The 55,397-nt window shown below is 63.1% G+C and carries 60 protein-coding genes, 4 tRNA genes and 2 pseudogenes (1 of these 66 cut by a window edge); 7 read left to right on the top strand and 59 right to left on the bottom strand.

The window, feature by feature from the left end; translation table 11 throughout:
- On the top strand, positions 1–1,069 hold the 3' portion of the coding sequence (locus ALII_RS0100855) for an MFS transporter (protein WP_024585449.1). The gene continues 149 nt to the left of window position 1, outside the view; 1,069 of the gene's 1,218 nt are visible here — the last part of the coding sequence; the start codon falls outside the window, past its left edge; its stop codon occupies positions 1,067–1,069.
- 79 nt (positions 1,070–1,148) lie between these two features.
- Here the strand turns inward: ALII_RS0100855 and rplQ are convergent, their stop codons facing one another.
- From rplQ to rpsL, 31 genes are all read right to left on the bottom strand, one after another.
- Positions 1,149–1,580 carry a 50S ribosomal protein L17 gene (rplQ, locus tag ALII_RS0100850; protein ID WP_024585448.1) on the bottom strand — a complete coding sequence of 144 codons (432 nt, stop codon included), beginning with the start codon at positions 1,578–1,580 and terminating at the stop codon, positions 1,149–1,151.
- A gap of 38 nt (positions 1,581–1,618) precedes the next feature.
- Positions 1,619–2,629, bottom strand: a complete 1,011-nt coding sequence (locus ALII_RS0100845; protein ID WP_024585447.1) for a DNA-directed RNA polymerase subunit alpha — start codon at positions 2,627–2,629, stop codon at positions 1,619–1,621.
- Between the two features lie 99 nt (positions 2,630–2,728).
- Positions 2,729–3,118, bottom strand: coding sequence for a 30S ribosomal protein S11 (gene rpsK / locus ALII_RS0100840; protein WP_024585446.1), 390 nt, complete (start codon positions 3,116–3,118; stop codon positions 2,729–2,731).
- A gap of 162 nt (positions 3,119–3,280) precedes the next feature.
- The gene (gene rpsM, locus ALII_RS0100835; protein ID WP_024585445.1) at positions 3,281–3,649 is read right to left on the bottom strand and encodes a 30S ribosomal protein S13; all 369 of its coding nucleotides are present in this window, start codon (positions 3,647–3,649) and stop codon (positions 3,281–3,283) included.
- Between the two features lie 188 nt (positions 3,650–3,837).
- Positions 3,838–4,425 (bottom strand): adenylate kinase, encoded by a 588-nt coding sequence (locus ALII_RS0100830; RefSeq protein ID WP_024585444.1) that lies wholly within the window; start codon positions 4,423–4,425, stop codon positions 3,838–3,840.
- Positions 4,422–5,762: a preprotein translocase subunit SecY gene (secY, locus tag ALII_RS0100825; RefSeq protein ID WP_024585443.1), complete on the bottom strand. Its 1,341-nt coding sequence runs from the start codon at positions 5,760–5,762 to the stop codon at positions 4,422–4,424. The genes ALII_RS0100830 and secY overlap by 4 nt, the downstream gene beginning before the upstream one ends.
- Positions 5,763–5,933: 171 nt before the next feature.
- Positions 5,934–6,407, bottom strand: coding sequence for a 50S ribosomal protein L15 (gene rplO, locus ALII_RS0100820; RefSeq protein WP_024585442.1), 474 nt, complete (start codon positions 6,405–6,407; stop codon positions 5,934–5,936).
- 15 nt (positions 6,408–6,422) lie between these two features.
- On the bottom strand, positions 6,423–6,617 hold the full coding sequence (gene rpmD, locus ALII_RS0100815) for a 50S ribosomal protein L30 (protein WP_024585441.1): 195 nt from the start codon (positions 6,615–6,617) through the stop codon (positions 6,423–6,425).
- 10 nt (positions 6,618–6,627) lie between these two features.
- On the bottom strand, positions 6,628–7,191 hold the full coding sequence (gene rpsE / locus ALII_RS0100810; protein ID WP_024585440.1) for a 30S ribosomal protein S5: 564 nt from the start codon (positions 7,189–7,191) through the stop codon (positions 6,628–6,630).
- A 72-nt stretch (positions 7,192–7,263) separates the two neighbouring features.
- Positions 7,264–7,623: a 50S ribosomal protein L18 gene (rplR, locus tag ALII_RS0100805; RefSeq protein ID WP_024585439.1), complete on the bottom strand. Its 360-nt coding sequence runs from the start codon at positions 7,621–7,623 to the stop codon at positions 7,264–7,266.
- Between the two features lie 86 nt (positions 7,624–7,709).
- On the bottom strand, positions 7,710–8,243 hold the full coding sequence (gene rplF, locus ALII_RS0100800; RefSeq protein WP_024585438.1) for a 50S ribosomal protein L6: 534 nt from the start codon (positions 8,241–8,243) through the stop codon (positions 7,710–7,712).
- A 40-nt stretch (positions 8,244–8,283) separates the two neighbouring features.
- Positions 8,284–8,682 (bottom strand): 30S ribosomal protein S8, encoded by a 399-nt coding sequence (gene rpsH, locus ALII_RS0100795; protein ID WP_024585437.1) that lies wholly within the window; start codon positions 8,680–8,682, stop codon positions 8,284–8,286.
- A gap of 12 nt (positions 8,683–8,694) precedes the next feature.
- Positions 8,695–9,000 carry a 30S ribosomal protein S14 gene (rpsN, locus tag ALII_RS0100790; RefSeq protein ID WP_024585436.1) on the bottom strand — a complete coding sequence of 102 codons (306 nt, stop codon included), beginning with the start codon at positions 8,998–9,000 and terminating at the stop codon, positions 8,695–8,697.
- Positions 9,001–9,026: 26 nt separating this feature from the next.
- Positions 9,027–9,584, bottom strand: coding sequence for a 50S ribosomal protein L5 (gene rplE, locus ALII_RS0100785; RefSeq protein ID WP_024585435.1), 558 nt, complete (start codon positions 9,582–9,584; stop codon positions 9,027–9,029).
- Complete coding sequence (gene rplX / locus ALII_RS0100780; RefSeq protein WP_024585434.1) at positions 9,577–9,888, bottom strand: 50S ribosomal protein L24; 312 nt, start codon at positions 9,886–9,888, stop codon at positions 9,577–9,579. Before rplX ends, rplE begins: the two co-directional genes overlap by 8 nt.
- Positions 9,889–9,900: 12 nt before the next feature.
- Entirely contained in the window at positions 9,901–10,269 is a 369-nt protein-coding gene (rplN, locus tag ALII_RS0100775; protein WP_024585433.1) for a 50S ribosomal protein L14, read from the bottom strand.
- Between the two features lie 70 nt (positions 10,270–10,339).
- A complete protein-coding gene (rpsQ, locus tag ALII_RS0100770) occupies positions 10,340–10,594 on the bottom strand; it encodes a 30S ribosomal protein S17 (RefSeq protein WP_024585432.1) in 255 nt (84 codons plus the stop codon).
- An 11-nt stretch (positions 10,595–10,605) separates the two neighbouring features.
- Complete coding sequence (gene rpmC / locus ALII_RS0100765; RefSeq protein ID WP_024585431.1) at positions 10,606–10,806, bottom strand: 50S ribosomal protein L29; 201 nt, start codon at positions 10,804–10,806, stop codon at positions 10,606–10,608.
- A gap of 13 nt (positions 10,807–10,819) precedes the next feature.
- Positions 10,820–11,233 (bottom strand): 50S ribosomal protein L16, encoded by a 414-nt coding sequence (gene rplP, locus ALII_RS0100760; protein WP_024585430.1) that lies wholly within the window; start codon positions 11,231–11,233, stop codon positions 10,820–10,822.
- Between the two features lie 27 nt (positions 11,234–11,260).
- Positions 11,261–11,968 carry a 30S ribosomal protein S3 gene (gene rpsC / locus ALII_RS0100755; protein ID WP_024585429.1) on the bottom strand — a complete coding sequence of 236 codons (708 nt, stop codon included), beginning with the start codon at positions 11,966–11,968 and terminating at the stop codon, positions 11,261–11,263.
- Positions 11,968–12,357, bottom strand: a complete 390-nt coding sequence (rplV, locus tag ALII_RS0100750) for a 50S ribosomal protein L22 (protein ID WP_024585428.1) — start codon at positions 12,355–12,357, stop codon at positions 11,968–11,970. Before rplV ends, rpsC begins: the two co-directional genes overlap by 1 nt.
- 2 nt (positions 12,358–12,359) lie before the next feature.
- A complete protein-coding gene (rpsS, locus tag ALII_RS0100745; RefSeq protein WP_024585427.1) occupies positions 12,360–12,638 on the bottom strand; it encodes a 30S ribosomal protein S19 in 279 nt (92 codons plus the stop codon).
- 15 nt (positions 12,639–12,653) lie between these two features.
- Positions 12,654–13,490: a 50S ribosomal protein L2 gene (rplB, locus tag ALII_RS0100740; protein ID WP_024585426.1), complete on the bottom strand. Its 837-nt coding sequence runs from the start codon at positions 13,488–13,490 to the stop codon at positions 12,654–12,656.
- Between the two features lie 20 nt (positions 13,491–13,510).
- On the bottom strand, positions 13,511–13,804 hold the full coding sequence (locus tag ALII_RS0100735; protein WP_024585425.1) for a 50S ribosomal protein L23: 294 nt from the start codon (positions 13,802–13,804) through the stop codon (positions 13,511–13,513).
- Positions 13,801–14,421: a 50S ribosomal protein L4 gene (rplD, locus tag ALII_RS0100730; RefSeq protein WP_024585424.1), complete on the bottom strand. Its 621-nt coding sequence runs from the start codon at positions 14,419–14,421 to the stop codon at positions 13,801–13,803. Before rplD ends, ALII_RS0100735 begins: the two co-directional genes overlap by 4 nt.
- Complete coding sequence (gene rplC, locus ALII_RS0100725) at positions 14,421–15,143, bottom strand: 50S ribosomal protein L3 (RefSeq protein ID WP_024585423.1); 723 nt, start codon at positions 15,141–15,143, stop codon at positions 14,421–14,423. The genes rplD and rplC overlap by 1 nt, the downstream gene beginning before the upstream one ends.
- A gap of 63 nt (positions 15,144–15,206) precedes the next feature.
- Positions 15,207–15,515: a 30S ribosomal protein S10 gene (rpsJ, locus tag ALII_RS0100720; RefSeq protein WP_007066362.1), complete on the bottom strand. Its 309-nt coding sequence runs from the start codon at positions 15,513–15,515 to the stop codon at positions 15,207–15,209.
- 67 nt (positions 15,516–15,582) lie between these two features.
- Positions 15,583–16,758, bottom strand: coding sequence for an elongation factor Tu (gene tuf / locus ALII_RS0100715; RefSeq protein WP_024585422.1), 1,176 nt, complete (start codon positions 16,756–16,758; stop codon positions 15,583–15,585).
- 66 nt (positions 16,759–16,824) lie between these two features.
- Entirely contained in the window at positions 16,825–18,915 is a 2,091-nt protein-coding gene (gene fusA / locus ALII_RS0100710; RefSeq protein ID WP_024585421.1) for an elongation factor G, read from the bottom strand.
- 26 nt (positions 18,916–18,941) lie between these two features.
- Positions 18,942–19,412: a 30S ribosomal protein S7 gene (rpsG, locus tag ALII_RS0100705; protein ID WP_024585420.1), complete on the bottom strand. Its 471-nt coding sequence runs from the start codon at positions 19,410–19,412 to the stop codon at positions 18,942–18,944.
- 55 nt (positions 19,413–19,467) lie between these two features.
- Positions 19,468–19,839 carry a 30S ribosomal protein S12 gene (rpsL, locus tag ALII_RS0100700; protein WP_024585419.1) on the bottom strand — a complete coding sequence of 124 codons (372 nt, stop codon included), beginning with the start codon at positions 19,837–19,839 and terminating at the stop codon, positions 19,468–19,470.
- A 443-nt stretch (positions 19,840–20,282) separates the two neighbouring features.
- On the opposite strand from rpsL, the gene ALII_RS0100690 reads away from it, so the two are divergent.
- Positions 20,283–20,555, top strand: coding sequence for a hypothetical protein (locus ALII_RS0100690; RefSeq protein WP_024585418.1), 273 nt, complete (start codon positions 20,283–20,285; stop codon positions 20,553–20,555).
- 2 nt (positions 20,556–20,557) lie between these two features.
- Here the strand turns inward: ALII_RS0100690 and ALII_RS0100685 are convergent, their stop codons facing one another.
- The 21 genes and pseudogenes from ALII_RS0100685 to ALII_RS0100590 form a co-directional block, all read right to left on the bottom strand.
- Complete coding sequence (locus tag ALII_RS0100685) at positions 20,558–21,172, bottom strand: LysE family translocator (RefSeq protein ID WP_024585417.1); 615 nt, start codon at positions 21,170–21,172, stop codon at positions 20,558–20,560.
- A 116-nt stretch (positions 21,173–21,288) separates the two neighbouring features.
- Positions 21,289–25,488 carry a DNA-directed RNA polymerase subunit beta' gene (gene rpoC / locus ALII_RS0100680; RefSeq protein ID WP_024585416.1) on the bottom strand — a complete coding sequence of 1,400 codons (4,200 nt, stop codon included), beginning with the start codon at positions 25,486–25,488 and terminating at the stop codon, positions 21,289–21,291.
- 150 nt (positions 25,489–25,638) lie between these two features.
- Positions 25,639–29,775 (bottom strand): DNA-directed RNA polymerase subunit beta, encoded by a 4,137-nt coding sequence (gene rpoB, locus ALII_RS0100675; protein WP_024585415.1) that lies wholly within the window; start codon positions 29,773–29,775, stop codon positions 25,639–25,641.
- Positions 29,776–29,975: 200 nt separating this feature from the next.
- A complete protein-coding gene (gene rplL, locus ALII_RS0100670; protein ID WP_024585414.1) occupies positions 29,976–30,353 on the bottom strand; it encodes a 50S ribosomal protein L7/L12 in 378 nt (125 codons plus the stop codon).
- Between the two features lie 60 nt (positions 30,354–30,413).
- Positions 30,414–30,932, bottom strand: coding sequence for a 50S ribosomal protein L10 (rplJ, locus tag ALII_RS0100665; protein WP_024585413.1), 519 nt, complete (start codon positions 30,930–30,932; stop codon positions 30,414–30,416).
- A 341-nt stretch (positions 30,933–31,273) separates the two neighbouring features.
- A complete protein-coding gene (gene rplA / locus ALII_RS0100660) occupies positions 31,274–31,981 on the bottom strand; it encodes a 50S ribosomal protein L1 (RefSeq protein WP_024585412.1) in 708 nt (235 codons plus the stop codon).
- A gap of 2 nt (positions 31,982–31,983) precedes the next feature.
- A complete protein-coding gene (gene rplK / locus ALII_RS0100655) occupies positions 31,984–32,412 on the bottom strand; it encodes a 50S ribosomal protein L11 (protein ID WP_024585411.1) in 429 nt (142 codons plus the stop codon).
- A gap of 152 nt (positions 32,413–32,564) precedes the next feature.
- Positions 32,565–33,104, bottom strand: a complete 540-nt coding sequence (gene nusG / locus ALII_RS0100650; RefSeq protein ID WP_024585410.1) for a transcription termination/antitermination protein NusG — start codon at positions 33,102–33,104, stop codon at positions 32,565–32,567.
- Positions 33,105–33,132: 28 nt separating this feature from the next.
- Complete coding sequence (gene secE / locus ALII_RS0100645; RefSeq protein ID WP_024585409.1) at positions 33,133–33,336, bottom strand: preprotein translocase subunit SecE; 204 nt, start codon at positions 33,334–33,336, stop codon at positions 33,133–33,135.
- A 258-nt stretch (positions 33,337–33,594) separates the two neighbouring features.
- A tRNA-Trp gene (locus tag ALII_RS0100640) sits at positions 33,595–33,670 on the bottom strand.
- A 165-nt stretch (positions 33,671–33,835) separates the two neighbouring features.
- Positions 33,836–34,998: pseudogene (gene tuf, locus ALII_RS20880) on the bottom strand (elongation factor Tu).
- Positions 34,999–35,148: 150 nt separating this feature from the next.
- The gene (locus ALII_RS0100630) at positions 35,149–35,961 is read right to left on the bottom strand and encodes a tetratricopeptide repeat protein (protein ID WP_029660117.1); all 813 of its coding nucleotides are present in this window, start codon (positions 35,959–35,961) and stop codon (positions 35,149–35,151) included.
- The gene (gene ilvD, locus ALII_RS0100625; RefSeq protein ID WP_024585407.1) at positions 35,948–37,672 is read right to left on the bottom strand and encodes a dihydroxy-acid dehydratase; all 1,725 of its coding nucleotides are present in this window, start codon (positions 37,670–37,672) and stop codon (positions 35,948–35,950) included. Before ilvD ends, ALII_RS0100630 begins: the two co-directional genes overlap by 14 nt.
- Positions 37,673–37,898: 226 nt before the next feature.
- Entirely contained in the window at positions 37,899–38,867 is a 969-nt protein-coding gene (locus ALII_RS0100620) for a TerC family protein (protein ID WP_024585406.1), read from the bottom strand.
- A gap of 164 nt (positions 38,868–39,031) precedes the next feature.
- Complete coding sequence (locus ALII_RS0100615) at positions 39,032–41,926, bottom strand: valine--tRNA ligase (RefSeq protein ID WP_024585405.1); 2,895 nt, start codon at positions 41,924–41,926, stop codon at positions 39,032–39,034.
- 82 nt (positions 41,927–42,008) lie between these two features.
- Positions 42,009–42,650, bottom strand: coding sequence for a DUF2497 domain-containing protein (locus ALII_RS0100610; RefSeq protein WP_244437256.1), 642 nt, complete (start codon positions 42,648–42,650; stop codon positions 42,009–42,011).
- A pseudogene (locus ALII_RS23020) lies at positions 42,633–42,707 on the bottom strand (DUF2497 domain-containing protein); the annotation flags it as partial. The gene ALII_RS0100610 and the pseudogene ALII_RS23020, both read right to left, overlap by 18 nt.
- A 152-nt stretch (positions 42,708–42,859) precedes the next feature.
- On the bottom strand, positions 42,860–44,242 hold the full coding sequence (locus ALII_RS0100605; RefSeq protein ID WP_024585403.1) for a TolC family outer membrane protein: 1,383 nt from the start codon (positions 44,240–44,242) through the stop codon (positions 42,860–42,862).
- Positions 44,243–44,420: 178 nt separating this feature from the next.
- A complete protein-coding gene (locus ALII_RS0100600; RefSeq protein ID WP_024585402.1) occupies positions 44,421–45,095 on the bottom strand; it encodes a protein-L-isoaspartate O-methyltransferase in 675 nt (224 codons plus the stop codon).
- Positions 45,096–45,175: 80 nt separating this feature from the next.
- Positions 45,176–45,249 (bottom strand) — tRNA-Cys (locus ALII_RS0100595).
- 90 nt (positions 45,250–45,339) lie between these two features.
- Positions 45,340–45,627 carry a PGPGW domain-containing protein gene (locus ALII_RS0100590; protein WP_024585401.1) on the bottom strand — a complete coding sequence of 96 codons (288 nt, stop codon included), beginning with the start codon at positions 45,625–45,627 and terminating at the stop codon, positions 45,340–45,342.
- A gap of 185 nt (positions 45,628–45,812) precedes the next feature.
- On the opposite strand from ALII_RS0100590, the gene ALII_RS0100585 reads away from it, so the two are divergent.
- The 4 genes from ALII_RS0100585 (at position 45,813) to ALII_RS0100570 (ending at position 48,687) form a co-directional block, all read left to right on the top strand.
- Positions 45,813–45,887, top strand: a tRNA-Asn gene (locus ALII_RS0100585).
- A 99-nt stretch (positions 45,888–45,986) separates the two neighbouring features.
- Positions 45,987–46,062: transfer RNA gene (locus ALII_RS0100580), tRNA-Thr, on the top strand.
- A gap of 78 nt (positions 46,063–46,140) precedes the next feature.
- Positions 46,141–46,920 carry an NAD kinase gene (locus tag ALII_RS0100575; protein ID WP_024585400.1) on the top strand — a complete coding sequence of 260 codons (780 nt, stop codon included), beginning with the start codon at positions 46,141–46,143 and terminating at the stop codon, positions 46,918–46,920.
- A gap of 171 nt (positions 46,921–47,091) precedes the next feature.
- Positions 47,092–48,687 (top strand): DEAD/DEAH box helicase, encoded by a 1,596-nt coding sequence (locus tag ALII_RS0100570; protein ID WP_024585399.1) that lies wholly within the window; start codon positions 47,092–47,094, stop codon positions 48,685–48,687.
- Here ALII_RS0100570 and ALII_RS0100565 read toward each other — a convergent pair.
- The gene (locus tag ALII_RS0100565; protein WP_024585398.1) at positions 48,662–49,012 is read right to left on the bottom strand and encodes a TfoX/Sxy family protein; all 351 of its coding nucleotides are present in this window, start codon (positions 49,010–49,012) and stop codon (positions 48,662–48,664) included. The genes ALII_RS0100570 and ALII_RS0100565 overlap by 26 nt on opposite strands.
- 62 nt (positions 49,013–49,074) lie before the next feature.
- Between ALII_RS0100565 and ALII_RS0100560 the strand changes: the two genes are divergently transcribed.
- Positions 49,075–49,572, top strand: coding sequence for a GFA family protein (locus ALII_RS0100560; RefSeq protein ID WP_024585397.1), 498 nt, complete (start codon positions 49,075–49,077; stop codon positions 49,570–49,572).
- Between the two features lie 10 nt (positions 49,573–49,582).
- Here the strand turns inward: ALII_RS0100560 and sufA are convergent, their stop codons facing one another.
- The 6 genes from sufA to sufB form a co-directional block, all read right to left on the bottom strand.
- Positions 49,583–49,972, bottom strand: a complete 390-nt coding sequence (gene sufA / locus ALII_RS0100555; protein WP_024585396.1) for a Fe-S cluster assembly scaffold SufA — start codon at positions 49,970–49,972, stop codon at positions 49,583–49,585.
- Positions 49,973–50,059: 87 nt separating this feature from the next.
- Positions 50,060–50,425: an SUF system Fe-S cluster assembly protein gene (locus tag ALII_RS0100550; protein WP_024585395.1), complete on the bottom strand. Its 366-nt coding sequence runs from the start codon at positions 50,423–50,425 to the stop codon at positions 50,060–50,062.
- Positions 50,426–50,429: 4 nt separating this feature from the next.
- Positions 50,430–51,674 (bottom strand): cysteine desulfurase, encoded by a 1,245-nt coding sequence (locus ALII_RS0100545; RefSeq protein WP_024585394.1) that lies wholly within the window; start codon positions 51,672–51,674, stop codon positions 50,430–50,432.
- 3 nt (positions 51,675–51,677) lie between these two features.
- A complete protein-coding gene (gene sufD, locus ALII_RS0100540) occupies positions 51,678–52,943 on the bottom strand; it encodes a Fe-S cluster assembly protein SufD (RefSeq protein WP_024585393.1) in 1,266 nt (421 codons plus the stop codon).
- 14 nt (positions 52,944–52,957) lie between these two features.
- Positions 52,958–53,713 carry a Fe-S cluster assembly ATPase SufC gene (gene sufC / locus ALII_RS0100535; protein ID WP_024585392.1) on the bottom strand — a complete coding sequence of 252 codons (756 nt, stop codon included), beginning with the start codon at positions 53,711–53,713 and terminating at the stop codon, positions 52,958–52,960.
- A 36-nt stretch (positions 53,714–53,749) separates the two neighbouring features.
- Complete coding sequence (gene sufB, locus ALII_RS0100530; RefSeq protein WP_024585391.1) at positions 53,750–55,264, bottom strand: Fe-S cluster assembly protein SufB; 1,515 nt, start codon at positions 55,262–55,264, stop codon at positions 53,750–53,752.
- Between the last annotated feature and the right edge of the window lie 133 nt (positions 55,265–55,397).

Below are 55,397 nucleotides of genomic sequence, written 5' to 3'. Positions count from 1 at the left end.
TGGCGGCCTGGCCGGCATGCTGGCGACGACGCCGCTCGGCGCGCTCGTCGACGCGACGCGGTTCAAGCGCACCATAATCGCCGCTGCGGCGGGTCTGATTATCCTCGGAACACTGGCGCTGCTCATCAGCACCAACTTCTGGGTCGTCGCGGGGTCGCAGATCGGCACCAGCGTTTTCGCGGCGATCATCGCGCCCGCCATTGCCGGGCTGACGCTTGGACTGGTGGGCCAGACCGGCCTTGCCCACCAGCTCGGCCGGAACCAGGCCTGGAACCACGGCGGAAACGTGGTCTCGGCAATCCTCGCCGGCGCGTTCGGCTATGTCTTCGGCCTGATCGCGGTCTTCGTCCTGATGATCATCCTGGCGATCGCCTCGATCGTCAGCGTCTACATGATCGAGCCGTCCGAGATCGACCACGACGTGGCGCGCGGCCTTGAGCCATCCGCGCAGCACCAGAACCGCGAACCCTCCAGCATCGGCATGTTGCTGAAATCCCGCGCGCTCGTTGTGTTCGGCATCACAATCTTCCTCTTTCATTTCGGCAATGCCGCGATGCTGCCGCTGCTGTCGCAATCGGTCGTCTCGCAGGGGCTCGCCGATCCGAGCGCGTACACATCGGCGACCATCATCATCGCGCAGGGAACGATGATCCCGATGGCGCTCCTCGCCGCGTGGGTCGCGCAACGGCGCGGTTTTGGCATCGTCGTCATGGTGGCCCTGATCGCGCTTCCCATCCGCGGTCTCATCGCCGGCTACTGGGACAATCCGTGGGCGCTGATTCCCGTCCAGATGCTGGACGGCGTCGGCGCGGGCCTCCTCGGCGTCGCGACGCCCGGCATGGTCGCGCGCATCCTGCGCGGAACGGGGCACGTCAATCTTGGCATAGGCGGCGTGATGACCATGCACAATGTCGGCTCGGCCCTCAGCCCGGCGCTGGGCGGGTATGTCGCCGCGCACTACGGCTATGCGAATGCGTTCCTGGTGCTCGCCGCGGTGGCGACTGTGGCGCTGCTATTCTGGGCGGTCGGATCGCGCATGGAAGGCCGCGCCTACGCCGCTACCGCGTAGCCGACCATTGCCGAAACGCAAAAAACCCGCCGATCGCTCGGCGGGTTTTTTTATATGCGATCGACCCGAGGGCCGTGGCTTATGCGGCTTCGCTCTCGCGGTTGGCTTCTTCAGCCTCGACGCGGGCGCGGTCGGCGGCGCCCTTGGCGTCGACGTCGCGATCGACGAACTCGATGACGGCCATGGCGGCGTTGTCGCCGTGGCGGAAGCCGGCCTTCATGATGCGCAAATAGCCGCCGTGACGGTCGGCATAGCGCGGCGCGATGTCGTCGAAGAGACGCTTGGCAGCGGCTTCCGAACGGGTCGACGAGATGACCTGACGACGGGCGTGCAGGTCACCGCGCTTGCCGAGCGTGACGAGCTTTTCCACGATCGGGCGAAGTTCCTTCGCCTTCGGCAGGGTCGTCACGATCTGCTCGTGCTCGATGAGGGACGCAGCCATGTTGGCGAACATGGCCTTGCGGTGGCTGGCGGTACGGTTCAGCTTACGGCCGGAATTTCCGTGGCGCATGAGCTTGCTCCTTCACATTTGATGCGAGGCACAAAGCCTCAATACTGATCTTCGTAGCGCTTGGCGAGATCGTCGATGTTCTCCGGTGGCCAGTCGGCCACTTCCATGCCCAGATGGAGACCCATCGAGGCAAGAACTTCCTTGATCTCGTTCAACGACTTGCGTCCGAAATTCGGCGTGCGGAGCATTTCCGCCTCCGTCTTCTGGATCAGGTCGCCGATATAGACGATGTTGTCGTTCTTCAGGCAGTTGGCCGAGCGGACCGAAAGCTCCAGCTCGTCGACCTTCTTCAGGAGCGCCGGGTTGAAGGCGAGCTCGGTGACCTGCTCCGAAGCGACTTCCTTCTGCGGCTCCTCGAAATTGACGAAGAGGCCGAGCTGGTCCTGCAGGATGCGCGCAGCGAAAGCCACGGCGTCCTCGCCGGAGATCGAACCGTCCGTCTCGAGCTGCATGGTGAGCTTGTCATAATCGAGAACCTGGCCCTCGCGGGTGTTCTCGACCTTGTACGACACCTTGCGGACCGGCGAGTAGAGGCTGTCGACCGGGATGAGCCCGATCGGCGCGTCTTCGGCGCGGTTGCGTTCGGCAGGCACGTAGCCCTTGCCCGCGTCGACCGTGAACTCCATGCGGATCTCCGCGCCCTCGTCGAGCGTGCAGATCACGTGGTCGGGGTTCAGGATCTCGACATCGCCCACGGTCTGGATATCGCCGGCAACGACGACGCCCGGACCCTGCTTGCGCACGACCATACGCTTGGGGCCCTCGCCTTCCATGCGGATGGCGATTTCCTTGATGTTGAGAACGATGTCGGTCACGTCCTCGCGGACGCCCGCGATCGACGAAAATTCATGCAGCACGCCGTCGATCTGGACGGCCGTGACGGCCGCACCGCGCAGCGACGACAGAAGCACGCGGCGAAGCGCGTTGCCGAGCGTCAGGCCGAAACCACGCTCCAACGGCTCGGCGACGAGCGTGGTCATGGTGCGGCCCTTGGACTTGAACTCGACCTTGTTCGGCTTGATGAGTTCCTGCCAGTTTTTCTGGATCATTCCGGTTTCCTTCCGTTTCCCCGCCACCATCCAATCGTGACGGGCAATCTGGAAAACGCAGAGGAGCGCCGCGAACGGCGCTCATGCGCTGATGATGAATTAGACGCGGCGCTTCTTGCGTGGGCGGCAACCATTGTGCGGGATCGGCGTCACGTCGCGGATGGACGTGATCATGAAGCCCGCGGCCTGCAGCGCGCGAAGAGCCGATTCACGACCCGAACCGGGGCCGCAGACCTCGACCTCGAGCGTGCGCATGCCGTGCTCCTGCGCCTTCTTGGCGCAATCTTCGGCAGCGACCTGCGCGGCGAACGGGGTCGACTTGCGCGAACCCTTGAAGCCCTGGGCACCGGCCGACGACCAGGCAATCGCATTGCCCTGCGCGTCGGTGATGGTGATCATGGTGTTGTTGAAGGTCGAGTTGACGTGCGCGATGCCCGTCGAGATGTTCTTGCGTTCGCGACGGCGGACGCGTCCGGCTTCCTTGGCCATGGTCTTCCTTTCGATGATCTCTTCGCCGCCGTAATGCCAGCGGCTCCACCTTGGAAGGGGAGTAAGGGAGTAGGTCGTTAGGGGAGTAGGTGGAACGTCGCGGCCTGGCCGGAACGTCAACACATACTCCCTTACTCCCCTACTCCCCTACTCACCTCCGAATTACTTCTTCTTGCCCTGAATGGCCTTCGCCGGACCCTTGCGGGTGCGGGCGTTGGTGTGCGTGCGCTGGCCGCGAACCGGCAGCGAACGACGGTGGCGCAGGCCGCGGTAGCAGCCCAGGTCCATCAGACGCTTGATGTTCATCGAGACTTCGCGGCGCAGATCGCCCTCGACCTTGTAGTCGCGGTCGATCGCTTCGCGGATCTGCAGCACTTCGGCGTCGGTGAGCTGATTGACGCGACGATCGACGGGAATGCCGACCTTCTCGACGATCTCGGAAGCGAACTTCGCGCCGATGCCGTGAATGTACTGAAGCGCGATGATGACGCGCTTGTTGGTCGGAATGTTGACGCCAGCTATACGGGCCATCTTCTTCTCCATCTCGGGTCGGCTTTTGCCGAAATTTCTGTTTATGCCCGCGTCCGGTGGAGGCCGGCCCTTGCGGGTGTTTTCCTGCGCCATGAGGGGCGCCAGCACCAAAGCAGCGCGCCCCGTTCACGAATTGGGAGACGCGCCGCTATAGGGCAACTCGGCCGGCGGGTCAACCCCGCCCGACTTCAGTTCGCCTTGACGAGAATATCCTCGATCTCGGCGGTGACGGTGTCCATGTCCTGCATGCCGTCGATGGTGACCAGTTCGCCTGTCTGGCGATAATGCGCAGAGAGAGGCGCCGTCTTCTGGCGGTACTCGTCGAGGCGCTTGGCGAACGATTCGGGATTGTCGTCGGCCCGAACCGAGCCGCCGGCTGCCAGCGTGTCCGCGACCCGCTTCTTCATCCGCTCGACCAGCGCCGTCTCATCGACCTTGAGTTCGATCACGGCATCGAGCTTCTGGCCCTTGTGCGCCAGCATTTCCGCCAGGGCTTCGGCCTGCGCCACCGTGCGCGGGAAGCCGTCGAGGATGAACCCCTTGCGGCAGTCCGGCTCGTCGATGCGATCGGAAACGATCTGGTTGACGACCGCATCCGAGACGAGTTCGCCCGAATCCATGATGGCCTTGGCGCGCTTGCCGATCTCGGTGCCGTTGGCGACGGCCGAGCGCAGCATGTCCCCCGTGGAAAGCTGCGGTATGCCATGACGCTCGACCAGTCGCTGCGCCTGCGTTCCCTTCCCCGCGCCGGGCGGTCCAAGCAGTATCAGTCTCATCGTCCCCTCTTGCCCCCCCGGAGCTTCGACTTCTTGATCAGCCCTTCATACTGATGGGCAATGAGGTGGCCCTGCATCTGGGCGACCGTGTCGAGCGTGACGCTGACGACGATCAGCAACGACGTCCCGCCGAGATAGAACGGCACGCCGGTAGCCGAGATCAGGAACTCGGGAACCAGACAGACCACGATCAGATAGATCGCGCCGACGACCGTAATGCGAGTCAGCACATAGTCGATATACTCGGCCGTGCGCTCGCCGGGACGATAGCCGGGAATGAAGCCCGAATGCTTCTTGAGCTGATCTGCGGTGTCCTTCGGATTGAAGACGATCGCCGTGTAGAAGAAGGCGAAGAAACCGATCAGGCCGGCGTAGAGCAACATGTAGAGCGGCTGGCCATGGCCGAGCGCGGCAAGAACCGAGTTCGCCCAGGCCGGCAGGTTCGTCGTGTCCGAGAAGCCGGCGGCGGTCGCTGGCAGAAGCAGCAGCGAGGACGCGAAGATCGCCGGAATGACACCCGCAGTGTTGAGCTTCAGCGGCAGATGCGACGTGTCGCCCTGGAACATGCGGTTGCCGACCTGGCGCTTCGGATACTGGATCAGGAGCCGTCGCTGGGCGCGCTCGAAGAAGACGATGATGCCGATGAGGACGACCGCGAGCGTAAGGATCGCGAGGATGAGGCCGGTCGAAAGCGCGCCGGTGCGGCCGAGTTCGAGCGTTCCGGAGATCGCAGACGGCAGCCCCGCCACGATGCCGGCGAAGATGATCAGCGAAATGCCGTTGCCGAGGCCACGCGCGGTGATCTGCTCGCCGAGCCACATCAGGAACATGGTGCCGCCGACCAGCGTGATGACGGCCGAAATGCGGAAGAACCAGCCCGGATCGGTGACGATGTTCGCGCCGCCCTCGAGGCCGACGGCGATGCCGTATGCCTGGACCGTCGCCAGGAGCACCGTGCCGTAGCGCGTATACTGGTTGATGACCTTGCGGCCCTGCTCGCCTTCCTTCTTCAACTGCTCGAGCGTCGGCACGACGGCCGTCATGAGCTGCATGATGATGGAGGCGGAAATGTAGGGCATGATGCCCAGCGCAAAGATCGCCATGCGCTCGACGGCGCCGCCGGCGAACATGTTGAACATGCCGAGCACGCCACCCGACTGCTGCTGGAATGCCTGCGCGAATGCGTCCGGATTGATGCCCGGCATCGGGATGTAGGTGCCGAGCCGATAGACCAGCAGCGCACCCAGCGTGAACCAGATTCGCTTCTTGAGGTCTTCGGCCTTCGAGAAGGCCGCGAAATTCAGATTTGCGGCAAGTTGTTCTGCTGCAGATGCCATTAGTCTCTCCGAACGCAGGCGGATCAGCCGAGGAAAAGCCGGCGCGCGGAAAACCTGTCACGCACTGTCCGTCGGTGCAAGCCGTGGAAGGCACGACATAAGGCCACGCCCGACAATATGCAAGCGGCGGCTCGAAGGCCGCCGCTAGGGTATTTCAGTTGCGCACCGCGATTACTCGGCGGCGGCCTTTTCCGGCACCTTGACGGAGCCGCCGGCCTTCTCGACCTTCTCGATCGCCGACTTGGAAGCGCCGGCGATGTCGAAGGAGACCTTCGACTTGATCTCGCCCGAGCCGAGGAGGCGAACGCCGTCCTTGGCGCGGCGGATAAGGCGGGCCTCGACCAGCGCTTCGATCGTCACGGCCTTCTTGCCGTCGAGACGACCCGAATCGATGGCTTCCTGAACCTTGCCGACCGAGATCTCGTTGAAGCTCTTGCTGAACGGGTTCTTGAAGCCGCGCTTCGGCAGGCGACGATAGATCGGCATCTGGCCGCCCTCGAAGCCGTTGATGGCGACGCCCGAGCGCGAGCTCTGGCCCTTCACGCCACGGCCGGAGGTCTTGCCCTTGCCGGAGCCGATGCCGCGACCGACGCGCTTGCGCGAGTGCGTTGCGCCGTCGACGTCACGAAGTTCGTTGAGTTTCATGTCTGTCGCTCCTGCTTACGCCTCGTCCACGACGCGGACGAGGTGCTGCACCTTGGCGATCATGCCGCGAACCGAAGGGGTATCCTCCAGGGTGCGGCGACGATGCATCTTGTTCAGTCCGAGACCGACGAGCGTTGCGCGCTGCGCGTCCGGACGGCGAATGGGGCTACCGATCTGCTCGACCGTCAGCGTCTTTGCCTTCTTGGCCATCTAACCAATCCTACTCTTCGGACGACACGGCAGCGCCGCGGCGCGCCTGAAGCGTCGAGTACTTGATGCCGCGCTGGGCTGCGACGTCCTTCGGGTGAAGCTGGTGCTTCAGCGCGTCGAACGTGGCGCGAACCATGTTGTACGGGTTCGAGGAACCCATCGACTTGGCGACGACGTCGTGCATGCCGAGCGTTTCGAAGACGGCGCGCATCGGGCCACCCGCGATGATGCCCGTACCGGCCTTGGCGGTGCGCAGCAGAACCTTGCCGGCGCCGTGACGGCCATTGACGTCATGGTGCAGCGTACGACCATCGCGCAGCGGCACGAAGATCATGTCGCGCTTGGCGCTTTCGGTAGCCTTGCGGATGGCTTCCGGCACTTCGCGCGCCTTGCCGTGACCGAAGCCGACGCGGCCCTTCTGGTCGCCGACGACGACGAGGGCGGCGAAGCCGAAGCGACGGCCACCCTTGACCACCTTGGCGACGCGGTTGATGTGAACCAGCTTGTCGACGAACCCGTCGTCGCGCTCTTCGCGGTCGCGTCCGCGACCACCTTCCCTACGATCCTGTGCCATATCCTGTCCTTATTTTTTTCCGGAAGCACGGGTTGCAAAAAAGACCGGGGCGGAAGTACCGCCCCTGCCCGGTTAGAAGTTCAGACCGCCTTCGCGGGCGGCATCGGCAAGCGCCTTGACGCGGCCGTGATAGATGTACGCCCCGCGATCGAAAACGACGTCCTTGACGCCGGCCTTGACGGCGCGTTCGGCGACGAGCTTGCCGACGGCAGCCGCAGCAGCCGAGTCGGCGCCGGTCTTGAGCGAACCCTTGAGGTCCTTCTCAAGCGTCGAAGCCGAAGCGATCGTGTGGCCGTTGGCGTCATCGATGAGCTGCACATAGATGTGCTTCGACGAACGGTGGACCGAAAGACGCGGACGCTCGCCTGCGACCTTCTTGATCTGGCGACGAACGCGCGAAGCGCGCTTGAGCGCGGATTCCTTGGAAGCCATTATTCAATTCCCTGCCTTGAAAAACGGGGCCGGCCCTGTGCGGTAAGCAAATGCTTCCCGCGGCCGCACCCCGTGGCGTTTCGATTTTACTTCTTCTTGCCTTCCTTGCGAACGATACGTTCGCCGGCATAACGAACGCCCTTGCCCTTGTAGGGCTCCGGCGGACGGTACTCACGGATTTCGGCTGCTACCTGACCAACCTGCTGCTTGTCAATGCCGCTGACCACGATCTCGGTCGGCTTGGTGACCTGGATCGTGATGCCTTCGGGCGTCTGGTAGACGACGTCGTGGCTGAAACCGAGTGCGAGTTGCAGGTTCTTGCCCTGCATGGCGGCACGGTAGCCGACGCCGGTGATCTCGAGCTTGCGCTCGAAGCCGTCCTTGACGCCCTGGAGGATGTTCTCGATCCGGGTGCGGGACATGCCCCACTTCGAACGCGCATCCTTGGATTCGTCACGCGGCGAAACCTGGATCGCGCCGTCTTCCAGCTTGACCAGAACTTCGTCGTTGACGACGTATTTCAGTTCGCCCTTCGGGCCCTTGGCGCTGACGGTGCGGCCATCGACGGTCGCGGTCACGCCCTGCGGGACGGAGAGAGGCTTCTTGCCGATACGAGACATGTCGTTGTCCTCGTCTTCTTCTTATGTTTCGAGAAGCCGATCAGAAGATCTGGCAGAGAATCTCGCCGCCGACGTTCTCTTCGCGGGCCTGATGGTCCGCCATGACGCCCTTCGGCGTGGAGAGAATGGCAATGCCGAGACCGTTGGCAACCTGCGGGATCGACTTGACCGACACGTAAACGCGACGGCCCGGCTTCGACACGCGGGCGATCTCGCGGATCACCGGCTGGCCTTCAAAGTACTTCAGCTCGATCTCGATTTCCGACTTGCCGTTGTCATAGTCGACCTGGGCGTAGTCGCGGATGTAGCCTTCGGACTTCAGGACTTCGAGAACGCGGGCGCGCAGGCGAGAGGCGGGCGTGGAGACCTTGGTCTTCTTGCGGCCGTAGGCGTTGCGGATGCGGGTCAGCATATCGCCGAGAGGATCACTCATGGACATGGAATATCCTCCTTACCAGCTTGACTTGACGAGGCCGGGGATGAGGCCGTTATTGCCGAGCTCGCGCATCGCAATACGGCTCATCTTGAGCTTGCGGTAGTAGGCGCGCGGACGACCGGTGACTTCGCAGCGATTGCGCACGCGGGTCTTCGACGAGTTGCGCGGCAGGGCTGCGAGTTCGAGCTGCGCACGGAAGCGCTCATCCATCGGACGGTCCTGGTCCATGATGATCGCCTTCAGATCGGCGCGCTTGTTGGCGAAACGCTTCACAAGCTTCGCGCGCTTCTGGTTCTTCTCGACTGAGCTGGTCTTAGCCATTCAGATATGTCCTTTATTCGCTGCCGTTACTGGCGGAACGGGAAGTTCAAGGCCTTGAGCAGTGCTCGTGCCTCGTCATCCGACCGGGCAGTCGTACAAACGATGATGTCCATTCCCCAGATCTGGTCGACCTTGTCGTAATTGATCTCGGGGAACACGATGTGCTCCTTCACGCCCATGGCGAAGTTGCCACGGCCGTCGAAGCTCTTGGGGTTGAGGCCCCGGAAGTCGCGAACGCGCGGAAGAGCGATCGTCACCAGACGATCGATGAAATCGTACATGCGGTCCTGGCGAAGGGTGACCTTGGCGCCGATCGGCATGCCTTCACGCACCTTGAAGCCGGCGATCGACGTGCGGGCACGCGTGACGACGGGCTTCTGGCCGGCGATCATCGCGAGATCTTCCGCGGCGACCGAAGGCTTCTTGGAATCGCCGGTCGCTTCGCCGACGCCCATGTTGATGACCACTTTGTCGAGACGCGGGATCATCATCTCGTTGGCGTAGTTGAACTCTTCCTGGAGCGCCTTGCGGATCGTCTCGCCGTAGAGCTTCTTGAGCCGGGGCTCATACTTGGACTCAGCCATTGATCACTTCTCCGGAACGCTTGGCGATACGGACCTTCTTGCCGTCGCGGAAATCGAAGCCGACGCGGGTCGGCTTGTTGTCCTTGGGGTCGGCGATCGCGATATTGGACAGATGGAGGGGGGCTTCCTTGCGGATGATGCCGCCTTCCTGCGAAGCGGACTGCTTCTGGTGGCGCGCAATCATGTTGACGCCGCGGACGACAGCCTTGTCTTCCTTCGGCATCACCTGCACGACTTCACCGGTACGGCCCTTGTCCTTGCCGGCCAGAACGACGACCTTGTCGCCCTTACGAATCTTCTGCATCTTCCCGGCCCCTTAAAGCACTTCCGGTGCAAGCGAAATGATCTTCATGTGGTTCTTCGCGCGAAGCTCGCGCGGAACGGGACCGAAGATACGAGTGCCCACCGGCTCTTTCTTGTTATCGACGAGAACGGCTGCGTTCTTGTCGAAACGGATCACGCTGCCGTCCGGACGACGGATGTCCTTGGCCGTGCGAACCACGACCGCCTTCATCACGTCACCCTTCTTAACGCGGCCGCGCGGAATGGCTTCCTTCACGGAGACGACAATGATGTCGCCAACGGAGGCATACTTCCGCTTCGAGCCGCCCAGCACCTTGATGCACATGACACGACGTGCGCCGGAATTATCCGCCACGTCGAGGTTTGTTTGCATCTGAATCATGACTGGCCGCCTTCTTATTCGTTGGAGAGCGGCTCATATACGCACTCTCCGGCTTTATCAAGTTTCGTTCTTACTCGGCCGAGGCCGCCTGGGACGGATTTTCGATCACGACCCACTTCTTGTCCTTGGAGATCGGCGCCGACTCCTGGATGAAGACGAAATCGCCCACCTTGCAGGCGTTGTTCTCGTCGTGCGCCTTGTACTTCTTCGTCTGGCGAACGGTCTTCTTCATCACCGGATGGGTGAAGCGACGCTCGATCTTGACCACGACCGTCTTGTCGTTCTTGTCCGAGACGACCGTGCCCTGCATGATGCGCTTTGGCATGTTCTTCGTCCTTAAGCCTTCTTGCCGGCCGACTTCTCGGCAGCGATCGTCTTGATGCGCGCGATGTCCCGACGGACTTCCTTCACGCGCGCGGTTTTCTCGATCTGGCCGGTCGCCTTTTGGAAGCGCAGGTTGAACTGCTCCTTCTTCAGCGCAGCCAGGTCGTCATTGAGCTCATCGAGCGTCTTTGCCCGAACGTCAGAGGCCTTCATGATCAGCCCTTTCCTACTCTGCGATGCGCTGTACGAAGCGCGTGCGAACCGAAAGCTTGGCAGCGCCGAGACGAAGCGCCTCGCGGGCGATCTCCTCGGAGACACCGTCGATCTCGAACATGACGCGACCCGGCTTGACGCGGGCTGCCCAGTAATCGACCGAACCCTTGCCCTTGCCCATGCGGACTTCGGTCGGCTTCGACGTCACCGGCAGATCCGGGAACACCCGAATCCAGACACGGCCCTGACGCTTCATCTGACGCGTGATGGCACGGCGGGCGGCTTCGATCTCACGGGCGGTGACCCGGTTCGGCTCAAGCGCCTTCAGACCGAACCCGCCGAAATTGAGGTCCGTTCCGCCCTTCGCGGTGCCGTGGATACGGCCCTTGAACTGCTTGCGGAACTTCGTGCGCTTTGGCTGCAGCATTCTAATTCTCCAAAATAGCTATGCCATTCAGGCGTTTTCGCGACGACGGCCCGAGCCGCCCTGCGCATCGCCTTCAATGGCGCGACGTTCCGAAGCCATCGGGTCGTGCTCGAGGATCTCGCCCTTGAACACCCAGACCTTCACGCCGCAGATGCCGTATGCAGTCTGTGCCTCGGCCGTGCCGTAATCGACATCGGCGCGCAGCGTGTGAAGCGGAACGCGACCTTCGCGGTACCATTCCATACGCGCGATTTCCGCGCCGCCGAGACGGCCGCCGCAATTGATGCGGATGCCTTCAGCGCCAAGACGCATGGCCGACTGGACAGCACGCTTCATGGCGCGGCGGAACGCGACGCGGCGCTCGAGCTGCTGCGCGATCGACTGGGCGATCAGCGTGGCGTCGATCTCCGGCTTGCGAACCTCGACGATGTTGAGATGCGTGTCAGACTTGGTCATCTCGGTCAGCTTCTTGCGAAGCTTCTCGATGTCCGCGCCCTTCTTGCCGATGATGAGGCCCGGACGGGCCGCATGGATCGTCACGCGGCACTTCCTGTGCGGACGCTCGATCACGACCTTCGAAACGGCAGCCTGCTTCAGCTCCTTCTCGAGATAGGCGCGAATCTTCAGGTCTTCGTGGAGAAGCTTGCCGTACTCGCCGGTGTTCGCGTACCAGCGCGAATCCCAGGTACGGTTGATGCCGAGGCGCAGACCGATCGGATTGATTTTCTGGCCCATCAGGCGGCCTCCACTTTCTCTTCGACTTCACGAACGACGATCGTCAGATGCGAGAACGGCTTCTCGATGCGCGATGCACGGCCGCGGCCACGAGCATGGAAGCGCTTCATGACGATCGACTTGCCGACATAGGCCTCGGCAACCACCAGCGCGTCGACATCGAGGTCGTGATTGTTTTCTGCGTTCGCAATCGCCGATTCGAGCGTCTTCTTGACGGTCTCTGCGATGCGCTTGCGCGAAAATTCGAGTTCGTTCAGCGCAGTGCCAACCTTCTTGCCGCGGATCATGGCAGCAACGAGATTGAGCTTCTGCGGGCTGACGCGAATGGTACGCAGAACGGCGCGTGCCTCGTTGTCAGCAAGCCTGCGCGGAGCCTTGGCCTTGCCCATCGTTACTTCCTCTTTGCCTTCTTGTCCGCGCCATGGCCGTAATAGGTACGGGTCGGGGCGAACTCACCGAATTTGTGGCCGACCATTTCCTCGTTCACGGAGACGGGAATATGCTTCTGGCCGTTATAGACACCAAAGGTGAGGCCGACGAACTGCGGCAGGATGGTGGAGCGGCGGCTCCACATCTTGATCACCTCGTTGCGGCCGCCGTCACGAACCTTATCCGCCTTCTTGAGCAGATAGCCGTCGACGAACGGGCCTTTCCAAACTGAACGGGTCACGTTGACACCCTTTCCTTAGCTCTTGCGCGCGTGGCGCGAGCGCATGATGAACTTGTCGGTCGACTTGTTGGACCGCGTCTTCTTGCCCTTGGTCGGCTTGCCCCACGGCGTGACCGGATGACGGCCGCCCGAGGTGCGGCCTTCACCACCGCCATGCGGATGGTCGACCGGGTTCATCGCGACGCCGCGAACATGAGGACGCTTGCCGAGCCAGCGCGAACGGCCGGCCTTGCCGAGATTGATGTTGCCGTGGTCCGGGTTCGAAACCGCACCGACAGTCGCCATGCACGAGCCGTGGACGAGACGCTGTTCGCCCGAGTTCAGGCGAAGAATCGCCATGCCCTGGTCGCGACCGACGAGCTGGGCGTAGGACCCTGCCGAACGAGCGACTTGACCGCCCTTGCCCGGCTTCAGCTCGACATTGTGGACGATCGTGCCGACCGGCATCGTGCCGAGCGGCATCGCATTGCCCGGCTTGACGTCGAGCGCCTTGGAGCCCGCGGCAACCTTGTCGCCGACGGCCAGGCGCTGCGGCGCCAGGATGTAGGCGAGCTCGCCGTCCTCGTACTTCAAGAGCGCGATGAAGGCGGTGCGGTTCGGATCGTACTCGATCCGTTCGACCGTTGCCGACACGTCATGCTTGCGACGCTTAAAGTCGATGATGCGGTAGGTACGCTTGTGACCGCCGCCCTGGTAACGGGCAGTGACCCGACCGGCATTGTTGCGGCCGCCGGCCGACTTCAGACCCTCGGTCAGACCCTTGACGGGCTTGCCCTTGTAGAGGCCCGAGCGGTCGACGATGACCAACTGGCGGGTGCCTGGCGTTACCGGATTGAATTTCTTGAGTGCCATTTTCCTGTCCTTCCGGTCGCTCAGAGGCCCGTCGAGACGTCGATCGACTGTCCGTCGGCCAAAGTCACGATCGCCTTCTTGACGTCACTGGTGCGCCCGACGGTGCCGCGGAAACGCTTCACCTTGCCCTTGCGCACGAGCGTGTTGACGCCGGTGACCTTCACGCCGAACAGAGCCTCGATGGCGGCCTTGATCTCGGTCTTCGTCGCCTTGCGGGCAACGTTGAAAACCACCTGGTTGTACTCCGAAGCCATGGTCGACTTCTCGGTGATCGACGGAGAGACGATCACGTCGTAGTGGCGAAGATCCGTCATTTGAACCGCTCCTCGAGAGCTTCGATCGCGGCCTTGGAGAGCACGAGCTTTCCACGGCGCAGGATGTCGTAAACGTTGATGCCCTGAACCGGCAGCACGTCGATATTCGCGATGTTCGACGCAGCACGCTTGAAGTTCTGGTCGATCTCGGCGCCGCCGATCATCAAGGCATTCGTCAAGCCGAGCTTGGCGAAGTTTGTGATGAGCAGCTTCGTCTTGGCCTCGCCCACGGTCAGATCATCGATGATGATCAGGTCGGACGACTTGGCCTTGGCCGAGAGCGCATGACGCAGGCCAAGCGCGCGAACCTTCTTGGGAAGATCGTGCTCGTGGCTGCGAACGACCGGGCCGTGGGCCTTGCCGCCGCCGCGGAACTGCGGAGCGCGTGCCGAATGGTGACGGGCGCGGCCCGTACCCTTCTGCTTGTACATCTTGGCGCCAGTGCGCGAAATTTCCGCGCGGCCCTTTGCCTTGTGCGTGCCCTGCTGCTTCTTGGCAAGCTGCCAGCGCACGACGCGCTGCAGAATGTCTTCGCGGGGCTCAAGGCCGAAGATCTCTTCCGAGAGCTTCAGCTTGCCGGCGTCGTCGCCGGATAGCGTGGTGACCTTGAGATCCATCATTCGGCTCCTTCAGCAGCCGGCGCTTCAGAAGCCTGGCTCTTGTTTGCAGCGCGGATCGCGGCCGGCTTCGGCGCGTTGTCCGGCATGGCCGACTTCACCGCGTCACGGACGACGATCCAGGCGCCCTTGGAGCCGGGAACGGCGCCGCGGATCAGGATCAGGCCGCGATCAAGGTCGGTCGACACGATTTCCAGATTCTGGGTCGTCACGCGGGTCGCACCCATGTGGCCGGCCATCTTCTTGCCCTTGAACACCTTGCCCGGGTCCTGACGCTGACCGGTCGAACCATGTGCGCGGTGCGAGACCGAGTTACCGTGGGTTGCACGACCGCCACCGAAATTGTGACGCTTCATGACACCCTGGAAACCCTTGCCGACCGAGGTACCCGTCACGTCGACCTTCTGGCCGGCGACAAAGTGCTCCGCGGTGATCTCGGCACCGATGTCGAGCATGTTGTCTTCCGACACGCGGAATTCCGCGAGCTGGGACTTCGGCTCGACGCTTGCAGCGGCGAAGTGGCCGCGCATGGCCTTCGACGTGTTCTTGACCTTGGCAAGGCCAACGCCGAGCTGGACGGCCGTGTAGCCGTTCTTCTCCTGGGTGCGCTGAGCGACGACCTGGCAGTTCTCCATGCGGAGAACGGTGACCGGCACATGCTCGCCTGCGTCGTTATAGACGCGCGTCATCCCGACTTTCTGTGCAATTACACCTGAACGCATTTTCTCGTTCTTTCTTCAGAGGAACCCTGGGGCTCGTCGCCCGGCCGGTTCGTGTCTTGCTCGTTAGAGCTTGATCTCGACGTCCACGCCGGCGGCCAGATCGAGCTTCATCAGCGCGTCGACGGTCTGCGGGGTCGGATCAACGATATCGAGAAGACGCTTGTGGGTGCGCATCTCGAACTGTTCGCGGCTCTTCTTGTCGATGTGCGGCGAACGGTTGACCGTGAACTTCTCGATGCGCGTCGGCAGCGGAATGGGGCCACGAACGTTGGCGCCGGTGCGTTTGGCCGTCGACACGATTTCGCGCGTCGAAGCATCCAGCACGCGGTGGTCAAACGCCTTGAGGCGAATGCGGATGTTCTGTCCGTTCATGCGTTTCTTCCTTCAAGTCTTTCGCGGCGCGGGAGCGATCCCGCGCCCGCGACAGACTGCTATCCAGTTATTCCGTGATCGAAGCGACGATGCCAGCGCCGACGGTGCGGCCGCCTTCGCGGATGGCGAAGCGCAGCTTCTCTTCCATCGCGATCGGGACGATCAGTTCGACGTCGACCGTGATGTTGTCGCCCGGCATCACCATCTCCGTGCCTTCCGGCAGCGTCACGATGCCCGTCACGTCCGTCGTGCGGAAGTAGAACTGCGGACGGTAGTTGGTGAAGAACGGCGTGTGACGGCCACCCTCTTCCTTCGTCAGGATGTAGGCTTCGGCCACGAACTTCTTGTGCGGCTTCACCGAACCCGGCTTGCACAGAACCTGACCGCGCTCGACGCCTTCACGGTCGACGCCGCGGATCAGCGCGCCGATGTTGTCGCCGGCCTGGCCCTGGTCGAGCAGCTTGCGGAACATCTCGACGCCCGTCACCGTCGTCTTCTTGGTGTCGCGGATGCCGACGATCTCGACTTCCTCGCCAACCTTGACGATGCCGCGCTCGACGCGGCCGGTCACCACCGTGCCACGGCCCGAGATCGAGAACACGTCCTCGATCGGCATCAGGAAGGGCTGGTCGATCGGACGCTCCGGCGTCGGGATGTAGGCGTCGACTTCGGCCATCAGCTTGCGGATCGCGTCCTCGCCGATCTCCTTGTTGGAGTCTTCGAGGGCGGCCAGCGCCGAACCCTTGACGATCGGAATGTCGTCGCCCGGGAAGTCGTAGGACGACAGAAGCTCGCGAACTTCCAGTTCGACCAGCTCGAGCAGCTCGGCGTCGTCGACCTGGTCGACCTTGTTCAGGAACACCACCACGGCCGGCACGCCGACCTGGCGGGCGAGCAGGATGTGCTCGCGGGTCTGCGGCATCGGGCCATCGGCGGCCGAGCACACCAGGATCGCGCCGTCCATCTGCGCCGCGCCGGTGATCATGTTCTTCACATAGTCGGCGTGGCCGGGGCAGTCGACGTGGGCGTAGTGGCGCGCTTCCGTCTCGTACTCGACATGCGCCGTCGAGATCGTGATGCCGCGGGCCTTTTCTTCCGGAGCGGCGTCGATCTGGTCATACGCCTTGAACTCGCCGAAGAACTTCGTGATCGCCGCCGTCAGCGACGTCTTGCCGTGATCGACGTGGCCGATCGTGCCAATGTTCACATGCGGCTTGTTACGCTCGAATTTACCTTTAGCCATGTGAATTCTCCATTCTAGTTCGCCTTGTCAGGCTTTGTGTTCGATTATGCGAAGCCCGACAGGCGCTTACGCGTATTTCTTCTGGATTTCCTGAGCGACGGCCTGCGGGACCGGCTCGTAATGGTCGAACTGCATCGTGTACTGGGCGCGGCCCTGCGACATCGAACGCAGCGTATCGACGTACTTGAACATGTTTGCCAGCGGCACCATCGCATTGATGACGACCGCGACACCACGTGCTTCCTGCCCCTGGATCTGGCCACGACGACCGTTCAAATCACCGATAACCGAGCCGACGTAATCTTCCGGCGTCACGACCTCGACCTTCATGATCGGCTCCAGAAGCTGTGCACCAGCCTTCTGAGCGCCTTCACGGAAGGCCGCGCGGGACGCGATTTCGAACGCCAGCACCGAGGAGTCGACGTCGTGGAAGGCACCGTCCATGAGCGTCGCCTTGACGCCGAGCATCGGGAAGCCCGCAACCGGACCCGAGGACAGAACGCTCTGGATGCCCTTCTGGACGCCCGGAATGTATTCCTTCGGAACCGCGCCGCCGACGATCTTGGATTCGAAGACGAAATCTTCCGAGTCCGGGTTCGGCTCGAACACCAGCTTGACGCGGGCGAACTGGCCCGTACCGCCGGTCTGCTTCTTGTGCGTGTAGTCGACTTCGGCAACCCGCGTGATCGTCTCGCGATAGGCGACCTGCGGTGCGCCCACATTCGCCTCGACCTTGAACTCGCGCTTCATGCGATCGACGAGAATGTCGAGGTGAAGCTCGCCCATGCCGGCGATGATGGTCTGGCCGCTTTCCTCGTCCGTCTTGACGCGGAAGGACGGGTCCTCTGCCGCGAGACGGTTGAGCGCGAGGCCCATCTTCTCCTGATCGCCCTTGGTCTTCGGCTCGATCGCGATCTGGATGACCGGATCGGGGAATTCCATGCGCTCCAGGATGACCGGCTTCAGCGGATCGCAAAGCGTGTCGCCCGTCGTCGTGTCCTTGAGACCTGCAAGCGCGACGATATCGCCGGCAAACGCTTCTTCGATGTCCGAACGCGAGTTCGAGTGCATCTGAAGCATGCGGCCGATGCGCTCCTTCTTCTCCTTGACCGTGTTCTCGAGCGAAACGCCCTTCTTGAGAACGCCGGAGTAGATGCGGCAGAAGGTGAGCGAACCGACGAACGGGTCGTTCATGATCTTGAAAGCGAGCATCGAAAGCGGCTCTTCGTCCGAAGACTTGCGAGCGACTTCGGCTTCCGTCTTCGGATCGATGCCCTTGATGGCCGGAACTTCGACCGGGGACGGCAGGAAGTCGACGACGCCGTCGAGAAGCGGCTGCACGCCCTTGTTCTTGAAGGCGGAGCCACAGAACATCGGGAAGAATTTGACAGCGATCGTGCCCTTGCGGATCAGCGCGCGCAGTTCGTCGTTCGACGGCATCTCGCCTTCGAGGTAACGCTCGAGCGCGCCTTCGTCCATTTCGACGGCGGTTTCGATCATCTGCTCGCGGAACTGGGCGGCCTTTTCCTTCAGGTCGTCCGGGATCTCGACGACATCCCATTCGGCGCCGAGGTTTTCGGACTTCCAGACGAGGGCGTTCATCTCGATCAGGTCGACGACGCCGGCGAACTCGTTCTCGGCACCGATCGGAAGCTGGACGACGACCGGAGTCGCGCCGAGGCGGCTCTTGACCATCTCGACCGAGCGGTAGAAGTCCGCGCCGATCTTGTCCATCTTGTTGCAGAAGATCATGCGCGGGACATGATACTTGTCGGCCTGGCGCCAGACGGTCTCGGTCTGCGGCTCGACACCGGCATTGGCGTCGAGGAGCGCGATCGCACCGTCGAGCACGCGCAGCGAACGCTCGACTTCGATGGTGAAGTCGACGTGGCCGGGAGTGTCGATGATGTTGAAGCGGCGCTTCTTGCCGTCACGGCCCTGCCAGAACGTGGTCGTCGCGGCGGACGTGATCGTGATGCCGCGCTCCTGCTCCTGCTCCATCCAGTCCATGGTCGCGGCGCCGTCATGGACTTCGCCGATCTTGTGCGACTTGCCGGTGTAGAACAGAATCCGCTCGGTGGTCGTCGTCTTGCCGGCGTCGATATGCGCCATGATACCGAAATTGCGGTAGTCTTCGATCTTGTATTCGCGGGCCATGATTGTGCCTTTCCCTTACGCCGGAATTACCAGCGGTAATGCGCGAAGGCGCGGTTGGCTTCGGCCATCTTGTGCGTGTCTTCACGCTTCTTGACTGCCGTGCCGCGATTGTTCGAGGCATCCATGAGTTCGCCGGAAAGGCGATCGATCATGGTGGTCTCGTTGCGGTTGCGGGCAGCGGTGATCAGCCAGCGGATGGCCAGGGCCTGACGGCGCTCCGGACGAACGTCGACCGGAACCTGGTAGGTCGCACCACCGACGCGGCGCGAACGCACTTCCACATGCGGCGCGACATTGTCGAGCGCAGTGTGGAACAGCGCGACCGGCTCGGCCTTGGCGCGGGTCTCGAGCTGCTCCAGCGCGCCATAGACGATGCGCTCGGCAGCCGACTTCTTGCCGTCGAACATGACGGCGTTCATGAACTTGGTGATCACCAGGTCGCCGAACTTCGGGTCCGGGTTGATCTCACGCTTTTCTGCACGGTGGCGTCGGGACATGTCTCTCGTCTCTCACGATCGCGGCCGGCGGACGAACCGCCCCAGCCGGAAAACCTTACTTCGGACGCTTGGCGCCGTACTTCGAACGACGCTGCTTGCGGTTCTTGACGCCCTGGGTGTCGAGAACGCCGCGGATGATGTGGTAGCGCACGCCGGGAAGATCCTTGACGCGACCGCCGCGGATCATGACCACGGAGTGCTCCTGAAGGTTGTGACCTTCGCCCGGGATGTAGCCAATCACTTCGAAGCCATTGACGAGGCGGATCTTCGCAACTTTACGCAGAGCGGAGTTCGGCTTCTTCGGCGTCGTCGTGTAGACACGCGTGCAAACACCGCGCTTCTGCGGGTTGGCCTGCATGGCCGGAACCTTGTTGCGCTTCACCGGCGCAATGCGCGGCTTGCGGATCAGCTGGTTGACGGTAGGCATTAAACCTTCCTCTTTCTCTCAATCTCGTGTCTCAAGCCCGTCAGGGCGGCCAGCGGCATCAATTCCATGCACGAATTCGGGCAAAATACCGCACTTGCGGTTTCGCCCAACAAACGCAGAGGAAGCGTCACCGCTTCTTGCAAGCCGGAAATGTGTCGTCGCTCGTAATAACGAACCCTGTTTGAGACAAACTCCAAAGCGCGTCGCTTCGGAAAGGAGAGTCTCACATCGGCTCAGACGAGGCGGCTTCTAACCCTAAGCCACCGGATCGTCAACCCCATTCGGCCCGAACGGTCGAGATACGTCGTCCGTTCGGCCCCTGCGAAAGAAAATATCGCAAACGAGCCGAAAACGAAGCGAAAACGCCGCCCGACAGAAGGAGGTTGTCCCATCCAGCGCCATATGGAATGACCGGCTAAAGGAATCAAGATCGGAATGGCGCCATGAACGACAATGAAGAGCCGCGAGTCACCATCATCGTCGGCCGCGTGTGGCGAAGCGATTCCGCGCCGGCCGAGAGAATCAACGTCCTCCTGCGCGCGCCCGACGACGACAGCGCGGTCCGGATGACGCTCGAGGCCCTCGCAAGGGAAGGCTATGCGCGCGCCGAACTCGACCAGATCGGTGAACTCGAAGGCATGCCGGACGAGGAGCCGCACATGTCGGCGTGGCAGGGCGCGATCGAGGGCGAGATCGCGATCGTCCAGGTCGGCTGAGCCTATTTGGACGTCGCCATCGCGGCCGCCGCGGCGGCCATGACGGTGGCCCCTGCCCGGTTGGTGAGCCGCACCGCGCGCGGCGACCGGATGAACCGGCGCGCGCGCGAGGCGAGCAGAACCCAGGCAAGGTCGACCACGACCAGCACCACCAGCATCGTTGCGGTCAGTTCCGCCCATGCCAGCAGCGTCACCTGCGACAGGTCGATGATGACCGGCAGGAGCGCGACATAGAAGACCATGATCTTCGGATTGCCGATGGTGACAGCGAAGCCGGCGAGGAACATGCGCAGCGGCGAAGTTCGCGGTGCGATCTCCTGTTCCTCGATCGTCGACGGCGCGGTCCACATCTTCCAGGCGAGATAGAGAAGATAGGCAATGCCGGCATAACTGATTACGGCGAAAAGGCCCTGGAAGGTCTGCGCGATCGCCACCAGTCCGAACACCGCGCAGGCGAGCCAGATCGCCTCCCCCAGCCACATGGCGAACAGGAACGGCATGACGTCGGAATAGCCACGCGTCAGGACGCGCGCGACGAGCGCCGCGATGCTCGGGCCGGGCGAGCCGGCCGAAATCGCCAGCGCGCCTGCGAAGATGGCGAGGTGAGTGAGATCCATCGATTGCTGACCTGTTGATGCCGAACCGTGCCACCGCCGCGGGCCGCTTGCAAGCCGCATGAAAAAGGCCGCCGGATCGCTCCGGCGGCCTTTTGTTTCAGGTGACGTCGCTTGCCTTACTCGGCAGGCGCGTCCGACATGTCCGCCAGCATCGGGTTGGCCATCTCGGCACCCGACGACTTGCGGCGCTCGTCGAGGATCAGATCGTCGCGCGAGGACGCGATGCGACGGATCGCGCTCATCTGGCCGCCGGTGCCGGCGGGGATCAGACGACCGACGATGACGTTCTCCTTCAGGCCCTGCAGCGTGTCCATCTTGCCGGCAACGGCCGCCTCGGTGAGGACGCGGGTCGTTTCCTGGAAGGACGCGGCCGAGATGAAGGACGGCGTCTGCAGCGAGGCCTTGGTGATGCCGAGCAGCACGGGGTCGCCGGCGGCAGGCTTCTTCTTTTCCTCGATCAGGCGCTCATTGACCTCGTCGAGCTCGATCGAGTCGACGTGGTCGCCCGGGATGTACTGCGAGTCGCCCTGCTCCGTAATCTCGACCTTCTGCAGCATCTGGCGAACGATCACCTCGATGTGCTTGTCGTTGATCACGACGCCCTGCAACCGGTAGACTTCCTGGATCTCGTTGACGAGGTAGGAAGCCAGAGCCTCCACGCCCTTGATCGCCAGGATGTCGTGCGGTGCCGGGTTGCCGTCCAGGATGTAGTCGCCCTTCTCGATGGAATCGCCTTCTTGGAGATGGAACGGCTTGCCCTTCGGGATCAGGTATTCGACGGCCTCGACTTCCGAGTCATGCGGCTCGATGACGATGCGACGCTTGTTCTTGTAGTCGCGGCCGAAGCGGACCGTACCGTCGATCTCGGCGATGACGGCGTGGTCCTTCGGACGACGCGCCTCGAAGAGTTCGGCAACACGCGGCAGACCGCCGGTGATGTCCTTGGTCTTCGCGCTTTCCATCGGAACACGCGCAATCACGTCGCCCGGCTGGACGGTCGCATCCGGCTCGACCGAAAGGATCGCCTCGACCGAAAGCAGGAAGCGTGCATCGCCGCCCTTCGACAGCTTCAGCACCTTGCCCTTTTCGTCCATCACGGTGATGGCCGGCTTCAGATCGGTGCCACGCGGCGTCGAACGCCAGTCGATGACCTCACGCTTGGTGATGCCGGTCGACTCGTCGGCCGTTTCCTGAACCGAGATGCCGTCGACCAGGTCTTCGAACACGACCTTGCCGCCAACTTCGGTCAGGACCGGGCGGGTATAGGGGTCCCACTCGGCGATACGCTGGCCGCGCTTCACCTTGTCGCCCTCGTCCACGAAGATGCGCGAACCATAGGTGACGCGGTGGACCGCACGCTCCTTGCCGGCCTCATCGGAGATGACGACAGCCATGTTGCGGCCCATGACGACCAGGTGGCCGTCCGAGTTGCGCACCACGTTGCGGTTGCGGATCTTGACCAGGCCTTCGTAGGACGCTTCCAGGAAGGACGAGTCCACCACCTGCGCCGTACCGCCCATGTGGAAGGTACGCATGGTGAGCTGCGTGCCCGGCTCGCCGATCGACTGCGCCGCGATGACGCCGACGGCCTCGCCCTGGTTGACGGGCGTGCCGCGTGCAAGGTCACGGCCGTAGCAGACCGCGCAGACGCCGGTGCGCACTTCGCAGGTGAGCGCCGAACGGATGCGGACGGCCTGGATGCCGGCTTTCTCGATCACGTCCACGTCACGCTCGTCGATGAGCGTGCCGCCCTTGACGAGCACGTCGCCGCTGACCGGGTGCAGGATGTCCTCCAGCGCCGTACGGCCCAGGACACGCTGTCCGAGCGATGCGACGACCTGGCCGGCATCGACGATCGGCTGCATGGTGAGACCGTTCTCGGTGCCGCAATCGACCGCATTGACGATGCAGTCCTGCGCCACGTCGACGAGACGACGCGTGAGGTAGCCGGAGTTCGCCGTCTTCAAGGCGGTGTCGGCCAGACCCTTGCGGGCGCCGTGGGTGGAGTTGAAGTACTCCAGAACGGTCAGGCCTTCCTTGAAGTTCGAGATGATCGGCGTCTCGATGATCTCGCCCGAAGGCTTGGCCATCAGGCCGCGCATGCCGGCGAGCTGACGCATCTGCGTCGGCGAACCACGCGCACCCGAATGCGACATCATGTAGATCGAGTTCATCGGCTTCTGCCGCTTGTTGTCGTCGAACTCGACCGCCTTGATGCGGCCCATCATTTCGTCGGCGACCTTCTCCGAGCACTTGGCCCAGGCGTCGACGACCTTGTTGTACTTCTCGCCCTGGGTGATCAGGCCGTCATTGTACTGCTGCTCGTATTCCTTCGCGAGCGCCTCGGTCTCCGCGACCAGCCCGGCCTTGGTGTCCGGGATGACCATGTCGTCCTTGCCGAAGGAAATGCCGGCCATGCACGCACGGGCAAAGCCCAGCGCCATGATGCGATCGCAGAAGATGACCGTCTCTTTCTGGCCGCAGTGGCGGTAGACGGTGTCGATCATCTTGGAGATGTTCTTCTTGGTCATCTCCTGATTGCAGATGTCGAACGGCACGTTGACGTTCTTCGGCAAGAGCTCGCCGATGAGCATGCGGCCCGGCGTCGTGTCGTAGATTTTCGACGTGACCTTGCCTTCGGCGTCGACCGAGCGGAAACGACCCTTGATCTTGGCGTGAAGCGTCACGGCCTTGGTCTCGAGCGCGTGCTGCATCTCGCCCATGTCGGCGAAGACCATGCCCTCGCCCGGCTCGTTGTCGTTGACGATCGACAGATAGTAGAGGCCGAGAACCATGTCCTGCGACGGCACGATGATCGGTGCGCCCGAGGCCGGGTGCAGGATGTTGTTCGTCGACATCATGAGCACGCGCGCTTCGAGCTGGGCTTCCAGCGAAAGCGGGACGTGAACGGCCATCTGGTCGCCGTCGAAGTCGGCATTGAACGCCGTGCAGACGAGCGGGTGAAGCTGGATCGCCTTGCCTTCGATCAGGATCGGCTCGAAGGCCTGGATGCCCAGACGGTGCAGCGTCGGCGCGCGGTTCAGGAGAACCGGGTGCTCGCGGATGACCTCGTCGAGGATGTCCCAGACTTCCGGACGCTCCTTCTCGACCAGCTTCTTCGCCTGCTTGACGGTCGAGGAGTAACCCTTGGCGTCGAGACGGGCGTAGATGAAGGGCTTGAAGAGTTCGAGCGCCATCTTCTTCGGCAGGCCGCACTGGTGCAGCTTGAGCTCCGGACCGGTCACGATGACCGAACGGCCCGAATAGTCGACACGCTTGCCGAGCAGGTTCTGGCGGAACCGGCCCTGCTTGCCCTTGAGCATGTCCGACAGCGACTTCAGCGGACGCTTGTTGGCGCCGGTGATGACGCGGCCGCGGCGGCCATTGTCGAACAGAGCGTCGACGGCCTCCTGCAGCATGCGCTTTTCGTTGCGGATGATGATACCCGGCGCGCGAAGCTCGATCAGGCGCTTCAGGCGGTTGTTGCGGTTGATCACGCGGCGATAGAGATCGTTCAAATCCGACGTCGCGAAACGGCCGCCATCGAGCGGAACCAGCGGGCGCAGGTCCGGCGGGATGACGGGAACGATCTTCATGATCATCCACTCGGGACGATTGCCCGATTCCATGAAGTTCTCGACGACCTTGAGGCGCTTCAGAAGCTTCTTCTGCTTCAGGTCCGACGTCGTGGTCGCGAGTTCGGAACGCAGGTCGCCCGCGATCTTCTCGAGGTCCATGGACGCGAGAAGGTCGTGGATCGCCTCGGCGCCGATCATGGCGGTGAACGAATCCTCGCCATATTCGTCGACGGCCATCATGTAGTCTTCCTCGCTGAGAAGCTGGTGCTCCTTCAGCGCGGTCAGGCCCGGCTCGGTGACGATGTAGTTCTCGAAATAGAGAACGCGCTCGATGTCCTTCAGCGTCATGTCGAGAAGCGTGCCGATGCGGCTCGGCAGCGACTTCAGGAACCAGATATGCGCGACGGGCGCAGCGAGCTCGATGTGGCCCATGCGCTCACGGCGCACGCGCGACAGCGTGACCTCGACGCCGCACTTCTCGCAGATGACGCCTTTGTACTTCATGCGCTTGTACTTGCCGCACAGGCACTCGTAGTCCTTGATCGGGCCGAAGATGCGCGCGCAGAAAAGGCCGTCGCGTTCGGGCTTGAACGTACGGTAGTTGATGGTTTCCGGCTTCTTGATCTCGCCGTAGGACCAGGAGAGAATCTTGTCCGGGCTGGCCAGCGAAATCCGGATGGAATCGAAGGTCTGGGCCGGCGCCTGAGGATTGAAAAGATTCATGACCTCTTGGTTCATGCCGTTCTCCTTATCGGGGCGAAACGCCCCTTCCCTGGAAAAACGATGAGGCGCGACGCGCCCTGATCGTTTGAATATCTCGATATCTGGACACCGGCCCCACCGGACCGGCGAGAGGACGGGCGCCGCATCGCTGCGGCGCCCCGATCCTTATTCCGCCGCGTCGGGCAACTGCTGCTGCTCGAGGTCGGCCTGGGTGTTTTCCAGTTCGACGTTGAGGCCGAGCGAGCGCATTTCCTTGACGAGAACGTTGAAGCTCTCGGGAATGCCCGCCTCGAACGTGTCGTCGCCGCGTACGATGGCCTCGTAGACCTTGGTGCGGCCCGCCACGTCGTCCGACTTCACGGTCAGCATTTCCTGCAGCGTGTAGGCGGCGCCGTAAGCCTCGAGCGCCCAGACCTCCATCTCGCCGAAGCGCTGGCCACCGAACTGCGCCTTGCCGCCCAGCGGCTGCTGGGTGACGAGCGAGTAGGGTCCGATCGAGCGGGCGTGGATCTTGTCGTCGACCAGGTGGTGAAGCTTGAGCATGTAGATGTAGCCCATCGTCACCTTGCGGTCGAACGGCTCGCCCGTACGGCCGTCATAGACGGTCGACTGTCCGCTCGTATGAAGCCCCGCCTGCGTCAGCAGCTCGTTGATGTCCGCCTCGTTGGCGCCGTCGAAGACCGGCGTCGCGATGGTGACGCCGTGCTTCATCTGGTCCGCCAGACGCAGGATCGACTCGTCATCATAGTCGCGGACCGGTTCGTTGCGGTCGTTGGCTGGGATGATGTCCTCGATCGTGGCACGCAGATGCTTGATCTCGCCATTCTCGTTATAGGCCTCGATCAGCTCACCGATCTTGCGTCCCATGCCGGCACAGGCCCAGCCGAGATGCGTTTCGAGAATCTGCCCGACATTCATGCGCGACGGCACGCCCAACGGATTGAGCACGATGTCGGCATGGGTGCCGTCCTCGAGGAACGGCATGTCCTCGACCGCGACGATCCGCGACACGACGCCCTTGTTGCCGTGACGGCCGGCCATCTTGTCGCCGGGCTGCATCTTGCGCTTCACGGCGACGAAGACCTTGACCATCTTCATGACGCCGGGCGGCATCTCGTCGCCGCGCTGCACCTTCTCGACCTTGTCCATGAAGCGCTGCTCGAGCGCCTTCTTGGACTCGTCGTACTGGCCGCGCAGGGCTTCGAGCTCGCTCTGCAGCTTCTCGTCGCCGACGGCGAACTGCCACCACTGCGAACGCGGGTAGTCGGTCAGCGTCTCACGGCTGAGCGCCGCGCCCTTCTTGTAGCCCTTCGGGCCCGCGATGACGTCCTGTCCCGTCAGCATGTCGGCCAAACGGCTGTACACGTTACGGTCGAGGATGGCCTGCTCGTCGTCGCGATCCTTTGCGAGCGTCTCGATCTCTTCGCGCTCGATAGCCATCGCGCGCTCGTCCTTCTCAACGCCGTGGCGATTGAAGACACGCACTTCGACGACCGTGCCGAACGCTCCGGGCGGCATGCGCATGGAGGTGTCGCGGACGTCCGAGGCCTTTTCGCCGAAGATGGCGCGCAGGAGCTTTTCCTCCGGCGTCATCGGGCTTTCGCCCTTCGGCGTGATCTTGCCGACCAGAATGTCGCCCGGCTGAACCTCGGCACCGATATAGGTGATGCCGGCTTCGTCCAGGTTCTTCAGCGCCTCTTCCGAAACGTTCGGAATGTCGCGCGTGATTTCTTCCGGCCCGAGTTTGGTGTCGCGCGCCATGACCTCGAACTCCTCGATGTGGATCGAGGTGAAGACGTCGTCGGCCACGATGCGCTCGGAGAGCAGGATCGAGTCCTCGTAGTTGTAGCCGTTCCAGGGCATGAACGCGACGAGCACGTTGCGGCCGAGCGCGAGATCGCCGAGATCCGTCGACGGCCCGTCGGCCAGGATGTCGCCCTTGTTGACCTTGTCGCCCACCTTCACCAGCGGACGCTGGTTGATGCAGGTCGACTGGTTCGAACGCTGGAACTTCATCAGGCGGTAGATATCGACGCCGGACTTGCCCGGATCGAGATCTTCCGTCGCGCGGATGACGATACGCGTCGCGTCGACCTGGTCGACAACGCCGCCACGGCGTGCGCCGATGGCAGCGCCCGAGTCACGAGCGACGATCGGCTCCATGCCGGTGCCGACGAACGGCGCTTCGGCGCGCACCAGCGGCACGGCCTGACGCTGCATGTTCGAGCCCATCAGCGCGCGGTTGGCGTCGTCGTTCTCGAGGAACGGGATCAGCGCCGCGGCGACCGAAACGAGCTGCTTCGGCGACACGTCCATCAGATCGACGTTCTCGCGCGGGGCCATCATCACTTCGCCGGCGTGGCGGCAGATGACGAACTCGTCCGTGAACTGACCATGCTCGTCGAGCTCGGCATTCGCCTGAGCGACGTAGTGCTTGGCCTCTTCCATCGCCGACAGATAGACCACGTCGAGCGTGACCTTGCCGTCCTTGATCTTGCGGTACGGGCTCTCGATGAAGCCGTACTTGTTGACCCGGGCGAAGGTCGCGAGCGAGTTGATCAGACCGATATTCGGGCCTTCCGGCGTCTCGATCGGGCAGATGCGGCCGTAATGCGTCGGGTGCACGTCGCGCACCTCGAAGCCAGCACGCTCACGCGTCAGACCACCGGGCCCGAGCGCCGAGAGACGGCGCTTGTGCGTGATCTCGGAAAGCGGGTTGGTTTGATCCATGAACTGCGAGAGCTGCGAGGAACCGAAGAACTCGCGCACGGCGGCGGCCGCCGGCTTCGCGTTGATCAAATCCTGCGGCATGACGGTGTCGATCTCGATCGACGACATGCGCTCCTTGATCGCGCGCTCCATGCGAAGCAGGCCGACGCGGTACTGGTTCTCCATGAGTTCGCCGACCGAACGCACGCGGCGATTGCCGAGATTGTCGATGTCGTCGATCTCGCCCTTGCCGTCGCGCAGTTCCACCAGCGTCTTGACGACCGCCAGGATGTCTTCCTTGCGCAGGACGCGCACGGTGTCTGCAGCGTCGAGTTCCAGACGCATGTTCATCTTGACGCGACCGACGGCCGAAAGGTCGTAACGCTCGGAATCGAAGAACAGCGAGTTGAACATCGCCTCGGCGGTGTCGATGGTGGGCGGCTCGCCCGGACGCATGACGCGATAGATGTCGAACAGCGCGTCCTGGCGGCTCTCGTTCTTGTCGACGGCGAGCGTGTTGCGGATGTAGGCGCCGACATTGACGTGGTCGATGTCGAGAACGCTGATTTCCTCGTGGCCGGCCTCGATCAGAACCTTGAGGGTCTTCTCGTCGATCTCGTCGCCGGCCTCGAGATAGATCTCGCCGGTTTCGGAATTGACGATGTCCTCGGCCAGATACGAGCCGAACAGGTCGTCCTCGGTCGCCTTGATGGCCTTGAGGCCCTTTTCGGCAAGCTGCTTGGCCTGACGGGCCGTGATCTTCTTGCCAGCCTCGACGACGATCTCGCCGGTGTCGGCGTCGACCAGGTCGGTGACGGCCTTCATGCCGCGGAAGCGATCGGCAGAAAACGGGATGCGCCAGTGATCGGCGGCCCGCTCGAAGACGAGCTTGTTGTAGAAGGTCGAGAGGATTTCCTCGCCGTCCATGCCGAGCGCCATCAGGAGCGACGTCGCCGGGATCTTGCGGCGGCGGTCGATGCGCGCATGCACGACGTCCTTCGAGTCGAACTCGATGTCGAGCCACGAACCGCGATAGGGAATGACGCGGGCGGCGAACAAAAGCTTGCCCGACGAATGCGACTTGCCCTTGTCGTGATCGAAGAAGACGCCCGGCGAGCGGTGCATCTGCGAGACGATGACGCGCTCGGTGCCGTTGACGATGAAGGTGCCGTTGGACGTCATGAGCGGCATGTCGCCCATGTAGACGTCCTGCTCCTTGATGTCCTTGATCGAGCGTGCGCCGGTATCCTCGTCGACATCGAACACGATCAGGCGCAACGTCACCTTCAGCGGCGCAGCGAAGGTCAGGTCGCGCTGCCGGCATTCATCGACGTCGAATTTGGGGGCCTCGAACTCATACTTGACGAATTCCAGCATCGCGGTGCCGGCGAAGTCCTGAATCGGGAACACCGACTTGAAAACCGCCTGCAGTCCCTCGTCCGGACGGCCGCCCTTGGGCTCCGCCACCATGAGGAACTGATCATAGGATGCTTTCTGAACCTCGATGAGGTTCGGCATCTCCGCAACTTCCGGAATATTTCCGAAGAACTTGCGTACGCGCCTGCGACCGTTGAACGTCTGGGTCTGGGCCATCGTCGCTCCTTGCTGCCTCTTGGCAATCTGCCAACCACGCACCGCCGGAAGAATGTCGGCGGGTATCCATCAAAAACGGGCAAAAACCCGTTTCCTGAAAGCCGTTTCCGGCCCACAGGAAAGAGGTTTTCAAATTCCACTTTTCCCGGTGGGACCGGTGGGCGGCTGGTGCCGCCCACCGACAGAACCCACGACGGGTCTTACTTCACGTCGACCTTGGCGCCGGCGCCTTCGAGCTGCGCCTTGAGCTTGGCAGCTTCGTCCTTGGAGACGGCTTCCTTGACGGCCTTCGGCGCGCCTTCGACGAGGTCCTTGGCTTCCTTGAGGCCGAGACCCGTGATCGCACGGACTTCCTTGATGACGTTGATCTTCTGCGCGCCGGCATCCGTCAGGATGACGTCGAACTCGGTCTTCTCTTCTTCAGCGGCGGCAGCAGCGCCGGCACCACCGGCAGCAGCGACGGCAACCGGAGCAGCGGCGGAAACGCCCCACTTCTCTTCGAGCATCTTCGACAGCTCAGCCGCCTCGAGGACGGTCAGGCTCGACAGGTCTTCAACGATCTTTGCGAGATCAGCCATTTTTTCAGTTCCTTGATTGAGTTCGAATGTGTGTTGGATATTTGACAGCGAAGAACAGCCTTAAGCGTTCTCGTCCTTCCGGGCGTAGGCGCCGAACACCCGGGCGAGCTGACCCGCCGGTGCGTTGACGACCTGTGCAATCCGGGTTGCCGGGGTCTGAACCATCCCGACAATCTTGGCCCGGAGCTCGTCGAGCGACGGAAGCGAGGCAAGAGCCTTCACCCTGTCGGCGTCGAGCGCGGTCTCGCCCATGGCTCCGCCGATGATGACAAGCTTGTCATTCGTCTTGGCGAAGTCGGACGCGACCTTGGGGGCCACAACCGGATCGTCCGAATACGCGATCAGGGTCTGTCCCTTGAACAGATCCTGAATGTTTTCGGACGGCGTACCCTGAAGAGCGATCTTGGCAAGACGGTTCTTCGCGACCTTTACCGTGCCACCGGCTTCACGCATCTTGGAACGAAGATCGTTCATCTGCGCAACGGTGAGCCCGGCATAGTGGGCCACAACGACTGAACCCGTGCTAGCAAACACGTCGTTCAGGCTTGTGACGAATTCGCGCTTTTCCGCTCTTTCCACTGCCTATCTCCAATTGGCAACCGCCGAAGCGATTGCCGGGTTGCCTTTGCCGATCGGGCCTTCCTCGAAAGGATCGCCCGAACGACGTTCGAGGATCCTGCCCCCTTTTCTCCAGACCGGCCGAAGCCGGCTTGTCAGACAAAAGGCACACACGGTTCGAACCTTTTCCATGGGCTGACGCCCGTAAAAAAGCCTCTCACCCGTCTCATGCAGACCCTTGCGAATTAAGGCTTCTCTTTCGAAAAGCCGTCTGCAATCTCGGACAGGATTTCCGGGACTTGTGATCCCGGAGATCCGGGCCCCGTGAGGCCCGGAATTTCTTGGGCTGGCAAGCCAGCCGATTATGCGGACGGTGCCGTCACGCTCGACGGGTCGAGCTTGAGGCCCGGACCCATGGTCGACGACAGCGCGACCTTCTTGACGTAGTTGCCCTTGGCACCCGTCGGCTTCGCCTTGATCACCGCATCGGCGAAGGCGCGGACGTTCTCTTCGAGCGCCTTGGCGTCGAAGGAAGCCTTGCCGACGCCGGCGTGAACGATGCCGGCCTTTTCGACGCGGAACTCGACGGCGCCGCCCTTGGAGGCCTTGACGGCCGCAGCGACGTCCGGGGTCACTGTGCCGACCTTCGGGTTCGGCATCATGCCGCGCGGACCGAGAACCTTGCCGAGACGGCCGACGAGCGGCATCATGTCCGGGGTGGCGATGCAGCGGTCGAAGTTGATCTCGCCCTTCTGGACGGTCTCGACCAGGTCTTCCGCACCGACGATGTCGGCGCCGGCGGCCTTGGCTTCGTCAGCCTTGTCACCACGCGCGAAAACGGCAACGCGAACCGTACGGCCCGTGCCGTTCGGCAGGTTGACGACGCCGCGGACCATCTGGTCGGCGTGGCGCGGGTCGACGCCGAGATTCATCGCGACTTCGATCGTCTCGTCGAACTTGGCGGTCGCGCGGTCCTTCAGAAGGCCGATGGCTTCCGAAAGGCCGTACTGCTTGTCGACGTCGATGCCTTCACGCGCCTTGGTGATGCGCTTTCCTGCTTTAATCGCCATGATCAGCCCACCACTTCCAGGCCCATGGAACGGGCGGAGCCCTCGACCATGCGCATTGCAGCATCAACGTCGTTGGCGTTGAGATCCTTCATCTTGGCTTCGGCGATCTCGCGGACCTTGTCGCGCGAAATCTTGCCGGCCACCGACTTGCCCGGCTCTTTGGAGCCCGACTTCAGGTTCACGGCCTTCTTCAGGAAGTACGACACCGGCGGCGTCTTCATCGCGAAGGTGAAGGACTTGTCCTGGTAATAGGTGATCACGACGGGGATGGGCGAACCCTTCTCCATCTCCTGGCTCTGCGCGTTGAACGCCTTGCAGAACTCCATGATGTTGATGCCGCGCTGACCAAGCGCAGGACCGATCGGGGGCGACGGCGTCGCGGACCCGGCGGGGACCTGAAGCTTGAGCTGGCCTGCAATCTTCTTAGCCATATCTCATCTGCCTTTTGTCGTTATGCCGGCATGCCGGCGGTTTTGCAGCTCGGTGGTGCGGATATGAACGGCCGGCCAGGCCGCCTCACCTTCCACCCGATGACCGGCGCTCGCGCCAGCCACCTACTCGGACCGAAACCGGCCCGCTTCCGTCAGACCTTTTCGACCTGACCGAATTCCAGATCGACGGGCACGGCGCGCCCGAAGATCGAAACTTCCACCTTGAGGCGCGAACGCTCCTCTTCGACTTCCTGCACCGTTCCGTTGAACGATGCGAACGGGCCGTCCGAGACGCGCACCGCTTCGCCGATCTCGAAGGTCACCGACGGTTTCGGGCGCTCGACGCCTTCCTGCACCTGGTGCAGGATGCGGTTCGCCTCCGCCTCGGAAATCGGAACCGGCTTGGCCGTCGTGCGGTCCTCGCCGAGGAAGCCGGTCACGCGCGGCGTGTTCTTGACGAGGCTGATCACCGCATCGGTCAACTGTGCCTTCATCAGCACGTAACCGGGGAAGAACTTGCGCTCGGCATCGACCTTCTTGCCGCGACGGATTTCGACGACCTTTTCGGTCGGAACGACGATCTGCTCGATCTTGTCAGACAAGCCCTTCTGCTTGGCCTTGTGCTCGATATCCTCGGCGACCTTCTTCTCGAAATTCGAGTAAGCGTGGACGATGTACCACCGCGCAGTCATTCTGAATGGCTCTCCGTATTGGCAGGTCTTAGCGAGCGATCCCGAGGATCAACTCGATGCCCCACGCCATCACCTGGTCGGCGACGAAAAAGAAGATCGATGCGATGAGGGCAAACACCAGGACCATGATCGTCGAGATCAGGGTCTCGCGCCGCGAGGGCCACGTCACCTTGGACGTTTCCGTCCGCACCTGCTGGAGAAAGGTGAATGGATTGGTGGTCTTGGACGCCATCTGCCGCTCATTTTCTTGTCAGGTCCGGTGCGCGGCCGAGGCCACGCCCTTCCCATTTATCTCGAACAGTCCTGCCGACACACCAGCGCGCGCCAGCCAAATCTGGGAACCTCGCAACGAATCAAAGAAATGCTTTGTCCATGCAATTCGGGCGCGTAAAGCCGCTCGCCGGCTCCACGCACCGCGTGTTCGTGGGCTGTAGATAGATTCGATTCCGCGCCGATGCAAGCGCTTTGTTCGATTTGGCTTGGGAGAACCTGGCAGGGGCAGCAGGGCTTGAACCCGCGACCTGCGGTTTTGGAGACCGCCGCTCTACCAACTGAGCTATACCCCTTCAGGTGGGTGGCTTCTCCCACAACTGCCCGCGCATTTCAAGCATCGGATGCAGCGTGCAGCGCATTTTATCCCATCCGATTCGGGCAACGCAACGTCAATCCGCCAAACGAAAACGGGCGGCCCGAAGGCCGCCCGCATCAATTGTCAAAAGCTCGTGCGCCGATTACTCGGTGATCGAGGCAACGATCCCTGCACCAACCGTGCGGCCGCCTTCGCGGATGGCGAAGCGCAGCTTCTCTTCCATCGCGATCGGGACGATCAGTTCGACGTCGACCGTGATGTTGTCGCCCGGCATCACCATCTCGGTGCCTTCCGGCAGCGTCACGATGCCCGTCACGTCCGTCGTGCGGAAGTAGAACTGCGGACGGTAGTTGGTGAAGAACGGCGTGTGACGGCCACCCTCTTCCTTCGTCAGGATGTAGGCTTCGGCCACGAACTTCTTGTGCGGCTTCACCGAACCCGGCTTGCACAGAACCTGACCGCGCTCGACGCCTTCACGATCGACGCCGCGGATCAGCGCGCCGATGTTGTCGCCGGCCTGGCCCTGGTCGAGCAGCTTGCGGAACATCTCGACGCCCGTCACCGTCGTCTTCTTGGTGTCGCGGATGCCGACGATCTCGACTTCCTCGCCAACCTTGACGATGCCGCGCTCGACGCGGCCGGTCACCACCGTGCCGCGGCCCGAGATCGAGAACACGTCCTCGATCGGCATCAGGAACGGCTGGTCGATCGGACGCTCCGGCGTCGGGATGTAGGCNTCAGCTTGCGGATCGCGTCCTCGCCGATCTCCTTGTTGGAGTCTTCGAGAGCGGCCAGCGCCGAACCCTTGACGATCGGAATGTCGTCGCCCGGGAAGTCGTAGGACGACAGCAGCTCGCGAACCTCGAGCTCGACCAACTCGAGCAGCTCGGCGTCGTCGACCTGATCGACCTTGTTCAGGAACACCACCACGGCCGGCACGCCGACCTGGCGGGCGAGCAGGATGTGCTCGCGGGTCTGCGGCATCGGGCCATCGGCGGCCGAGCACACCAGGATCGCGCCGTCCATCTGCGCCGCGCCGGTGATCATGTTCTTCACATAGTCGGCGTGTCCGGGGCAGTCGACGTGGGCGTAGTGGCGGGCTTCCGTCTCGTACTCGACATGCGCCGTCGAGATCGTGATGCCGCGGGCCTTCTCTTCCGGAGCGGCGTCGATCTGGTCATACGCCTTGAACTCGCCGAAGAACTTCGTGATCGCCGCCGTCAGCGACGTCTTGCCGTGATCGACGTGGCCGATCGTGCCAATGTTCACATGCGGCTTGTTACGCTCGAATTTACCTTTCGCCATAATCAGTCTTCCCTTGGGCGCGATGTGTGCGGTTTGGGTTAAAAGGATGCGGGGCGATTAGCGAGTGCAGGATCAAAACACAAGTGCTTTGTTGCCTCGGCAATGGCCGGGCTGGCCATCGCGCCCCGATGTGAAGCCGGTCAGATAGGGTCAGTTCGTGCCCTGCGCCAGTATGTCTTCGGCAAGGGCGATGGCAGTGCGGCGGTCGGCTTCGGGCGCCAGCGCGAAAGCCTCTTCCTGCATGTTGCGAATCCAGATCTGATCGGCGGGCGAGGCGCGATGCAGCGCCGCCGTCATCATCGCAAGGCCGCGCACGACGCGACCGCTCTGGAACAGGAGATTGCCGAGCGTCGCCTCGGCGCCGGCATGGCCCTTTTCCGCAGCAAGCTGCAGCCAGCGCGCTGCCTGCTGGACGTTGGGCTTGAACCCCTCCCCGCCCAGGAACATGCGGCCGATCTCGTATTGCGCATCCGGATGGCGGTAGCTTGCAGCCGCACGCATGTAGTATTCCTGCGCCGCGACCGGATTGGCCGTGACCGGCGAGTCGGGAATGCCACGCTTCAGATAACCGGCCAGCGCGACGAGCGCGTCGGCGACATACGAATCGTCGGGGCTGCCGGGCTCGACCTCCTGCTGGACGATCTCCTGGTAGAAGCGGAACGCCTCATAGTCGTTCTGGGTGACGCCGTCGCCCTGCGCATACATGCGGGCGAGTTTCCACTGGGCGCCCAACTGGCCGTTCTCGGCCGCATAGCGGTAAGCCTCGGCGGCTTCGTCCTTGTCGCCATTCTTGTAGGCGGAAAAGCCGAAGCGGAATACGGCCCAGGGGCTGCGCTTTTCGCCGGCGCCCTGCTCGGCCAGGACCTGCTCGTCGAGCGCGAACGCCGTCGTCACGCTGCCGAGAATGCTTCCGGCAAGCGATACGGCAACCAGCCCGGCCCTGACCAAATCAGATATCAGCATAGCAATGCGTTTCTCTGGCGCCGCCCGGATGGGTGACGGCTCCCTCGCGCGCCGACCCGACGGTCTGCGCATATTTCCAGATCACGCCGGACTGATAATCCGTCTGGCGCGATGTCCAGTCCTTGCGGCGATCGGCGAGTTCGTCGTCGCCCAGCGCCACCGACAATTCCCCCGTCATGGCGTCGATCGTGATCATGTCGCCATCGCGCAGAAGCCCGATCGGGCCGCCGACCGCAGCTTCGGGACCGACATGGCCGATGCAAAAGCCGCGCGTCGCACCCGAAAATCGGCCGTCGGTGATCAGCGCGACCTTGTCGCCCATCCCCTGCCCGTAGAGCGCGGCAGTCGTCGACAGCATCTCGCGCATGCCCGGGCCGCCCTTCGGACCCTCATAGCGGATGACCAGAACCTCGCCTTCGCGATAAGTCCGGTCGGTGACGGCCGCAAAGCATTCTTCTTCCGAATCGAAGCAGCGCGCCGGACCCGTGAATTTGAGATTGCTCATGCCGGCCACCTTCACGATCGCGCCGTCGGGAGCCAGATTGCCCTTCAGGCCGACGACGCCCCCGGTCGCGGTGATCGGCCTGTTGGCCGGGCGCACCACGTCCTGCGCGTCGTTCCAGCGAACATGCTCCATGTTTTCGGCAACAGTACGGCCGGTCACCGTCATGCAGTCGCCATGCAGGTAGCCATGCTCCAGCATGGTCTTCATCAGGAGCGGAATGCCGCCGGCCTCGAACATGTCCTTGGCGACATAGCGGCCGCCGGGCTTCAAATCGGCGATGTAGGGCGTCTTCTCGAAGATGCGGGCGACGTCGAAGAGATCGAAGGCGATGCCCGCCTCATGCGCGATCGCCGGCAGGTGCAGCGCCGCATTGGTGGAACCGCCGGTCGCCGAGACGACCGCCGCCGCATTCTCCAGCGCCTTCAGCGTGACGATGTCGCGCGGTCGGATGTTCTCGGCGACCAGTTCCATGATCTTTTCGCCGGAGGCGTAGTTGAACCGGTCGCGCATCTCGTAGGGCGCCGGCGCGCCGCAGGAATATGGCAGCGCGAGCCCGATCGCCTCGGCGACGGTGGCCATCGTGTTGGCGGTAAACTGGGCGCCGCAGGCGCCGGCCGACGGACAGGCCGCCTGCTCGACCTCGAGCAGGTCCTCGTCCGAGATCGCGCCGACCGAATGCTGGCCGACCGCCTCGAAGACGTCCTGGATGGTGATCTGGCGGCCGCGCCACGTGCCGGGCAGGATCGAGCCGCCATAGATGAAGATCGACGGCACGTTGAGCCGCACCATGGCCATCATCATGCCGGGCAGCGACTTGTCGCAGCCGGCAAGGCCGACCAGCGCGTCATAGCAATGGCCGCGCATCGTCAGTTCGACCGAGTCGGCGATCACGTCGCGCGAGACGAGCGATGCCTTCATGCCCTGATGGCCCATCGCGATGCCGTCGGTGACGGTGATGGTGCAGAACTCGCGCGGCGTGCCGTTGGCGGCCGCGACGCCCTTCTTGACCACCTGCGCCTGGCGCATCAGCGAGATATTGCAGGGCGCAGCCTCATTCCAGCACGAGGCGACGCCGACCAGCGGCTGCGCGATTTCGTCGGGCGACAGGCCCATCGCATAGAGGAACGAACGGTGCGGCGCGCGTGCGGGACCGACGGTCACGTGTCGGCTGGGCAGCTTGGCCTTGGAGATTGCCTTGGCGTCCATTTCGCTCCTGACCGCCCCGGGCGGGCGGCTTCCTCCCGTTGGGCGAGAACGCGCCCTCGGAAATGCAGCATCTGGCCTGCGCCCGGTTTATGGCGGGAAATGGGCGCAGCCTCCTCGGCCATCTCTATAGCCCGGAACGGGTTGCCAGAGTGTTGCACCAAAAACACAAATCGCGCCACGAAGGGCGCGATCTGCTTCAATAACGATTCATTAGCGACGTTTGGCGCTATTCGCCGTGTTTGGCCCGGTCGACCGCGGCCAGATGTTCCGGCGTCTCTTCGCCCTCGCCTTCCTTGATCAGCCAGGACAGCAGAACTGAACCCAGGATCAAGGCCGCAACGACGCTCAGCGAGAGTTCCGACGGCAGCTTGTACCAGTGCTGGATGATCATCTTGGCGCCGACGAAGATCAGCACAAGCGAGAGACCGTGCTTGAGGAAGCGGAACTCGCGCATCATGCCGGAAAGTACGAAGAACAGAGCACGCAGGCCGAGGATGGCGAACACGTTCGACGAGAAGACGATGAACGGGTCGTTGGAGATCGCCAGCACGGCCGGGATGGAATCGATCGCGAAGACGAGATCGGTCACCTCGACCGTCACGAGCACCAGGAACAGCGGCGTCATGAACAGGACGCCGTTGCGGCGCGTCAGGAACTTCGAGCCCTCGTACTCGTCGGTCACGCGTCCTGTGGACCGCAGCCATTTGACCACGCGGCTGTTGCCGGGATCTGCCATGTCGCCGTCATGCATCATCATCTTGTAGCCGGAATAAAGCAGGATGACGCCGAGAAGCGCCCCGACCCACCAGAACTGATCAACGAGATGGACGCCCGGCACGATGAGCGACAAGCGCATCACGATGGCACCGACGATGCCATAGAAAAGCACGCGGTACTGCGCCTCGGCCGGGACCTTGAAGTAGGAGAAGATGAGCGCGATGACGAAGATGTTGTCGAGCGACAATGCCTGCTCGACGAGATAGCCCGTCAGGAACTCGGAGCCGCGCTGCCGGCCCTCGAAATAGAAAATGCTCGCGGCAAACAGCATCGCCAGCGAGACATAGCCCGCGACCGTCAGAAACGCTTCGCGGGTTGTGATTACTCGATCCTTGCGATGAAGGACGAAGAGGTCGAAGAAAAGCACCAAGGCGACGAACGCCAGGAATCCGGGCCAGAGCCACTCGTGGTCAAACATGATTTTGGGTTTTCGGGTAGCGCTGCGTCGGCGCGTCGTCGATCGGTCCGACATCGCAGGCGACGCCTCGCCTGCCAGAGGGGCCCGGCCCGTGTGACGAGGCTGAAAATGCGCCTAGTGCGCGCGACATACAAGATGCCGCGCGCATTTTCTTTGCCAGTCAGCTAGGCAGCGTCACGAACCCGCGCAAGGGCGGTTTCCAACTTCGCCTTGGCTTGCCTGAATTCGGCAAGCTTTTCGCGCTCCGCCGCAACGATCTCGTCCGGCGCATTGGCAACGAACTTTTCGTTGGAAAGCTTCTTCTCGATCCGCTGCGCCTCGCCGTCCAGCTTGGTGATCTCCTTGGAAAGCCGGGCGGCTTCCGCCTGAAGGTCGATCAGATCGCCGAGCGGCAGGCATGCCGTCGCCTCGCCGACGACGATCTGCGCTGCGCCCTTCGGCGCTTCCGAAGCAAAGCCGATGTCACCGACCCGCGCCAGGCGCCGGATCGCCGGATCGTGCCGGCCGAGCCGCTCGCGCGTCGCCGCATTGCCACCGACGACGACCAGCGGCGCAATCGCGGCCGGAGGCACGTTCATCTCCGAACGCACGGAGCGGATTCCGGAGACGATGTCGATCAGCCAGTTGATTTCGGCCGCAGCGTCGGCATCCTCGAAATCCGGCTTCGGCCAGTCGGCATGGCAAAGCAGCGTGTCGCGCGCCGCCGTATGCGCCCAGAGCTCTTCCGTCATGTAGGGCATGAAGGGGTGGAGCAGCTTGTAGGTCTGCGACAGGACATAGGCCGCGACCTTCTGGCTTTCCGCCTTCGCCGCTTCGTCCTCGCCCATGAACACCGGCTTCAGGAGTTCCAGATACCAGTCGCAGACCTGGTTCCAGACGAAGCGGTAGGCCGCCGCCGACGCCTCGTTGAAGCGGTAGGAGGTGATGCCGTCCGTCACGGCCTCGGTCGCGCGCGAAAGCTCGGTCAGAATCCAGCGATTGACCGTCAGCTTCGCATCACCGGGCGCAAAGTCCGGATCGAGCGCCGCGCCGTTCATCTCGGCGAAGCGCGTTGCGTTCCAAAGCTTGGTGCCGAAATTGCGGTAGCCGGCGACGCGCGCCGGGTCCAGACGCACGTCGCGTCCCTGCGCGGCCATGATCGCGAGCGTAAAGCGCAGCGCGTCGGCGCCGTATTCCTCGATCAGGTCGAGCGGGTCGATGACGTTGCCCTTCGACTTCGACATCTTGGCGCCGTTCTTGTCGCGAACGAGCGCATGGACGTAGACCGTGTGGAACGGCTCCTCATCCATGAAGTGAAGACCCATCATCATCATCCGGGCAACCCAGAAGAAAATGATGTCGAAGCCCGTCACCAGAACGTCGGTCTGGTAGTAGGTCTTGAGATCCGGCGTCTTGTCCGGCCAGCCGAGCGTCGAGAATGGCCACAGCGCGGAGGAGAACCACGTATCGAGCACGTCCTCGTCGCGGGTCAGGATGTCGCCCGGCAAATAATTCTCCAGCTTGTCCTCGACCCACGCCTTCCACGGCCCCTCATGGGCGATGTAATGCTGGATCGCCGCTTCCAGCGCCAGTTCCTCGTCCTTCTCGACGAAGACGGTGCCGTCCGGTCCGTACCAGGCCGGAATCTGATGACCCCACCAGAGCTGGCGCGAGACGCACCAGGGCTGGATGTTCTCCATCCAGTCGAAATAGGTCTTTTCCCAGTTCTTCGGGACGAACTTCGTCCGGCCGTCGCGAACTGCCTCAATGGCGGGCTCGGCAAGCGTCTTGGCGTCGGCGAACCACTGGTCCGTCAGCATCGGCTCGATGACGACGCCGGAGCGGTCGCCGAAGGGTTGCGTGATCTTGCGGCTGTCGACCAGCGGAACGGCGTTGCCCTCCGCGTCGCTCGTCATGACGGCAAGGCCGTCGGCGTTGATCTGCGCGACAATCCGCTCGCGTGCTTCGTAGCGGTCGAGCCCGCGATATTCGTCCGGAACGAGGTTGATCTCGTCCACCGTCGCCTCGTCCGGCAGGCGGCCGGAGCGAACGATCTCGGCGGCCTGCGCGGCGCAGGTCGCATAGTCCTCGCCATCGGCGCGCATCGACGCCGTCAGGTCCATCAGCCGGTAAAGCGGAATGTCGTTGCGCTTGGCGACCTGATAATCGTTGAAGTCGTGCGCGCCGGTGATCTTGACTGCGCCCGAACCAAAGGTCGGGTCAGGATACTCGTCGGTGATGATCGGGATCAGGCGGCGGTGCTCTTTCGGCCCGACCGGAATCTCGCACAATTTGCCGACGATCGGCGCATAGCGCTCATCGTCGGGATGGACCGCCACCGCGCCGTCGCCCAGCATCGTCTCCGGCCGCGTCGTGGCGATCGAGATGTAGTCGCGCGTCTCGCGCAGGATGACGTTCCCGTCCGCGTCCTTCTCGACATATTCATAGGTCTCGCCGCCGGCCAGCGGGTATTTGAAATGCCACATATGGCCGTCGACATCGCGGTTCTCGACTTCGAGGTCGGAAATCGCGGTCTCGAATTTCGGGTCCCAGTTGACCAGCCGCTTGCCGCGATAGATCAGCCCCTGCTTGTAGAGCGTGACGAAGACCTCGATGACGGCCTTCGACAGGCCCTCGTCCATCGTGAACCGCTCGCGCGACCAGTCGCAGGACGCGCCGAGGCGCTTCAACTGGTGGATGATCGAGCCGCCGGACTGTTCCTTCCACGACCAGACGCGGGAAACGAACTCGTCGCGATCCATGTCCCGGCGCTGCAGCCCGCTCGCGGCAATCTGGCGCTCGACGACCATCTGCGTCGCGATGCCGGCATGGTCCATGCCCGGCTGCCACAGGACATTCTTGCCGCGCATGCGCTCGAAGCGGACGAGAATGTCCTGGAGCGTGTTGTTGAGCGCGTGCCCCATGTGAAGCGAGCCAGTCACGTTCGGCGGCGGAATGACGATGGTGAAGGCTTCGGCGCCCGGCTTCGAACCGGCACCGGCGCGGAAGGCGTCTTCCTCCTCCCACAGGCTGGCGATCTTCGGCTCGACGGCTTTGGCGTCGTAGGTCTTCTCAAGCATGGGAAATTGTCCGCTCGTTCAGGCGTTTCGTGCGGACGGTAAACCGGAAGGCCAAAGCCAAGTCAACTGCGAGGAGAGCCCCCTAGCGGGACCCGCCGCGTGCCACGCGCTCGATTTCCTCGCGCACCAACCGCTCGACCAGTGTGGGAAGATTGTCGTCGAGCCATTCCTGCAACATCGGCCGCAGCATGTCCTCGGCCATCTCGTCGAAGCTCTTGCGACGGCTCGCGGCGAAGGCATCCGTCAGTTCCCCAAACGAAGCCGCGACCTGACGTCCGGCGTTTTCGGACAGAATGGGCGCACGGCCGACTTCGGCGATCGGCTCCAGTGGGGGCGGCGCTTCGTGGGCCGCATCGTCCCGCGCATGCGCGTCCTGCTCGAGCGCGGCCTGCAATTCCTCGAACTCGGCGGCGAAGTCGTCGGGCAGTTCGAACGTTTCCGTCTCGCCGAAAGCCTCCGGACCGGCCGTCATCGGCGCCGGATCGGCCTGAACTTCCGGCACTTCCGGTTCGTCGGAATGTGCCGGTGTCGCAGCTACGGCCTGGTCGCGATCCGCTGATTCCCGCTCGGCGAGATCGGCCGGACGCAGGAACGAGACGACATCGGAATTGGCAGGCTCGAACGCCGGATCGTCGCCTTCTTCACCCTCAAAATGCGAGGGCGTATGACGGTCGAAGGCCGACGGCTTCTTGACCGTGTCGCTGTCCTCGATGATTCGCCGGATCGATGCGAGGATTTCCTCCATCGAGGGTTCACGCTGTGCTGAAGACGCCTGTGCCATTGCTCGCCCCGTGCCTTTCGGCCGTTTTCACGCCGATCACGCCAGATATTGTGGCGTCGAATCACAGGTAGATTAGCGACAAGCCCCGAAAGAGAGAATCCCCCGGGGCCCGATCACGAAGCTTTACACAGCTTTGATTCTAAACGGAAAGGTCAGCGACCGTCCGGCGTGCGCGTGCCGTACCACTTGTCCTTGACGGCATCGTAGTGCTCTTCGGGCTGATGGATCGTGACGGCGAGACCCAGATTGGAGGCCGTCAGACGACCGGCAGCCGACAGGATCGCGTAGCTTGCAACGACCACATCGCGCTCGGAACTTGCAAGATTGATCTGCGCGTTGATGACGTCCGCCTGGGCGTTGAGGACGTCGAGCGTCGTGCGCTGGCCGACATTCCGTTCCTCGCTGACGCCGTTGAGCGCAAGCTGCGCGGCCGAGGCGAGCTGGCGGTTGGCTGAGGACACCTCGCGCGCCGCGACATACTGCGTCCACGCGGCGGTGACCGCCTGGCGCACCTGATCGCGCGTTACGTCGACTTCGATCCGCGCCTGCCCGAGCTGCTCCTTCGACTGCCGCACTAGACCCGAAACGCGCCCGCCCTGATAGATCGGGATCGTCAGGTTGATGCCGACATTGGCCGAATTCGTCGTTTCCGAACCGGCCGTCATCCCGCCGGTTACGCCTGGCAAACCGCGGTCGGTATAGGTCGAGGATACACCGGCCGAAGCCGTCACCGAGGGAAGCAGGGCGCCTTCCGCGGACTTGACCGAGAAGCCGGCCGCGTCGACGAGATGCTGGGTCGCGAGGATCGCGGGATGTTGTGCTGCCGCCAGCGTATAGGCCGCATCGAGGCTCGGAGGCAGGAGATTGGTCAGCGGCCCCGCAGCCGAAAGGTTCGAGGGGTCCTGCCCCACGATCTGCCGGTAGAGCGCGCCGCTGGCCTGGACCTGCGCGCGGGCGGCGGCGAGCTGCGCGATTGCGGCAGCCCGGCTGGCATCGGCCTGCGCAACGTCCGTGCGCGTGCCCTCGCCGACTTCGAACCGCGAATTCGCCGCGCGGACCTGCTCGCCGAGGAAGGCGAGGTTGCGCTCCTGAAGCGAGGCGATCTGGCGATCGCGGATGATGTCCATATAGGCGCTGGCGGCGTTGAACAGGATGTTCTGTTCGGTGTTGCGCAGGCTCTGCTGCGCGGCGCGCACATTGGCTTCCGCCGAGCGCACATTGTTCGTGGTCTGGAAACCGTCGAACAGCGACTGCTGGATCGAGACGCCGAACGAACCGGTGAAGATATCGGTGCCGGACTGGGTCTGGTAGTTGATCTGGCCGCTGCCGCCCACGGTCGGACGCCAGCCCGACTTGGCGATCGGCACCGTTTCGTCGGTGACGCGGACGCCGGCACGCGCCGAATTCAGGCTGGCATTGTTCTCATAGGCCTTTGCCAGCGCCCCGAGGATCGTCTCCGAATGGGCCGGAGCGACGGCGATCAGCGCCGAGGATGCAAGAGCAGCGGAAAACAGAAATCGACGAAATGTGGACACGAATAACCACCCTCTTCAACATGCGCGCCAATCCGCGGCAAACGGTTCGAGCCGCGCATAACCGCCCCGGCATACCCGATTCGACGCGGCACGCCAGCAACACACATTAGACGATAGCGAATAATTCCTGCCGATAGGTTGCAGATCGGTAACAGGATGCCGCCCAAAATCGAACGGCTCAGAACTCGAAAGTCGGCACCTGGAGAAAGGCGGCAAGCGGCCGGATGGCGCAATTGAAGGCGCGGCGCGACGCGAGATTGCCGTTCTCCTTCAGGAACAGGGTCGCCTTGCCGGCATTGCCCTGTCCGATCACCGCCACCAGGCGTCCGCCATCCTTCAACTGGTCGAGAAGCGAACCAGGCACCTCGTCGACGGCGCCTTCGATGACGATCACGTCGAACGGCGCCTCGGACGGATACCCCTCGGCGAGCGGCCCTTCCACCACGGCGACATTGTCGAAGCCGAGACGGCTGAGCGTGTCGGTCGCCGAAGCGGCCAGGTCCGGGTCGCTTTCGAGGCCAATGACCGAGCTGCCGAGCTGCGACAGGATGGCGGCCGAATAGCCCGTTCCCGTCCCCACATCGAGGATGAAGTCCCCCGGCCGGATCTCGGCGAGCTGCAGCAGTTTGCCGAAGGGCGAAGGTTCCATGAGATAGCGCGCGGCGGCATCCTTGCGGGCCGGCGAGATCTCGATGTCTTCGTCGATATAGGCGAGCGCCTTGCGCCGACCGGGAACGAATTCCTCGCGCGCGACGCTCGACATCGCGTCGAGAACGGCGATGTCCGAGACGTCTGTGGTCCGCAACTGGCCGTCGACCATCTTGCGTCGCTGCACTGCATAATCGGAAGTCATGGTCGCCCTGCCCACGCTAAATGCCGCCTCGCCTGCGGCGCCCCATGCCGACACCTTGCGGCGCGTCTGTGGAGCACCAGTGGAGGCCTCGCCCGGAATCGAACCGGGGTGCAAGGATTTGCAGTCCTCTGCGTAACCACTCCGCCACGAGGCCATCCGGGCGTCGAGCCCTGGGGCTCCATTAGGTTGGCGGCCGCCCGCCTGTCAACAGGCCAGTTGCCGTTTCCCCCTGCCGCTGGGACAATCACGGCTCGCGCCCGCGCCTCCCATTGCGGCTGCCCCACCAGACGGTGGATCGGCGCCGCCATCTGCGCACCATGGCGAACTCATAGGACAGAACGAGGATGCCGAGCGGGATCATCCAGAAGCCGAGAATCGGCAGGAAACCGAGAATACCGCCGATGACCAGCAGGATGCCGATCGATATTCGCAGCATGCGCGACTGCGGCAACGGGATCGTCCTGCCGAAGAGAGAAATGCGCTGCTGGAAATCGGGCTCGGCCATCGGCGCGTCCTCGAGGGTCTGGGTCATGATCCGATTCATCTAGGATAGATTGGGGCTGTTTCGGGGCTAAGCCCTGAAATCCGCTGCGAAAGTTCCGCACCGTAACGCATTTTCGCGCGGTTCGATCCAACTTTCATGCGGTTTTCGACACGATGCGCTTTGCAAATCGAAAAACTGTTTGCTATAGGCACGCTCGTTCTCACGAGCATCGTTCCCCGGTAGCTCAGTGGTAGAGCAACCGGCTGTTAACCGGTTGGTCGCTGGTTCGAATCCGGCCCGGGGAGCCATCTATCCGGCATCAGAAGGCCGGATTGGCCTTGGCCGGCAGCGGCTTTCGTCGTGCCGGCACTTTACTCGATGGCCAGTTGTGATACTGCCACGGCGATGCCCTTGTAGCTCAGTTGGTAGAGCACCTGATTTGTAATCAGGGGGTCGCGGGTTCAAATCCTGCCGGGGGCACCATGTGCGCCATCATCGCTTTGCAGCCCCTTGCCGACATGCTACCCGCTTGATCCCAGGCATTTGGACCGAGCGCATCTGATGGATTCACGTTCTCCTTCGCAGTCGATCGCCTTCGTCAGTGCCGCGACCGACGAGGCGCAGTCCGCCGCGCGGCGGCTCGCCGCGCTTTACGGTCAGGCCAGCCTCGAAGAGGCGGACGTGGTGGTCGCCCTTGGCGGCGACGGGTTCATGCTCCAAACCTTGCGCGAGCAGATGGGCAGCGGCAAGGCCATCTACGGCATGAACAAGGGAACCGTCGGGTTTCTCATGAACGAGTTCGCCGAAACGGGTCTGCGCGATCGCATCGCGGCTGCGCTGCCCGAGACGATCCGCCCGCTCGAAATGATTGCCGAAACCGCCGAAGGTCCGGAAGCCAAGCTTCTGGCGATCAACGAGATCGCGCTCTTCCGCCAGTCGGCGCAGGCGGCCAAGCTGCGCATCACAATCGACGGCAAGGTGCGGCTCGACGAACTCGTCTGCGACGGGGTGATGGTGGCGACGCCTGCGGGCTCGACGGCCTACAATCTCTCCGCCCACGGCCCGATCCTGCCGCTCGACGCGCCTCTTCTCGCGCTGACGCCGGTAAGCCCCTTCCGTCCCCGCCGCTGGCGCGGTGCGCTGCTGCCGAACCGTGCCACGGTCAGCTTCGAGATTCTCGAAGCGGAGAAGCGGCCGGTGAATGCGGTGGCGGACCACACCGAAATCCGTTCAGTGCTGAAGGTGACGGTGCGCGAGGCGAGCGACGTGACCGCGACGGTCCTCTTCGACGCAAGCCATTCCTGGGACGAACGCGTCCTGGCCGAGCAGTTCCGCTATTGAGCGACGAATGCGCGCGGCATTAACGAAAAGGGCTTGAAAACCGAGGGTTCGATTGACATTTGCCGAGCTTGGCCTTAACGCCACGGCAGCACTTCCACGCCGCTGGCCTGGAACCCTTGTTGCATGGGCGCAATCCGCGCGCCGCCAAACCTAGCAGAGACAATCAAAAACGTGTCAGCTGAAAGCAAGATTGAAGACCAGGCGTCCGAGCCGACCCTGACCTTTGCCGATCTCGGACTTTCGCCAAAAGTCCTCTCCGCCGTGACAGACGCCGGATACACCGTTCCGACACCGATCCAGGCAGGCGCGATTCCCCATGCGCTGCTCGGCAAGGACGTTCTCGGCATCGCCCAGACGGGCACCGGCAAGACCGCCGCCTTCGTTCTTCCCATGATCACGCGCCTCGAGAAGGGCCGCGCCCGCGCACGCATGCCGCGCACGCTCATTCTCGAGCCGACGCGCGAGCTTGCCGCACAGGTCGAAGAGAACTTCATCAAGTATGGCAAGAATCACAAGCTCAACATCGCGCTGCTGATCGGCGGCGTGTCGTTCGACGAGCAGGAAAAGAAGCTGGAGCGCGGGGCCGACGTGCTGATTGCGACGCCCGGCCGCCTGCTCGATCACCGCGAGCGCGGCAAGCTCCTGCTCAACGCCGTCGACATTCTCGTCATCGACGAAGCCGACCGCATGCTGGATATGGGCTTCATTCCCGATATCGAGCGCATCTGCGAAATGATCCCGTTCACCCGGCAGACGCTGTTCTTCTCGGCGACGATGCCGCCGGAGATCACCAAGCTGACCGAGAAGTTCCTGCAGGCGCCGGTCCGCGTCGAGGTCTCGAAGGCTGCGTCCACCGCTACGACCGTCACCCAAAGGCTGGTGAAATCGAAGTCGAAGGACTGGGACAAGCGCGCGACGCTTCGCGATCTCATCCGCGCCGAAGAAGGCGAACTGAAGAACGCGATCATCTTCTGCAACCGCAAGACCGCGGTTTCCGAACTCTTCCGCTCGCTCGTCAAGCATGAGTTCGATGCCGGCGCGCTTCATGGCGACATGGACCAGCGCGCGCGCATGGCGATGCTCGCCGGCTTCCGGGACGGCAAGCTCAAGCTGCTCGTCGCCTCCGACGTCGCCGCGCGCGGCCTCGACATTCCCGACGTCAGCCACGTGTTCAATTTCGACGTGCCGATCCACGCCGAGGATTACGTCCACCGCATCGGCCGCACCGGCCGGGCCGGGCGTTCCGGCAAGGCCTTCACGCTGGCGACGAAGGCCGACGGCAAATATGTCGACGCGATCGAGAAGCTGATCGGCCAGAGCATCGAATGGCATGATGGCGACCTGTCGACCATCGTCCACGACGACAGCGCCGACGAAGCACCGCGCCGCGGAGCGAAAGGCGCGCGTGGCCGTGGCGGCCGCAAAAGCGACGAGGAAAAGCGCCCGCGTCGCGGCCGCAAGTCCGATGAGGCTGCGCCGGTGGCGGCCGCCGTTGAGGATGCGATCGTCGAAGACGCAGCGGACGTACAGGACGCGGCGCCGGTCCCGGTCGCCGCGATGGCGGACGAGCGTCCGGAACGCAGCGAGCGTCGCGACGCGATCCGCGCGGGCAATGCCGAGCGGCAGCGCGCGTCCTACGGGTCCGACCAGCGCAACACGCGCAACCAGGACCGCGACCGTCGCCACCGCCGCGACGATCTCGGCGAAGCACCGATCGGCTTCGGCGACGACATTCCGGCCTTCATGAAGGTCGTCGCGAAGGTCTGACCTTCTTCGACATCTCGGCGCGGCGCGATGCCGCGTCGGCCAATCTCGCCCAGTCGGCGAGTTCCGCCGGATCGTCGAGCGCGGCGTCCGGGATGGACCAGTACGGCATTATCGCCGGTTTTCCCTTGCCCTCATAGACCCATTGCCGCGAGCCCGCCGCCGCGAATCGCGGAGCCGTCTCCGCGTCCGCCTTCAGCCAGACCTCGTCGAAGGCATGAAGCGCGATGATTCGGCCCTGGTGATAGATGCCGTGGCCGCCGAACATGCGCCGGATCGTAACTGGCCCGAACTCGGCGAACATGTCGATCAGATCGGCTGGCTGCATGGCTGGGCTCCACGTTGCGATGCGCTAGATTAGCGCGTGTCGGCAAATTGCGGGAGCGCCCAATGCCTCTGAAACTCAAAGGATCTTGCCGGTGCGGCGCCGTCAGTTTCAGCGTCGACAGCCACACACCCGCGCCCTACCAGCTTTGCTATTGCTCCATCTGCCGCAAGCAGCAGGGCGGCGGCGGATTCGCGATCAATCTCGGCGCGTTAGCAGCTACGCTTGAGATCGAGGGGCAAGACCGTATCGGTGTCTATCGCGCTGAGATCGAGGACGACGAGCATCCGCATTGCGAGGCGTCGAGCGGCAAGCGCAACTACTGCCGCGACTGTGGCTCAGCCCTCTGGCTCTATGATCCGAACTGGCCGGACCTCATCCACCCGTTCGCTTCAGCTATTGACTCGGAGTTGCCGAAGCCGCCCTCGCACGTACATCTGATGCTGAAATACAAGGCGGCGTGGGTCGAGCCCGATATCCGCGACGGCGACGAGACCTTCGACCTTTACCCGAAGCTCTCGATCGCCGATTGGCACAGGAAGCATGGGATGTGGGTGGATTGACGGTCGGCCGTCAGGCGACGGCGCCCTGCCCGCGCGCTTCGGCCAGCGCCTTGAGGTCGGCCGGTTGAAGCTCGATCGATTCGCCGCAACCGCAGGCGGACGACTGGTTGGGATTGTTGAAGGTGAAGCCCGAACGCAGCTTGGTCGTCTCGAACCCCATCTCGGTGCCGAGCAGGAACAGCGCGGCCTCTGGCGCAACATAGACATGGGCCCCGTCGCGCTCGACATGGTCGTCCTTGGGGTTGGCCGCGGTGACGAGGTCGACCGTGTATTCCATGCCCGCGCAGCCACCCTTCTTGATGCCGACGCGAATACCGGCAGCACCCTCGCGCGCGGCGACGATGTTGCGGACGCGGGCGGCAGCCTCGTCGGTCAGTGTCAGAACTTGAAAACGTGCCATCAACTGCTCCATGCCGGCGGGTTCAAGGCCCGCGGAATGTCCTATGCCCCGAAGATGGGGAAGTTTGCCTCGCGGCGCAACCCGTCGCTAGTACCAGCCGACGGCCACCTGCGCCTCTTCCGACATCCGGTCCGGCGTCCACGGCGGATCGAACACCATCTTCACGTCGACGTCCGAGACGCCTTCGACCGTGCTGACGGCATTTTGCACCCAACCGGGCATCTCGCCGGCAACGGGGCAGCCAGGCGCGGTGAGTGTCATGTCGATCTTGACCGAACGGTCATCCTCGATGTCGATCTTGTAGATCAGGCCGAGTTCGTAGATGTCGGCCGGGATTTCCGGGTCGTACACCGTCTTCAGCGCCGAGACGATGTCGTCGGTCAGCCGCGCGATTTCCTCCGCGGGAATGGCGGAAACGCTCGCATTTTCAGTCGCAGCTACGTCGTCGGTCATGGCTTCACCCGAAGAAACTGCGCGCCTTTTCAAGCGCTTCGGCGAGAGTGTCGATCTCGGCCTTGGTATTATACATGGCGAATGAGGCACGGCATGTCGAGGTCACGCCGAACCGCTTCAAGAGCGGCTGGGCGCAGTGCGTGCCGGCACGCACGGCGACGCCAGCGCGGTCGATGACCATCGACACGTCATGGGCGTGGATGCCATGCAGTTCGAAGGAGACGATGGCGCCCTTGCCCGGCGCATTGCCGATGATGCGCATCGAGTTGATGCGGGAAAGGCGCTCATGCGCGTAGACCGCGAGTTCCGCCTCATGCGCGGCGATCGCCTCGCGGCCGATACCTTGCATGTATTCCAGCGCCGCGCCGAGCCCGATCGCCTGGACGATTGGCGGCGTGCCGGCCTCGAAGCGATGCGGCGGCTCGTTATAGGTGACGTTCTCCTCCGTCACCTCTTCGATCATCTCGCCGCCGCCCTGGAAGGGACGCATCTTTTCCAGCATTTCCTTGCGGCCATAGAGGATGCCGATGCCCGACGGACCGTAGACCTTGTGGCCGGTGAAGACGTACCAGTCGCAGCCCAGATCCTGCACGTCGACGACGGTGTGGACCGCGCCCTGGCTGCCATCGACCAGAACCGGAATGCCGCGCGCATGGGCGGTCCGCACGATCTCCTTGATCGGGGTGACGGTGCCGAGCACGTTGGACATATGCGTGACCGCGACGAGCTTGGTGCGGTCGGTCAGCCGCTTCTCGAATTCCTCGACGTGGAACTGGCCTTCGTCGTCGACGGGCACCCAGACGAGCTTCGCGCCCTGCCGCTCGCGGATGAAGTGCCACGGCACGATGTTGGAGTGATGCTCCATCACCGAAAGCACGATCTCGTCGCCCTCGCCTATATTCGGCATCCCGTAGCCGTACGCGACCGTATTGATCGCCTCGGTCGCCGACTTGGTGAAGACGATCTCGTCAATGCTGGAAGCATTGAGGAACCCGCGCACGGTCTCGCGCGCGGCCTCGTACGCGTCGGTGGCGGCGTTGGAGAGAAAATGTAGGCCGCGATGCACATTGGCGTATTCGGACGAATAGGCCTTGGTGATGCGGTCGATGACCGCCTGCGGCTTTTGCGCCGACGCGCCATTGTCGAGATAGACGAGCGGCTTGCCGTAGACCTCGCGCGACAGGATCGGGAAGTCGCGGCGAATGGCCTCGACGTCATATGGCTTCAGCGTTCCTGTCGGCGCGTTCATGGCTTACCCGTGATTCTCGAACCAGTTCTCGAGCCGCGCTTCCAGCGCGTCGACGATCGCTTCGTCGTCCAGTTCCTCGATGACCTCGCGCAGGAACGCCTTCACCAAGAGTCCGCGCGCCAGCTTCTCCTCGACGCCGCGCGCCATCAGGTAGAACAGGTGCGCATGGTCGATCTCGGTCACCGTGGCGCCATGGCCGCAGGCCACGTCGTCGGCGAAGATTTCGAGTTCCGGCTTGGTGGAAAACTCGCCTTCGTCGGAAAGCAGCAACGTGTTGCACGCCATCTTCGCGTCGGTCTTCTGCGCCAGCCGGTCAACGCGGATCTGGCCCTGGAACACGCCATGTGCCCGGTCGGTGATAACGTTGCGGATGATCTCGGTCGAAGTCGTGTGCGGGGCGGCATGGTCGAGCACCATGGTTACGTCGCAATGGACGTCGCCGCCGAGGAGGTTGACGCCGCGCAGGCGGAAATCCGAGCCCTCGCCGGCCGCCACCACATGCACTTCCTGCCGAACGAGCTTGCCACCCGTGTTCATCAGGAAAATCGTCACCTTGGCATTGGCGCCGATCCGCGCGCGGATCTGACCGAGATGGGTCGCAGTCTTCGGCTGGTCCTGGATGATCAGCCAGTTGATCTCGGCACCGTCGCCGATCTCGACATCCGTCACCGAGCTGACCAGCGCATCAGCCGTGCCGGTCTGCCGCTCGACGATGGTCGCCTTCGCGCCCTTACCGATGCGCGCGGCGAAGCGCGCATGCACCTGCCCGCCCGAATGGACGTTCTGCAGTTCGATCGGCGCCGCGATCTCGGCGCCCTCGGGGATCGTCAGGTCGAAGCCGTCCGAGACGAACGCGGCATTGATCGCGCCAACCGTGTCGTCCGCCTTCAGCGGCGCAAGATCGCCCGCGAGCGCGCCGCTCATCAGGCGGTCGGCGATCTTCTCGATTCGCACCCCGTCGATGCCGGCATGGTGCTGCGCGTTGCCGTCGACAACGGTCAGGACCGACGAACCATCGACCAGAGGCGCGATCGCGCTGGCATAGCCCGCTCCGCCATCGGCGGGAACGGACGCCAGAAGGCGGCGCAGATCGGTGTAGTGCCAGGCCTCGACGCGGCGCGTCGGCAGACCGGCCTTGAGGACAGCGGCGGCCTCGTCGCGCTTTGCCGCGACTTCCGGCGAGCCGGTCAGCGACGGACGGCGCGCGGCGAAGCCCTCGATCAGGGCCTCCTCGGCGCTCGTCAGCTTGGGTGCTGCGTGAACGTTCATGTCAGCCACCCCGCTCAGGCCGCTTCGCCGATGATGCCGGCATAGCCGTCGCGCTCCAGTTCGAGCGCGAGCGACTTGTCGCCCGACTTCACGACCTGGCCGCGCGAAAGCACGTGGACCGAATCCGGCACGATATAGTCGAGCAGGCGCTGGTAGTGGGTGATCACGACGAAGGCGCGGTCCGGCGAGCGCAGCGAGTTGACGCCGTCGGCGACGATCTTGAGCGCATCGATGTCGAGGCCGGAATCCGTCTCGTCGAGCACGCACAGCTTCGGCTCCAGGAGCTTCATCTGCAGGATTTCCGCGCGCTTTTTCTCGCCGCCGGAAAAGCCGACATTGAGCGGGCGCTTCAGCATCGCCATGTCGATGTTGAGACCGCCGGCGTTTTCCTTCACGCGCTTGATGAATTCCGGGATCTTGAGCTCGTCCTCGCCGCGCGCCTTGCGTTGCGAATTCATCGCCACCTTGAGGAATTCCATCGTCGCGACGCCCGGGATTTCCATCGGATACTGGAAGGCGAGGAAGATGCCCGACGCGGCGCGCTCAGCCGGGTCCATCTCGAGGATGGATTCGCCATTGTAGAGAATGTCGCCCTCGGTCACCTCATAGTCCTCGCGGCCGGCGAGAATGTAGGAGAGCGTCGACTTGCCCGAGCCGTTCGGGCCCATGATGGCGGCGACTTCACCCTTCTGGACGGTGAGGTTCAGGCCCCGGATGATCTCGGTGCCGTCTTCGGCGATGCGGGCGTGCAGGTTCTTGATTTCAAGCATGTTCGAATTCCTGAATGTCGTCTGGGGACGGCGGCGTCAGCCGACCGAGCCTTCGAGAGAGATACCGATGAGCTTCTGCGCTTCGACCGCGAATTCCATCGGCAGTTCCTGGATCACGTCCTTGACGAAGCCGTTGACGATGAGCGCGATGGCTTCCTCTTCGGGAATGCCGCGCTGCATGACGTAGAAGAGCTGGTCCTCGGAGATCTTCGACGTCGTCGCTTCGTGCTCGAACTGGGCCGTCGCGTTCTTGGCCTCGATGTAAGGCACGGTGTGCGCGCCGCAGTCATTGCCGATCAAAAGCGAATCGCACTGCGTGAAGTTGCGCGCGTTGGTCGCCTTGCGATGCGCCGAGACCTGGCCGCGATAGGTGTTGTTCGAGTGCCCGGCCGAAATGCCCTTGGAGATGATGCGGCTCGACGTGTTCTTGCCGAGATGGATCATCTTGGTGCCCGAGTCGATCTGCTGGTAGCCGTTCGACACGGCGATCGAATAGAACTCGCCGCGGCTGTCGTCGCCGCGCAGGATGCAGGACGGATACTTCCAGGTGATCGCCGAGCCGGTCTCGACCTGCGTCCACGAAATCTTGGAGCGGTCGCCACGGCAGTCGCCGCGCTTGGTGACGAAATTGTAGATGCCGCCCTTGCCGTCCTTGTCGCCCGGATACCAGTTCTGGACCGTCGAATACTTGATCTCGGCATCATCGAGCGCGATCAGCTCGACGACGGCCGCGTGAAGCTGGTTTTCGTCGCGCTGCGGCGCCGTGCAGCCTTCGAGATAGGACACATAGGCGCCCTCCTCGCAGATGATCAGCGTGCGCTCGAACTGGCCCGTGTTCTTCTCGTTGATGCGGAAATATGTCGACAGTTCCATCGGGCAGCGGACGCCCTTCGGCACGTAGACAAACGATCCGTCCGTGAAGACTGCGGCGTTGAGCGTCGCGTAGAAATTGTCCGTCGTCGGAACCACGGAACCGAGATATTTCTGCACGAGTTCCGGATGCTCGCGCACCGCCTCGGAAATCGAACAGAAGATCACGCCGGCAGCGGCCAGTTCCTTCTTGAAGGTCGTGACGACCGAGATGGAATCGAAAACGGCGTCGACCGCGACGCGGCCCGACTTGTAGACGTTGTCGTTGGCCGCATCGTCCTCGCCCTCGTCCTTCTGGACGCCGGCAAGGATTTCCTGCTCGCGCAGCGGGATGCCGAGCTTCTCATAGACGCGCAGGAGTTCGGGATCGACCTCGTCGAGCGATTTCGGCCCGGTCTGGTTCTTCGGCGCGGCGTAATAGTGAATGTCCTGGAAGTCGATCTTCGGATAGTCGACGCGCGCCCAGGTCGGCTCTTCCATGGTGAGCCAGCGGCGATAGGCGTTCAGGCGCCAGTCGAGCATCCACTGAGGCTCGTCCTTCTTGGCCGAGATCATGCGGATGGTTTCTTCGCTCAACCCCTTGGGGGCGACGTCCATCTCGATGTCGGACTCAAAGCCGTATTTATACTGGTCCACGTCGATCTTGCGGACCTGATCGATGGTCTCCTGCACAGCAGGCATGAGCGCTCTCCATCCAGGCCGGGGTCAAGGCCCGGCAGTTGTCGATTTCGCATCCGCAGCAAACGCCGTCAGGATGCGCGTTACATAGGGAGGATTGCCGGCAAATGCACCCCTGCGGCGCGCCGATATCCTC

Source organism: Aliihoeflea sp. 2WW (assembly GCF_000497755.1).
Lineage (GTDB): Bacteria > Pseudomonadota > Alphaproteobacteria > Rhizobiales > Rhizobiaceae > Aliihoeflea.
This window is presented reverse-complemented; position numbering and strand designations above follow the sequence as displayed.

Coding starts and splice junctions, on each gene's coding strand:
- ALII_RS0100690 (WP_024585418.1), top strand. CDS start 20,283: ATGAACGACAATGAAGAGCCGCGAGTCACCATCATCGTCGGCCGCGTG.
- ALII_RS0100565 (WP_024585398.1), bottom strand. CDS start 49,012: ATGCAGCCAGCCGATCTGATCGACATGTTCGCCGAGTTCGGGCCAGTT.
- rpsH (WP_024585437.1), bottom strand. CDS start 8,682: ATGTCCATGAGTGATCCTCTCGGCGATATGCTGACCCGCATCCGCAAC.
- rplN (WP_024585433.1), bottom strand. CDS start 10,269: ATGATTCAGATGCAAACAAACCTCGACGTGGCGGATAATTCCGGCGCA.
- sufB (WP_024585391.1), bottom strand. CDS start 55,264: ATGCCTGCTGTGCAGGAGACCATCGATCAGGTCCGCAAGATCGACGTG.
- nusG (WP_024585410.1), bottom strand. CDS start 33,104: ATGACTGCGCGGTGGTACATCGTCCACGCTTACTCGAATTTCGAGAAG.
- ALII_RS0100545 (WP_024585394.1), bottom strand. CDS start 51,674: ATGAACGCGCCGACAGGAACGCTGAAGCCATATGACGTCGAGGCCATT.
- rpmD (WP_024585441.1), bottom strand. CDS start 6,617: ATGGCCAAGAAGGCAAAGACGCTGACGGTCGAGCAGATCGGTAGCCCC.
- rplB (WP_024585426.1), bottom strand. CDS start 13,490: ATGGCACTCAAGAAATTCAATCCGGTAACGCCAGGCACCCGCCAGTTG.
- rplL (WP_024585414.1), bottom strand. CDS start 30,353: ATGGCTGATCTCGCAAAGATCGTTGAAGACCTGTCGAGCCTGACCGTC.
- rpsM (WP_024585445.1), bottom strand. CDS start 3,649: ATGGCCCGTATAGCTGGCGTCAACATTCCGACCAACAAGCGCGTCATC.
- rpoC (WP_024585416.1), bottom strand. CDS start 25,488: ATGAACCAAGAGGTCATGAATCTTTTCAATCCTCAGGCGCCGGCCCAG.
- rplV (WP_024585428.1), bottom strand. CDS start 12,357: ATGGGCAAGGCCAAGGCTCCGCGCAGGCTTGCTGACAACGAGGCACGC.
- rpsK (WP_024585446.1), bottom strand. CDS start 3,118: ATGGCCAAGGAAGCCGGACGCGTCCGCCGTCGCGAACGCAAGAACATC.
- ALII_RS0100590 (WP_024585401.1), bottom strand. CDS start 45,627: ATGACCCAGACCCTCGAGGACGCGCCGATGGCCGAGCCCGATTTCCAG.
- sufD (WP_024585393.1), bottom strand. CDS start 52,943: ATGAACGTTCACGCAGCACCCAAGCTGACGAGCGCCGAGGAGGCCCTG.
- rpmC (WP_024585431.1), bottom strand. CDS start 10,806: ATGAAGGCCTCTGACGTTCGGGCAAAGACGCTCGATGAGCTCAATGAC.
- ilvD (WP_024585407.1), bottom strand. CDS start 37,672: ATGGACGCCAAGGCAATCTCCAAGGCCAAGCTGCCCAGCCGACACGTG.
- rplK (WP_024585411.1), bottom strand. CDS start 32,412: ATGGCTAAGAAGATTGCAGGCCAGCTCAAGCTTCAGGTCCCCGCCGGG.
- ALII_RS0100845 (WP_024585447.1), bottom strand. CDS start 2,629: ATGATCCAGAAAAACTGGCAGGAACTCATCAAGCCGAACAAGGTCGAG.
- rpoB (WP_024585415.1), bottom strand. CDS start 29,775: ATGGCCCAGACCCAGACGTTCAACGGTCGCAGGCGCGTACGCAAGTTC.
- sufC (WP_024585392.1), bottom strand. CDS start 53,713: ATGCTTGAAATCAAGAACCTGCACGCCCGCATCGCCGAAGACGGCACC.
- tuf (WP_024585422.1), bottom strand. CDS start 16,758: ATGGCTAAAGGTAAATTCGAGCGTAACAAGCCGCATGTGAACATTGGC.
- rpsG (WP_024585420.1), bottom strand. CDS start 19,412: ATGTCCCGACGCCACCGTGCAGAAAAGCGTGAGATCAACCCGGACCCG.
- ALII_RS0100600 (WP_024585402.1), bottom strand. CDS start 45,095: ATGACTTCCGATTATGCAGTGCAGCGACGCAAGATGGTCGACGGCCAG.
- rplR (WP_024585439.1), bottom strand. CDS start 7,623: ATGGCTTCCAAGGAATCCGCGCTCAAGCGCGCTTCGCGCGTTCGTCGC.
- ALII_RS0100735 (WP_024585425.1), bottom strand. CDS start 13,804: ATGACGGATCTTCGCCACTACGACGTGATCGTCTCTCCGTCGATCACC.
- ALII_RS0100830 (WP_024585444.1), bottom strand. CDS start 4,425: ATGAGACTGATACTGCTTGGACCGCCCGGCGCGGGGAAGGGAACGCAG.
- ALII_RS0100685 (WP_024585417.1), bottom strand. CDS start 21,172: ATGGATCTCACTCACCTCGCCATCTTCGCAGGCGCGCTGGCGATTTCG.
- rplO (WP_024585442.1), bottom strand. CDS start 6,407: ATGAAACTCAACGAACTTCGTGACGTCGACGGCGCAACGCACTCGCGC.
- fusA (WP_024585421.1), bottom strand. CDS start 18,915: ATGGCCCGCGAATACAAGATCGAAGACTACCGCAATTTCGGTATCATG.
- rpsE (WP_024585440.1), bottom strand. CDS start 7,191: ATGGCACAGGATCGTAGGGAAGGTGGTCGCGGACGCGACCGCGAAGAG.
- rplE (WP_024585435.1), bottom strand. CDS start 9,584: ATGGCTGAGTCCAAGTATGAGCCCCGGCTCAAGAAGCTCTACGGCGAG.
- rpsQ (WP_024585432.1), bottom strand. CDS start 10,594: ATGCCAAAGCGCATCATGCAGGGCACGGTCGTCTCGGACAAGAACGAC.
- rplC (WP_024585423.1), bottom strand. CDS start 15,143: ATGCGTTCAGGTGTAATTGCACAGAAAGTCGGGATGACGCGCGTCTAT.
- ALII_RS0100550 (WP_024585395.1), bottom strand. CDS start 50,425: ATGACCGACGACGTAGCTGCGACTGAAAATGCGAGCGTTTCCGCCATT.
- rplX (WP_024585434.1), bottom strand. CDS start 9,888: ATGCAGAAGATTCGTAAGGGCGACAAGGTCGTCGTTCTGGCCGGCAAG.
- sufA (WP_024585396.1), bottom strand. CDS start 49,972: ATGGCACGTTTTCAAGTTCTGACACTGACCGACGAGGCTGCCGCCCGC.
- rplD (WP_024585424.1), bottom strand. CDS start 14,421: ATGGATCTCAAGGTCACCACGCTATCCGGCGACGACGCCGGCAAGCTG.
- ALII_RS0100575 (WP_024585400.1), top strand. CDS start 46,141: ATGGATTCACGTTCTCCTTCGCAGTCGATCGCCTTCGTCAGTGCCGCG.
- rplA (WP_024585412.1), bottom strand. CDS start 31,981: ATGGCGATTAAAGCAGGAAAGCGCATCACCAAGGCGCGTGAAGGCATC.
- ALII_RS0100560 (WP_024585397.1), top strand. CDS start 49,075: ATGCCTCTGAAACTCAAAGGATCTTGCCGGTGCGGCGCCGTCAGTTTC.
- secE (WP_024585409.1), bottom strand. CDS start 33,336: ATGGCGTCCAAGACCACCAATCCATTCACCTTTCTCCAGCAGGTGCGG.
- ALII_RS0100620 (WP_024585406.1), bottom strand. CDS start 38,867: ATGTTTGACCACGAGTGGCTCTGGCCCGGATTCCTGGCGTTCGTCGCC.
- ALII_RS0100615 (WP_024585405.1), bottom strand. CDS start 41,926: ATGCTTGAGAAGACCTACGACGCCAAAGCCGTCGAGCCGAAGATCGCC.
- rpsJ (WP_007066362.1), bottom strand. CDS start 15,515: ATGAACGGACAGAACATCCGCATTCGCCTCAAGGCGTTTGACCACCGC.
- rpsC (WP_024585429.1), bottom strand. CDS start 11,968: ATGGGCCAGAAAATCAATCCGATCGGTCTGCGCCTCGGCATCAACCGT.
- rplQ (WP_024585448.1), bottom strand. CDS start 1,580: ATGCGCCACGGAAATTCCGGCCGTAAGCTGAACCGTACCGCCAGCCAC.
- rplF (WP_024585438.1), bottom strand. CDS start 8,243: ATGTCTCGTATCGGCAAGAAGCCTCTCTCCGTCCCGCAGGGCGTGACC.
- ALII_RS0100630 (WP_029660117.1), bottom strand. CDS start 35,961: ATGCTGATATCTGATTTGGTCAGGGCCGGGCTGGTTGCCGTATCGCTT.
- rpsL (WP_024585419.1), bottom strand. CDS start 19,839: ATGCCTACCGTCAACCAGCTGATCCGCAAGCCGCGCATTGCGCCGGTG.
- rpsN (WP_024585436.1), bottom strand. CDS start 9,000: ATGGCTAAGACCAGCTCAGTCGAGAAGAACCAGAAGCGCGCGAAGCTT.
- secY (WP_024585443.1), bottom strand. CDS start 5,762: ATGGCATCTGCAGCAGAACAACTTGCCGCAAATCTGAATTTCGCGGCC.
- rplP (WP_024585430.1), bottom strand. CDS start 11,233: ATGCTGCAGCCAAAGCGCACGAAGTTCCGCAAGCAGTTCAAGGGCCGT.